The sequence below is a fragment of the Agrilactobacillus fermenti genome (genome assembly GCF_021030645.1).
In the GTDB taxonomy this organism is placed as follows: Bacteria; Bacillota; Bacilli; order Lactobacillales; family Lactobacillaceae; genus Agrilactobacillus; species Agrilactobacillus fermenti.
Window position 1 is genome coordinate 1 of the sequence record NZ_JACGCJ010000018.1, and the last position, 57,671, is coordinate 57,671.

The following is a 57,671-nucleotide window of genomic DNA, read 5'->3' on the forward strand; positions in this document are numbered from 1 at the left end:
ATTGACCCTCAAGGTCAATGTTATTTTTAGAAAATCAATCGCTAAAAAAATAATCGTAGTTTTCAGATTCAATATCAGTCTGAAAACTACGATTATTTTATTTTGCGTGGCTTATGTCCCAGCCACTACATAAAAGCAAAAAATTCCTTGAGATCAAATCTCAAGGAATTTTTTGTTTGAGGCTGTATAAAAAGACTTATGTCCCAGCCTCGTAAAGCGCTCAATGAGAATTATTAATTGAATTTATTGTTTCACTGTATTTAACACCTAATGCTTCTTCATCTGGAAATAAGGTTTCTCGTGAATATCCTAGATGCCTTAATTCTTTTTGGATCAAATCTTTATAGGTAGCTGGAACAATTATTTTTTGAGGTTCGTATTGCTGAGTTATCATATTTTGAATTGTAGAAATAGAAGTTGTTTCAAGAAAGGGCTGAAACATAAAATAACCATGTTGTGCTTTAATTCGGGGATTGATTTGGGAAGCAGTTACAAAAAAGCACTCTGTAAATAATTTTGTAAAGTCAATTGGCTTTACATAAGCTTTGCAACTATCTGCTTTCAAAATCTCTAATAATCGGCAAACTTGTGGACTATTATTTAACTGCATATATTTCGGATAAATTAGTTCCTCAATTTTTAAGTCAAGTGCAACGATGATAACGAATTCTTGATAGTGGTCTAGGCTGTTACGCCATGCATCGGTAGTAATCGCATGGGCGAAGATAGTTCAGAATACGTCTGGGACGATGGTTCAGTGCGGATTGGACTGCTTGAATTTCAACCAGGGTAACTGCTCTGAGAGACTTCCCTTTCGGGAAGAATTCCCTAAGCAGTCCATTGGCGTTCTCGTTTGTGCCACGCTCCCAAGGCAAGTACGGATGTGCGAAGTAAATCTGGGTTCCAACAATCTCTGATAACTTGGCAAACTCGGAACCATTGTCAAAAGTGATACTCTCAAATTCCTTGGCCCCGTAGTCGTCGATCGTGTCCTGCAAGGCTTTAAGGCAGGTGCCCGCATGATAGTCAGGAATCTTGACGATGATCTCAGTCTGGCTGTACCGTTCTGTGAGCGTCATTAATGCTGGCTCATCAGCTAAGCGAATACCTTTGACCAAGTCGCCTTTCCAATGTCCCACGCCTGTGCGGTCATTCACGGCCGCAGGACGCAACTCGATTGAGTCGCCGTATATCTTCTTATTCTTGCGCTTGTGGGCGTTCTTATAGCCTTTGATGCGGCGTCGGAGCTTCTTGGGAAGTGTCATGTTGTCTAGCTCAAGCAGCCCGGCGTCGATGTAGCGATACACAGTTGTCGTTGAAGGGCAAGCCTTGCCCTGGTCGCGATAGAAGTGTACGAAGCTATCAACGCTGTGTACGCGCGGCTTACGAGTAAGCTTCCTGGCGAGAGCCTTGAAGAACGCACGGCCGGTCTTAAGAAAGGCGTAGTGACCGGTTCTATCGCGTTTACGGTCGTGCATGGCTTGGGCAGTTTCCGCAAGATAGACTTGATGCGAGTGACGCTTCGAGTCGAGCTGAGTTACAGATCCACGCGTGATTTCTCGTGAGATTGTCGCTTTACTGCGATGAAGCTTCTGTGCAATCACGGTCGCGGTGTCGCCAGCAGCCTGAAGGGCCTGAATTGTAGCACGGTCGCTAAAACTGAGTTGTTGGTAATGCTTGTGGGTATTAGTCTGAGCGTGGGTCATGAAGATTCCTGCTTTCTTGTTTAGCTAGCACTAACAAGAATAGGTCTTCATGGCCTTTATGGTCTAGTCGTCAGGGTGTTGCACTTGAATTGTAAACTGGAGAAACGATTATTTCTACAAAACATTCAAATAAGTATTTCAATATTTTGGAAAAAGGGGTATAATATATTCAAATGAATATTTGAATGATAGTGGAGTGATGATGTTGAGTAATAAAGATACTTGTGAAATTTATTGTTATGACGAAAAAAAAGTCAATCGAATACGAGAAGAGTTACAAAAAGAAGATATATCTAGTGTTTCCCAATTATTTAAAGCACTTGCAGATGAAAATAGGGCAAAAATTACCTATGCCTTATGCCAAGATGGGGAGTTATGCGTGTGTGACGTTGCGAATATCATTGGTTCCACTGTTGCAACAGCGTCCCATCACTTACGAACCCTTCACAAACAAGGGATTGTGAAGTATCGAAAAGAAGGAAAATTGGCGTTTTATTCACTAGATAATGAATATATCAAACAGTTAATACTTATTACTTTAGCTCATAAAAATGAGGTGAAAGCCAATGTCTGATCAACAAGCAAAATTATCTGAAGAAGAAATGAAAACCTATCGTGTTCAAGGATTTACTTGTACCAATTGTGCAGGCATCTTCGAAAACAATGTGAAACAATTGCCAGGAGTTAAAGACGCGAAAGTGAATTTTGGAGCCTCTAAAGTTTATGTTCAAGGAAATACAACAATTGAGGAACTAGAAAAAGCAGGAGCATTTGAAAATTTAAAAGTTCGGGATGAAAAAGAACAAAAGGTAGAGCGTGAACCTTTCTGGAAGCAAAAAGAAAACATTAAGGTCTATATTTCAGCGTTATTACTTGTGATTAGTTGGTTTTTGGGCGAGCAATTAGGAGAAGAACATCTTCTTCCAATGATCGGCTACGCAGCATCCATTTTAATTGGTGGATATACACTGTTTATTAAAGGTCTTAAAAATCTAAGCAGATTAAAATTCGATATGAATACGCTCATGACGATTGCTATTATAGGTGCTGCGATCATTGGTAAATGGGGTGAAGGCGCAACAGTTGTTATCCTATTCGCTATCAGTGAAGCGTTAGAACGTTATTCAACGGATAAAGCTCGTCAATCTATTGGATCATTAATGGATATTGCCCCAAAAGAAGCATTAATTCGGCGTGGAAATGAAGAAATGATGATTCACGTTGAAGATATTCAAGTTGGAGACATTATGATTGTAAAGCCTGGTCAAAAATTAGCAATGGATGGATTAGTTATTAAAGGTACATCTACACTAAATCAGGCTGCTATTACTGGGGAAAGTGTTCCAGTAACAAAAACAATTGATGATGAAGTGTTTGCAGGAACATTGAATGAAGAAGGGTTACTTGAAGTTAAAGTAACAAAACGAGATGAAGATACTACTATTTCAAAAATTATTCATCTTGTAGAAGAAGCTCAAGCAGAACGATCACCTTCTCAAGCATTTGTCGATAAATTTGCGAAATACTATACACCAGCTATTGTGCTTTTAGCTCTTTTAATTGCAGTTGTTCCTCCATTATTCGGTGGAGATTGGAGCCAATGGCTTTATCAAGGTTTAGCTGTGTTAGTAGTTGGTTGTCCGTGTGCTTTAGTTGTTTCAACTCCAGTTGCCGTAGTTACTGCAATAGGGAATGCGGCAAAAAATGGTGTGTTAATTAAAGGTGGTATCCATTTAGAAGAAGCAGGACACTTAAAAGCCATTGCTTTTGATAAAACAGGAACATTAACAAAAGGTATTCCTGCTATAACAGACATCGTGACGTATGGTGGAAATGAAAATGAATTGCTTACAGTTACAGCAGCCATTGAAAAAGGATCACAACATCCACTTGCTTCAGCCATTGTAAGAAAAGCAGAAGAAAATGGATTGAATTTAAATGGTGTTTCGGTTGAAGAGTTCCAATCTATTACAGGTAAAGGTGTAAAAGCAAAAGTAAATAACGAAATGTATTATGTAGGAAGTCCAAATCTGTTTGAAGAATTACATCAAACAATTGAAAGTACCATCAAAGAAAGAATTACTCGTATGCAAACAGAAGGAAAAACCGTAATGGTTTTAGGAACGGAAAAAGAAATTCTTTCGTTAATTGCCGTAGCAGATGAAATGAGAGAAACATCAAAAGAAGTTATTAGTAAATTGAATCATATCGGAATTGAAACAGTAATGCTGACTGGTGATAATCAAAGAACCGCAGAAGCAATTGGAAAACAAGTCGGTGTTTCGGATATTAAAGCTGATTTATTACCAGAGGATAAGCTGAATTTCATTAAAGAACTTCTTGGAAAACATCAAAGTGTAGGAATGGTTGGAGATGGTGTTAATGATGCACCAGCACTTGCAGCTTCTTCAGTTGGTGTCGCAATGGGTGGTGCTGGAACGGATACTGCATTAGAAACGGCTGATATTGCTTTAATGGCTGATGATTTAAGCAAATTGCCATATACTATCAAATTAAGCCGTAAGGCTTTAGCAATTATCAAACAAAACATTACCTTCTCTTTAGCCGTTAAATTAGTAGCATTACTATTAGTTATGCCTGGTTGGTTAACTTTATGGATAGCAATTTTTGCCGATATGGGAGCAACGTTACTTGTTACACTAAACAGTTTACGACTATTGAAGGTTAAAGGGTAGATTGCAAATTTAATCCGAATTTTTGGACAAATTTGTCAGCATAACCTGATACGGTGTTTGCCAGTCGAGTATTTTAAGCGGTCGCTGGTTAATTTGGAGTAACGTCGTCGTTAAATCTTGAGCACTAATGTGCTCAAAACGAGTCCCTTTAGGATAAAAATAACGTAAATTCCGATTAAAGCGTTCATTACTACCACGTTCAGCTGGAGTATAAGCATGGCAGTAATAGGTCTTAATACCATATTGTGATTCAAGTGATACTAGCCCACTAAACTCAGTGCCACGGTCCACAGTAAAGCTGTGCACCGGACCATTAAAAGTGGTTAGGAACTTAGTTAGTGCTTCATTAACAGTCGCTGTCGTCCGATCTTTTAACCGGTATGCCCAAAGGAACCGTGATTTGCGATCGATTAAAGTTAATAAAACTGCCTTACTATGCCCACGAGGACCAATGACTGTATCTAGTTCAAAATCGCCGATGCGATTACGTTGATTAATCATCATGGGACGCTGTTCAATTGATCGCCCCAAAGATTGATTATATTTGGATCGTTGGTCAACGTTACGCCGTTGGCGTACGCCATGTTCAGGTAGATCATTCAAGGAGAAACCAATTCTCCTCTGATTTAGCCAATTATAAATAGATTTAGTAGCTAGTTTAAATTCGTGAGCTATCATTTCTGGTGACCAACTTAGCCGTAAATGGTTTAAAATTATTTGCCTTAATTTGTCATTCAATTTAGTCTTTCGGCCACATCGTGACCGCTTGTATTCGGTATCTGTTTGGGCCACTTCGGCCTGGTAAGGTTCACATCGAGCTAATTCATAAGAAATTGTGGCAGGTGATCGGTTCAGCCGAACGCCCATTTGGATATTGGACAGCCCTAGTTCACAAAAGGTTTCGATTTTAATTCGTTCGGAATAGGTTATACTAGACAAAAGATCAGCTCCTAAAAGATGGGTTTGTGGTAAACACCATTTTAAAGGAAGCTGATCATTTTTGTCCGAACAGCGTTCGGATTAATTTTACAATCTACCGTATATCAAAAATCATAGATCTTGGACAGCTTCTAAATCATTTTCTAAATATTTATTAGAATAATCCTTGATATTAGTAGTGAGCATCGTTTCTTTAACTAGGTTAGCAACTTCTTCAGCGTCTGAATCTTTAAAAAAGCGTTTTATAATCACATTGTTTTTCCCTCATTAAAATAATTATCTATAGTTGTCTTTGTTTGACTTCATCTTGCACCGGTTGTTTGATCTTGGGATTTTGTCTAACGAAATCCTGTAACTGTTTTTGGGTACGATTACTGATTTCCTGGTGCACATAATTTAGCTGGGTTTTTAGTTCTGATTTTTGTTGGGAATCAGTTGCTTGCTTAATTTTTTGTTGCAAACCTTGATAGGACTTATTAAGATCATGGGCTGATAGCTTTTTTAGATCATGCTCAGGCTCTTTTTGGGCTTCTTGTAAGCCTAATTGTTTGGTTAAGCCATCGCTAAGCTCAATCACTTTGTTGCTCACTTGCTGGATCTCACTTAAAGCACTATGGATCACGGCTTTATCTTTAGCCCAGGTGGCCACGTAACCGAGTGAGTAGTTGCTGGTATCAACGCCAATATTTTGCATGGCAACATACGCAACCGCTTCGGCCTGGGTTTCCTGATAGGCTCGTGGCCGATCTTTAAAGGCTGATTTCAATCCGTGTAACTGACTATGCGCATATTCGTGATATAACGTCTTTAGTTTCAAAGCATTGTCGGGCTCATCGCCACCAATAACAATTTCATTAGTGCTGGGTTGAAAATATCCCTTAGCCCCATTTAACGTTGCTAAGGGCACTTCACTGACCTTAAGGTCGGTTTGCTGGTTTAGATAATCCTTGAATGCGTTATACAAGCTTGTCACATTCTGATGATCGGCCAAATTTTCTTTGACAAAGTCTTTAGCGCTTAGGACAGGGTCACCACTAGTTTGTGCCACGTCGAAGATGGGCAGGTAACGATAACCAACAATGGCCCGTTCGTCGGTAGTATCAAGTCGCTTTTGCTCAGCGGGTGTCAATTTCTTAATAATCGGTGCCGCAATTCGAATGGACTTAGCGCTCCTATTAACGGTGCGGTTAAAATCTGTTTGCCATTGCTTAAATCCCGCGACACCAACCGATTCGCAAAAACACCATATGTGCAAATATGTATGCCTACCATTAAAAGCATGAAGGAAAGAACAACAGCACTCCAAAAAATGATTTTTTTCTTACGCTTCTTTTGAACCATCTGTGATCATACCTTTCAGCTTAATTTCTGAACCAAGCAGTGATGTTAAAACCTCGAAAATAAACAGTTCCATATATAGGTATGTCATGATCATTAAAATACTAATAAACGATTATAATACTATCCATGTGATTTAAATCTCTTGTTGTAAATAACTATTGGAGACATATCATAAATTTAGCTTTTTTATAAAATAGACTCCAATCGCAATAATCAATGTGCCTAACGTTGCAATACCTAGCGCATTTATAAAAGCACTATTGTTAAAGCCATTTTTTAAAAGGTTCCATATATAGGTACTCATAAAAATAACCATCCAAGTCGCAATGCTGATAAGCACTTTACTTGATATTTTATTTTTATTCATCATATCAGAACCACATGCATCCTATTTTGACGTGAGTATACAATTTGTTTATTCATGATATGACGGCCTCCAATTATGATAATTGTTGATCAACAACATGTCTAAGTAAATTTACAAGTTCATATTCTCACGTGTGATTTGAAGAAACAAGTCTCTCAAATTGACACTTGTCAACCGCATCATTTCCAACAGTTCGGGCAAATTCCCTTGATTGCCGAAATGTTTTGTTCAAATAAGCGCTCTAAAAGTTGACAGTGGTTAATTTTTCCAGACATCATTAAATATCAATCAGTGCTTTGGTGTGATTTTCCATCAAATAATTAAATTTCTGAGAAAAAGTAACGGGGTTCTCTGGTTCTGGCTGTCTCATCCAGTTGGCAATGATCGCTAGAGCTTCGGAAACAAGCAATTGCGCCATAAAATTAGCACTCAGGCCAACTTTTTGCGTACTTTTGTCAAAAAAAGGTTCGATCAAAGTAACATAGTGATCAATAATGAAAGATCGCCAAGCAGGATCAGCGACACGACCGTATAATACCTTCAAATAGTGCCGTTTCTCATATAGTAATGGCAATACCTGATTACCAAAAAATTGGATTATATCATTGAGCCGATATTGGTGCGCATTTTTGATAAATTTTTTGACCATTTGATGCGGTTTTTGGTCGATAAAATAGTGTAGATTACGGATCAATTCATCGATACTTCGATAATGTGATTGATGCATGGCTTGGCGTGATATATGCAACTTATCAGCAATTTTTGCCAGCGTAATTTCAGAACGCGAAGCTGCTTCATTGGCAACTAATACAAATGCTAAAAAGAAACGCTCGTCATCTGAATTGAACTTCATTGTTTTCCCACCCTATAACGTGTTGGTTATTCGCCCATTATAAAGGACATAACGACCAAGATGGCTGGTTTCACAAAAAGTTCAATCTAAAATCACGAAGCGTTCCCAATTTTTACCTATTTATTTAATCAAAAAAATTACTTTAGGCCTCAAAATACGCTGGCAATAACTGTTCATAAATCGCAATAAAATCGAAATACATTTGTTTGGCAATACTCTCATTATCCTGATGCGGAGTGTCATTTCCTGGACCAAAGACCACATAATTAAAGTCCTGCTGATGATCGATCAAAAATTTAGAGGCATCCGTCCCGCCAGAGACCCCCATGGTCAAAATCTTATCTGCTGAAAAGGACATGCCGGTTGCTTGAGCAGCGCGTTCACCCTGGGCAATATCGGCAGCTGGTAGCTGTTGTTTGGCCATATAAGGTTCAGCGATTTGCTTGATCAATTGAATAATCTTAGCATTCTCTTTGCCAATAATTGGAACAATATCCATATCAACTTTCAAGCCGACCGCACCATTTGTTTTTTGGTTATAGTCGGCAATGACAGCATTCATTGTTTTCAAAATCTCTGTATTTGGCAATTCTGGAATCGTACGAATATTAATTTGAGCCGTCGCCAAACTTGTAATCGCATTGACTTGATTGCCGCCCTTAATGACATCGAGATTATATACCGTCTCACCTAAAACGGAGTTACGCTTATCTTGCATTAATGTCGTTACCTTGGCTTGAAGTTGGGCTAGAACATTCATTAAATGCTGCACGGCATTGTTCCCTAGTTTAGGCATGGAACTATGCGCAGCTTTGCCTTTTGAAGTAATGGTCAGGTCCAGCTCACCTTTATTGGCATAAACCGCCCGATACCCTGATGGTTCCGCAATTAACAAAGTATCGACGTCTTTCATGAAGCCATCACTTGTTAATGTTTCTGCGCCAAGTTGTCCGACTTCTTCGCCTGCGGTGGCTAGTAATCGAATCGTCCCTTTAATTGGGACGTGTTTTTCTTTCAATTCGATCATTGCAATGATTAAAGCAGCGAGACCACTTTTCATATCGGTCACACCACGACCGTAAAGCAGATCCTCTTTCTGAGTTAACTTGAAGGGGTCTGTCTGCCAATTGTCACGGTCAACAGCTACCACATCCATATGTCCCGAAATCGCTAATATTGGTTTGCCTGACCCTAAAGTAGCCACTAAATTGGCTCGAGTATCATTGATCGGTCGAATTTCATTTTCAATGCCAGCTTGATCCAATAGGGTCTTTAAATACTGGGCTACTGTTAATTCATGATCATTGACAGATTGAATTGAAATTAATTTCTCTAAAATCGCCATTTTTTGTTGTTCGTCCATCTATGCCACACTCCTTTTAAGTATATTTAAATGGTAGCACTTACAGAGAAAAGCGTAAAAAATAGAGGACAAAAACAAAACGTTAGTTTTGTTTCGCCCTCCACCTGTTAATTACAGCTATTTGGTATAATCAATTATTTACCAGCACGTTTTTGATAGCTGCCATCAGTCGTGTTGATAACTAATTTGTCACCTGTTTCAATAAAATCAGGCACATTAACGACAAGGCCAGTTTCCAAAGTAGCTGGTTTACCAGAACCAGTTACCGTTGCACCCTTGATAGAAGGTTCAGTTTCAGTAACGGTCAACTCAACCGTTGTTGGTAATGTAACCCCGATAACTTCGGATTCATAGAATTCGATTTTGACATTTGTATTTTCCAACAAATATTTTAATTCATTTTCGATGACTTCAACTGGAATTTCATATTGTTCATATGTTTCCAGATCCATGAAATAAGCAGTGTCATCTTGAGTGTATAAGTATTGTGCATCTTTAGTTTCAAGAATAGCTTGTTCTACTTTTTCACTTGGACGCATAGTTGTCGTTACGGTCGAGCCAGAACGAATATCATAAAGCTTCATTTGCATTACGGTATTGCCCTTACCTGGTTTATGGTGGTTGCTTTCGATTACTTTAATCAATTTGCCGTCTTTAACAAAAGCCATACCTGGTTTTAGGTTGATTGCTTCAAGCATGTGTATTCTCCCTTTTGTTCTATAGAATAAAAAATATACCTAGAATATAATACCATAAAAAAACACCCTAAACCAATTTAGTCGGGATTTAGAGCCTTTATTTTCAGAAAATCGATAAAAATACTAGGATAATACGTCAAAGAAGTGTAACATATATTTCTAATAAGACTGGAAAGGAATTAGTTATGACTGAAGAACAAACATTGATGCTTATTAAGCCAGATGGCGTAAAAAATAGCCACATTGGGGATGTCATTAGTCGGATCGAACATCGTAATTATGAAATTACCGCTATGAAAATGGTACAGGCCACCGAAAGTCAACTTCGTGAGCATTATGCTGCTCTTGTAGATAAGCCTTTCTTTCCTAAAACGTTAAAATACATGCAATCTGGTCCAATTATTGCGATGATCATTAAGGGAACCAATGTAATTGCCGCAATTCGTGAAATGTCTGGTGCCACTGTGCCTAGTCAAGCTAGAAGCGGCACACTGCGGGGAGATTTTGCGCGGGAATGGCCAGATGGCACGATTCGAAATTTAGTCCATACCTCTGATAGCCCGGAAAGTGCCCAACGTGAAATTGGGGTTTGGTTTTAAATTTAGAATGTACAGACTATTGATGGCCCTTTAAGTGAGGACAAACATTTAATTCTAAATAGGTCCCAAAAGAAGAGCCTGACGCACAGTTAAAATTCGAGCATTGGTATATAAAAAGAGCGACCACAAAAGCGGTCGCTCTTTTTATATTGTTTTTGACGATTAGTCGTCTAACTTAGTCTTGTTTGTAACTTCCAATTTATCATTGAAGTCATATACCACTGGTTCTCCAGTAGCCATTTCAAGATTCATAATATCTTCATCAGAAATGTTTTCGATGTATTTAGTCAAAGCACGTAATGAGTTACCATGAGCAGCGATGATGACGTTCTTACCAGCTAATAAGTCTGGAGCGATATGATCTTCCCAGAAAGGAATAACCCGTTCCAAAGTAACTTTCAAGTTTTCGCCGCCAGGAATGATCCGTGGATCTAAGTCAGCGTAACGGCGATCTTGTGCTGCTGAACCTTCGTCATCAGCCTTTAATAATGGTGGTAAAGTATCGTAAGAACGACGCCAGATATGAACTTGTTCGTCCCCATATTTTTCAGCGGTTTCTTTTTTGTTCAAGCCTTGTAATGCGCCGTAATGACGTTCATTCAAGCGCCATGTTTTCATTTCTGGAATCCAAAGTTGACCAGATTCTTCCAAAGCATAGTGCAAAGTTTTGATTGCACGTGTCAATACAGATGTATAAGCTTGATCAAATTCAAGACCAGCTTCTTTGATCAATTGACCAGCTTTTTTGGCTTCTTCAACACCTTTTTCACTTAAATCAACGTCAACCCAACCCGTAAATTGGTTAGACAAGTTCCATTCGCTTTGACCGTGACGGATCAATACTAATTTTGCCATAAAGAGCAATACCTCACTTGTATTATTTTTTTCAAGTTACATTTTACACTTATTTACAGAAAATATATAGTCATTTCTTTACTTTCCACGAGGCTGGGATAAATTTACCATTTTACTTTCTGTCCACCATTTCTCGCAACCCTTGTTAGTGCTCGGTCGCTGATCGCCTTTTGTCACACTCTGTTCCTACGAGTCCACCTCACGAATATAATGGATCAGGCGCCCGGCTTCGCGAAAACCCAAATACTCATGGAACTTTTGTGAAGATATGTTATCCAAAGTCACATCACTGCCAATTTCAGAAATATTTTGGGTACTCGCCCATTTAAAGCCGGCTTCAACTAATTTGTAGCCAATATGCTGGCGGCGAAACATTTCCAAAACAAAGATACCTTCCAGATAGGCCACCGGCGAAGTAGTGGCTCCAGTAACGGAATCATAACGCAAACCAAATTCACTATAACCCACAGCATTATCGCCTTGCAGTGCAATAAAGAACGCACGATCATGTAACATCAAGTTTTCTTGAATATTAACGACAAGGTCCTGATAAGCAACATTCTGCCATAAGCGATGTTGCAGACGAGCAAGTTCTCTTGCCTTATCATTTGTCACTTTCGTGATTTTGATCGGTAAATTTTGCATCATTATCCCCCTTACTATTCCGGCTGAAGTGATGAAAATGTAAACGCTGGCTCACGCCACTGGTACCACCCTTGATCGCTTTGACACCAAGGATATCAAGAAAGAAAGTAAAAATTGGAATACCCACGATCAGACCCCAAGTCCCAAATAAACGCTCAGACGCCAACAATACCACAAACGTGAAGAATACCGGTAATTGAGTCCGGCTAGACATAAATTTAGGATTGAGTATATAAGCTTCAATAATGTGGATCACAATGATCATGATCAAAATATAAACAATATAACGAAATCCACCAACAGTATAGGCTACAAAAGAAAGTGGTACCAACGAAATCATAACACCAGCTACTGGAATTAGCGATAGGAAGAACACCATCACTGCTAACGGCGCTAAACTTGGCATGCGCATAAAGCTCAAGGTAATCGTCGTCAACGTGGTATTTACAATTGCAATCAATAATTGTGCTTCAAGAACCACGCCAAACGTATTGACGAACTTCTGACCAAAAAAGTAAATATCCTCAAAGAACCAGCCAAAGTCGCTCTTGATAAATAGACGGCCGAAACGATTCAATTGATCCACTTCAATTGAATAGAAAAAACTAAGAATAAATGAAACCACAAAAGTAACACCGGCGCCACCAATATTCGTAATATATTGGAAGATCTGACTAATACTACTGCGAATCTGAGCATTTAAGTTTAATCGCTGGATCCACTGCGCAACTAGCCTTAAGATTTCATTGGAATCCACATCTGGACGTTCATAGAATTCGAAAACTAAATGAAATAGCTTGAAGAATTGCCGCAATAAAATCGGGACGTAATGAGAAATGACGATATATATCCCGCCAATGATCAATATATACACTGGAATTACAACTACCCCTGGACGAATCCGCGGCAGCTTGCGTTGGACCCAACGAATTAAATGAACCATTAAAAAAGTAAAGATGAACGTCAATAGTAATGTACTCATGACACCGCGAACGAGCCAGAGTAAAAAGATAATCAAGGCTAAGACGGTAAAACGGCGAACTCTGAGATTCGCAACAAAACGATCATATAAATTCAAAAATAAACCTCCAGAGCGTACTGCAATAGATTTTTGACTGTACAAAGCCGCTTTTCAACTAAGGATTCAACTGAACACGCAACTGTGGCACACCTAATGTGACATCAGCCATTTTCATCCAAGTGACCGTGGCAGAATCTGAATCCGGTTGATGTAATAAGTATAACTGATTATCTAAGGAACCGAACACTAATAAATCCCCACTTTCAGTCGAAATAACAGCTGAGCCTGACTGGTTGCTAGCTGGTGACACCGCAAAAACATAGTTCATCTGCGGCTGCTGTGAACCATCCTTGGCCACACCCTTATAATCGCTAGGCTGTTGTGTGACGCCAAAACTGCCAGAAAAGTTCACACCCATATCACCAACGCGATCGCGATTATTGTCAGACATGGCCGCCACAACCTGCATCAAGGCCTTATTGCTTTGGATTGGCGTCTGCTTCCAATCATTATATTGTTTCACAGCCGCCTGATAGATCTCCGGCAACGAAATTTGAGTGTTATCGGTTTTTGTAAGGCTGGTGTAAGGCTGATTCTGTGGCTGGTCTGCATTAGGCCAAGGTTCATAGTCCTTAGAGAAGAAATGATATTCGTTACCTTGATGTTCAATTCTGGAACGCGCTAACCCGATATTGTCACCGGTATACAAAGCAATTTTTTGTGGTAAAGGCTTGTCGGGATCTTGACCATGGACATAGTACGAAATTCGCAAGAGATTCTTAGGTACCAAATAATACTTTCCATATAAGTAGGCAATTTGTCCGGTAGATACCTCATAATAGGCCACATCAGGATTATCGTCCGTTTGATTTTTTTGTTGCACCGCATGCACCGAAATCGAGTTTTGATATGTGCCATCTGCATTAAGTGTAATTTGCCCATAAGCACGGCTTTGTCCAACCATAGACCGGTAAGCATAGTTACCCACATCTGCTTGATTGGTTATCGGCTTGGCATTCTTTTTAGGGTCGGCTACAAAATCCATTAAGCGCGTCGTAATATCCTTAGGCTGTGGCTTAACTTTCTTTTGCGGCTGTTTTTTGCTGATTGACGTGCCGCCGTTATCACTACCATCTTGCTTCAACTGAGCTAAATGCCAGTTTTTTTGACCATCAAAACTGACTTGATAGCCTTTCATTTTTTTCTTGTTTAAAGTTTCAGACATGGCTTTACCGATTTTAAGTACCATTGCCCGATCACTCGTATGAATCACAATTTCTTTGCCCGTTTGATGTAATGAAAACTTGGGATTCGCAAAATTTTTATCTACCCGATTCTCACCACCGGGGGCCCCGATCTCATCGATATCTTTGACGGTCACCGTTTTATTGCTCAGAAATTGTAAAGAAATGACGCTATGTGTGCCTTCTCCTCGGTATAGATACCAAATTGGTTTCGCTGTCGTAATTTTTTTTAAGGTTGTGTCCTTTGCCTTTGAATTAGACTGATTATGACTACAACCGGTCAACACTAACAAACAGACAATCATTATCCCCATCAAACGCCAAAAAAAACGCACAATAAATCCTCCTTGAAAATCATCTAAACCAATTATACGCTTGCCGATCCAATTAATTCTGCCAATTAAAGATATAATTTATATCAAAATTGCAAAAATCACCAAAAAGAATTACGTTTAATTTAAATAAAAATATTAAGGAATTATTATTTGTTGCAGTATAATTATTAGCATCATAGAGAGTGAGACAAAAGGTGTTGCCTTTTGGAACACGTTTAGACTTAAAGTTCTTCGTAAACACATATTTTGGGGAGGAAGCATACTAATGAAAAAAATGGGGCTTATGCTTTCATGCTTATTTGTTTTACTGCTTTCATTATTTTTCACCGATACACCGATACAAGCAGCACAAACATTACCAAATAATCCATTGGCCAGCTTAACGACGTCAAAAGCTAACACTGACACCTTGCCAAAACAATCTGTGTTAGCAACGCTATTGGATTCAGAAACGATTACACCCCCAGTAGTGGGTCCCATACCTTATCCAAGTTTTGCCAATTTTTTTGCCAGCTTGAATGTTAACTATACCGATTACGGTAGTACTCACTTCAAAATTTTTTATAATATGCATTCCACTTGGCGGGTTTATCCATATAATGAGCTCAGATCTCAACTTGGGGGTTTTTATATTATTCTACCAGCCTCTATTACTGCTGACGGTGGACTTACCGCGATGCAGAAGGCTGCTGATGACTATGTTACCCAGTTAAAATCCGATGGGGTTACGATTGATAATATCAAAGTCTATCAGCTTTCAAAACTAAAATCGACGATTGATGGTACCGATTATTATCGTGACGTTTTTTATTTTAGACCCAATGATGGCGCAACGAATACAACAGCGCCACCAGACCCAGATATTAGTACAGAACCCAGGGATCGCTTACCCATCATTATTCCTATTAAAACGGACAGTGACGCTGCCACAACACCAGCCAAAATTCAAATCAATGGCTCACCAAATGACAGTAAGAAAGATACATCAACAGCTAATATTTCAGCTGACTTAAACAAATACGGTGTGCTTTTCGGAGGTACCAATGATTCAGCTTATGATGACCAAACTTATAATTATGCTGCCGTATTAAGTTCACAACTCGGCTTGCAAAATGCACCAGATCAATATCTAGTTTCAGCAACCAGTCATTTATTTACCCAGTACGCAACCTACAGCCATATTTTAGTTTATGACATATACAAAATTGTTGATGGTAGCAACCCAGATCAGCCAAACAATATAGGCTATCTGTACTCCCCCGAAGGAAAAGATGGCACGACCTATAGTCGTGTGGGTCTCGTAGATACATTGGCAAATATCAAAGCACACGACCCTGGTCTAGACACAAGTCCCTACGATCCAAACAATATCCAAATCAGTAGTGGACAGCTCACAGATACAAAAGTCAAGTTAATACCCAGCAACTTTACTGTGCCTTCAAATGACTCTTCTCCAGCCACGGCCGTCCCTGGCACAACCTATACGATTACGCTTAACAAGCATCCAGCGGGCAAACGTGTAGCAATCAAATATCAAAGCTATGATGGCACGACTATTGCATCAGATCAATCTTTGACTAGCACTGATCCCCCACTTGGCAGTGCCTATACTTTTACCAAAGAGCAGCAGATTGATTACGGTTTGAAGAAAGCACCTGAAGGTTATACTCTGCTGAGTGTTACCTATCCAGATGGCACCATCTTAAAAGCTAGCGATATAGATACAGATGCGGCGCTGACGGCCAATAATTTCCAAACTAATTACTCAGGTACGATCACCAATAAGGATCAAACTGTTATCTTTAAGTATGCCCCCCTTGTTGGCAAAGTTGATTTAAAAATTGGCCTAACCGATGGTAGTGTGGTTGGACCACTTGTGTCGGCAGCTAGTTCATTTTTAGCTTATCGAGATAGTTCCAGTCTTATGTTCTCTAATAAGTACACTTATCAAGAGTTGTTTTCAAAATTATATATATCTGGTGAAAATTCACCGACACTTGTGGATTTAGTCGTTGATGGCAGCAAATATACTAATGGTATCTGGGATAAAGCCGAATTAGAAAGTGCTTTGAATTTGACAGATGCAGAAATCCCAATGGTCACTAATTTACTGGATAAATTTGAAGATGCCACTTTAAATACACCGCAATTTGAAGACCTTCAGAAAGAAAAAATTGTCTTTAATAGTTACGGGCAAGTCATCACAAAAACCATACCTTTCACAAAAAATGACTCACATATCACGATTCAGTACCTCTATGGTGATGGTCCCAAGAAAGGACAAAAAGCGGCAGATGACCGCTTAGTGAGTGGGTTAAGTCACGTGACGCCAGACCCGGTCACGATCAATAGTCCTGAAATCACTGGCTATACTCCTGATCAAAGCAAAGTCATAATCAGCTTTACCGGTCAGACTAAGACAGTTAAGGTTTATTACTACAGTAGGCAAAGTTTGCAATTGACAGTCCCTAAAAAAATCGACTTTGGGAAACGGACACTGCCAAATGTATCAAGTGACCTATTAACGTATTTGCCCCAAACGATCGATCAAAATTTAGAAGTCGACCAACAAACATTAATGCCCGAATCTAGCGCTTTAAACTATCAACTGCCCTGGCAATTAACCGCTACAGCAAGTGATCAGCTCACCCAAACGGGCAGCTCTAAAACGATCGGTGCATCGCCAATTCACTACTGGCACGAAAATACAGACGTCCAATTAACTGCCAATCAGCCAGCCTTGATCATGCAAGATGCGGGTACTAAGAATATTTCAGAAAATTGGCTAAAATCAAAAAATACTGGGTCAATTGCAGCTGCTGATGATAAAAGTGTCCTTACCAACGACCAAGCATCTGGCATTGCCCTGCAATTTGTAAATGACAATAACCATACACAAATTTTAGGTAATGGCAAGGCTTATGTGGGTACTATTGACTGGCAGCTATCTTTAGCGCCTCATTAATTTCTATATTCAGAATCAGTTATAACTAAAAACAGGTGGCTGAAGACAAAACTAATGCTTTGTCTTCAACCACCTGTTAATTACGAATAATTTTGGTTTAAACGTGTTCCAAAAGGCAAAGCCCCTTGTTTCACTCTGATGTTAATTACCACCTAAAAATGACTTCAAAGCACCGCCTGCCGCAGAAGATTCCGCGCTTCTTAAGGCACTAGAAGCTTCTTGAGGACTACTAACATTGCCCATTTGCGAAACTTTCTGCTCCAACTGAGTAATGGCATTGGCAAGATTTGAATTATCAGCCTGGGCTTGTTGCGCCAAGTCAGATAGTTGGCTTTTCACATCTTGGATCTGAGCTTGATAAGTCCCGGCATCGTTGGATTCTTGATAACCGTCAACGGCGTTTTTCAAATCTTTAACCGTCTGCGTCAACTGCGAAATTTCAGAACTAGTGGGGCTAGAAGTAGTGGCTTGACTGGATGAGCTGCTCGATTCACTGGCGCTGGAACTGGTGACTTGAGAACTTTCCTGTTGACTATCAGCACTTTGATCATTGTTATTCCCACTAAACGTATGGATCAGTAAGAAAATGACAATAATCACTAAAATGACAGCTAATAATGTCCACATCAAATGTTTGCCGCGATTGCGCTTTTTTGGTTTATTGGGTTTGGTTTTATTGGGCTGGGCTTGGTTTGTTGTACTATTAGTTTTGGGTGCTGCTTGTGCTGATGCCGCCGGGTGTACATTCGCAGTAGGTGTTTCAGGCGCTTGTGTTTGGGCCATGCGTCCATCCAAATCGACTAATTGAACATTAAACATCTGCCCTGTAATTTTTCCCGTTTCAGGATCACTTACAAAAGCTTGAATCTGATAATTGCCAGACTGCTGAAAATTCACTTGCGATGTGTCGATTTGAACCCGATCGCTGATATCCGCCCCTTTGGCTGAAAAAGCCTTAATATGAGCTTGCTGAATCCATTGTTGGTCCGTTAATTCCAAACCCGTTTGTAGTCTAAGGGTCGTTGTGCCAATCGTTAAAATTGGTTTATCTGTCAAAAAAGTTACCCCCTTGTCGCACTCTGTTTGTTTTTATTTTACCTGAAAAAAATGATTTGCCATCAGCCGGAGGTCTAAACTTTACCAAAGGTTTACCAATCCAACAAGGCTGATATGCTATAATTACGAACAGTTAGCATTATTTTAACGTATTGGGGTTTTAATGAAAATGAATACGACAGCAAAACGTTTCAAGCAAAAATGGATCTACCTGATTTTTATTTTATCTTTTGGCTTAATGGGGGCTCTAAACTTTTTAACTCCATTATATGATGATGATCTTTACATGTACCACCGCTACCATTCTTTCTGGAGTATTTTAGACGTAGCCAATTATGAGTATCACAATTGGAATGGCCGCGCCGTGGGTCAAACAATTTTTCGTTCCCTATTAAACATCCCCTGGCCGGCTTTCAAAATTCTTAATGCTTTAGCTTTTTGTGCATTAACTTTCTTGATCCTATTATATACTTCCAAAAATTGGCAGAAACTGTCTCCCATCAAATATCTAGCAATTCTCGCCGCAAGTTGGCTCTTTTTGCCCGCTTTTGGACAAAGTGTGCTCTGGGCGGCAGGCTCTGGCAACTATCTTTGGACGACCCTCTTGATTCTCTGTCTCGCCCTACCTTATTTTATCAAAGCCTTCCATATTCAACGCACCCCCTTTAAGCATCACTTGAAGCCAGCTATCCGCGCGATACTCATCATTTTTTTAGGCATTCTAGCAGGCTGGTCCAACGAGAATACGTCCGGCGGCCTGATTATGGCAATTGGTTTGATGATGATCTATCAACTATTTGTGAAAAAAACTAAGTTAGCTTTATGGCAATACACCGGCTTTGCGGCCACCGTGTTCGGCTTTCTCATGTTGCTGCGCGCACCAGGCAACCAAGTTCGTACTATCGCCACAGTAGGTAAAGCTTACCTAAAGATCCCCTTCTTGCAGCGCTTTTCTACCGGTATCTGGCATGTCAGCGATTCCATGAACAAATTACATATGCCTTTCGTTTGGACACTGTTAGCTGCGATCATTGTGCTCTTTATTTTTTGGCCGTCCTTAGAACGTATTGTCAAAACCTTATTATGGACAGCCGTGGGTGCCGCCACGCTTTACGCTTTAGGTGCCGCACCAACCGCTATCGATGGCGGCCGTGCCTTTTTTGGTGGCATGGTATTTGGCCTGATTGCTTTATTTAGTGCCATCCCGGATAGTTTTGAGTTCCAAACGATCAAGTGGAAACGCGGTTTGATCCTACTTGCTAACTTAGCGATTATTATTAGTGCCTTATTTAATTTTTATCCTGGCTTTATGGATCTTTACCGTTCAAATGCAGCAATCAAAACGCGTTACAGCTATATTGAACAGCAAGTAGCCAAAGGTCACACCCATTTGAAGGTACCCCCAATGTGGTATTATCCAACAACTAAATATGCCATCAACTATAATTCTCAAGATCTGGGCAAAGACCCTAAAGTATTCCCCAACGATGGCTATCCCGTCTACTTCAAAGGCTTAAAGAGCATTGTTCGACCACGGTAATAATTTTCAGAAATTCGCCACAAGTTTTACACAACTCCGATTTAAGCTAAACCCATCGTTGAAGTTGTATTGAGTGCTTTTACGTTTTAGCTTATAATTTAGGTTTGTGTAAAGGAGTTTTCCCCATTATGATAGAGTTAATAAAAAAATATAAGCAACTGATCAACTACGCAATTTTTGGTGTATTGACGACTGTGATCAATATTGGCGCCTTTCAGTTATTGGATCATAATCTAAATTGGAACTATATGTGGGCTAACAATATGGCCTGGTTTATTTCCGTCTTATTTGCCTTTTTCACCAATAAGACGCTTGTGTTTGGTTCTAAATACACGACCAAAGGTGCTTTTACGCGAGAACTCCTAGCCTTTTTTGCGGCGCGCTTAGCATCCCTACTCGTAGATGACGCCATTATGTATGTTGGGGTTTCGTTACTAGGTATGAATAGTTTACTCACAAAAATCGTAGATAATATCATTGTTATTATCATTAATTACGTCTTGAGTAAAATTATCTTCAAGTCTGATCCAATGAAGTCTAAAAAAGAGGAAGTGGCTCAAAGTAAAGATGTCCGCTGAGAAAAATTTATCTGTTGTCATCCCTTGTTATAACGAGCAGGAAACCATCCCGATTTTTTATAAAACCATGGAAGGTATCAACGCCCAAATTCCTGATTATGAAATCGACTACTACTTTGTCGATGATGGTTCCAAAGACAACACCTTAAAAGAAATGCGCCAACTGCAAGCAAAAAATCCAAAACGGGTGCACTACTTATCTTTCTCGCGTAATTTTGGTAAAGAATCTGCATTATTAGCAGGTCTCGATGCTGCAAAAGGTGAGCTAGTCGCCGTCATGGACGTAGATCTACAAGATCCACCAGAATTGTTAATTGACATGCTTGCAGGCATCCAAAAAGAAGATTATGACTGCGTGGCTGCCCGCCGTGTTTCTCGCGATGGTGAACCACCCATTCGTTCGTTTTTTGCCCGCATGTTTTACCGGCTAATTAATAAAATCTCGGAAACGCCAATTGTAGATGGTGCCCGTGACTTCCGGCTTATGACGCGTCCGGTTGTGGACTCCATCTTATCCATGCGCGAATATAATCGCTTTTCCAAGGGTATTTTTGGTTGGGTCGGTTATAAAACCAAATACTTAGAATATAAAAACGTGGAACGTGTGGCTGGTGAAACAAGCTGGTCCTTTTGGAAATTATTCCGTTATTCCTTAGATGGTATTGTTAGTTTTTCAGAATTTCCACTCTCCATCGCCTCTTGGATTGGCTTTATTTCCTTTGTCATTTCGTTTATTTTCCTTGCTTTTATTGTAATTCGTGCGGCCGTTCATGGCGACCCAACGCCAGGTTGGCCGTCAATGGTTTCAATCTTCTTAATGATCGGCGGCCTCCAACTCCTTTGCTTAGGCATTGTGGGTAAGTATATCGGCAATATTTATCTTGAAGTCAAGAATCGTCCGCGTTACATCGTCAAAGAGAAAAAATAGCGTGAGAGTAATTTTAGAACGCGTTTGAAATAAAAACGTTCATCAATCAAATAAAGCCGAGAGTGAGAGCAAAGGCGCCCAGCGCCTGAGCACCAACAAGAACTACGAAAAATGGTGGACTTTCTATTTGAGTCATTCGTCGTTGAGTGAGGGCATTACCTTTTGGAACACGTTTAAGATACAATCGTTCGCGAAATAATCGGAGCCGTAGACAAAACATTAGTTTTGTCCCGGCTCCGATTTTTTTGATATAGATTAATACTCACAACTCATTTTTACTGTGTGGCTCAACCTTTGATTTTTCGTACCCACCACGTTTTTACCCGTGTCACCATCTGTCTCAGCTGTCCAGCCATTAAGTCACTGTTTGTGATAGATAAATGCTGCCGATAGTGTGCCCATAAGAACCACAATAGCAGTATTAAACTTAAGCTCACATTTATTAGCGAACCCCATTGGTAAAACTGAGCCGCTTGCTTAGCACTGCCAAAAACATGATATTCCAGCTGGATCCAGACGGTAAATTCGTTAAATAAAATCAGCAGACTAAAGCACTGCCAACGCACCCAATCTCCTACCCAATGTGTTATTGACTTTGTTAATAACAATAAAAATAAGAAAGGTATCATAATCAGCTGATAACGCTCATGCTGCGCACCAGTCAGCATAAAAATTGCTAGCGTATAGATCAGCCCTGCCGACCACATATCAAATGTCATCAGCTTCTGTTGGCGCAGCCAATAAGCGACCCCTAGGAAGAAAAGAATCAGCGCAATTAGCAAAAGATTGGCTTGGTTATATGTAAAAGTACCAAAAAATGTTTGGTTCATTTGAATATTTGGCTGCCGCCCGTAGAAACTTGCGCCCCAAACATTAAACCCGCCCATCAATAAGTGACTATATTCGCCAAATGCTTTGAACGTCATGGTAAATGGTAATAGAAAGTCAAAGTTATACAGGCTAAAAGGGAACCAACCCACATAGATCGTTAAAAAGCCATAGAAAACGCCATCTAAGGTGCGGCGCCAACCACGCTTAAGCCAGGTTTCAGCTATAAATAAAGGCACAAAATACAGCATCTGAAACTTCATCAAACAGCCAATCCCCAGTAGAATTGCACTAAAACGTACTTTATCATGCTTTAACAGTAACGCAGCCGCCAAGGTAAAAAAGATCAGAGCCGAGTCAATTTGCCCCCAAATAATCGTATTAAACGTTAATGCTGGTAATAATACCAATGCTAGTCCTAATGCCGCTGCACGTAAATTCTGACCACAAAACCTAAAAATCAGCCAGCCATTGGCAATCTGAAAAACAATCGGCCAGAATCGAATCGATACATATGCTAAGAAGACAAACCAAGCGTTAGAACTGGTATACCAAACCAGCCCTGGTCGCAGCCATCCTTGGAGCGTACTCAAAAGGATAGGATAAAGTGGCGGGTAATCGATCCGCTTGCCCACATGAAAATGAGGCGCGTACATCCCCCATAAGTTGGTCCCCACCCGATGAACCCATTGAAAATTCGTCCATTGTAGATCTACCTTAGTCTGAAAGAAGCCACTGATCATCAAAAAAGTGAGCAGTAAGCTAAATAAAATTGAATAAAACACAATACAAATTTGCTTTTTTGACCATGTCGCGGTTAATTTCATAGTTATACCCTCATTGTCATTCACATCAATATCATCATACCACGTCTCTGAAAACAAGCGGGCTATGTTACAATTAGAGCAACTTTTAACAGGGAGTCATTATGAAAAACAAACACCAACCCTATCGTCTCTATTTAATGCTAGCCGGTCTTTTAGTCATCCTGATCGGTTTAAGTATCTATGCTTTCAACCCGCATCACCAACAGCGTATTTCTAAACCGCGCGACCATTATTTGTTCGTTTACTTTACAATGCCGAAGTATCCAAATAATGAACAGATTCATTTTGCTGTCAGTACAGATGGCTACCATTTTAACCCCCTCCATCACAATCAACCAGTCTTCTTCGCTAAAAAAGGTTATCCAGCCGTACGCGACCCTTTTATCATGCGCGCCCAAAATCACAAAGGGTTCTATATTTTGGCGACTGCTGGCGGCTGGCAGCAAGAATCAGGCGACCCAACCACCATTGCCCAACCAAATCCCAATATTCATGTCTGGCACAGTCAAAACCTTACAGATTGGCACGAATCATTGGTCCCCATAGCCGATCAGCAAACAAAATTTGTTTGGGCACCGGAAGCCATTTATGACCGTCAGCACCATAAATACCTAGTCTACTGGTCACAGCCCATAAATGCGAAACTACCCCAGTCCAAATTTGCGATTTATGCCGCACAAACAAAAGATTTTAAACATTTCACCAAACCACGCGTTTATCTCAACCAAAAAAATCAGAGTCAGATCGACATGACTATTTTTTCAAGTGGCACTAATTACTATCAATTCACTAAAAATGAAACGACTAAACAAGTTTTCGAAACACGTTTAACCCAATTAATCAATAAAAAAAGACAAGCAATCCCAAGCCATCGCTTAGTTCAAGAAAAAAATGTTGAGGGCCCAACTGTCTACAAACTCTATCACCAGCACAAATGGCTGCTGCTGCTAGATCACTATGATCAAAAAGGCTATCAAGCATTCAGTACCTCGAATTTAAATAGCGGCCAATTCACACCAATTCATTCAAAATCCTATCATTTACCAATAGGCGCGAGACATGGAACCGTCATACCAATTACTAAAATAGAGTATCAGCGGCTTTGGAAACATTACCAATAAAGTATCAATTCAATCCCAGAATACTGGTAATTTTATGCAAAAACTGTACTTCACTAGTCACCTGTTTCATATTTTCATTTTCATTATTTATGATTTTTTTAATTCATTAAAACACGAATTATTAATAGATATAAATAAATAAATATTCGCAAATCAGCTCACAAAACGGCCTTTAAATGGTATGCTTTCTTTAATGTCAATTCATACTTTTAAACTCGAATCGTAGAGGTGAGCATTGCCGTGTTCAGCATTAAAATGAACAAGTATCCAATATACTCAATCCTACTTTTAGGATTGATTCTAGTGAGTTGTTTTAACATTCGTATTCGCCACACTAAAGCGGCAGTTTATCAGTCTATTCTTAAATATCCAAATGCATCTTCAGACACCAATACGCCAATACATGAAAAATATGCTTTTGCGCCCACACTGACAACAGAAACGCAAGTGACTGTTAGTAATATTATCGGCGCCACTTTAGATTCAATCGATGACCAAAAAATCGTAACCCTAAAACCAACTGGCGATGGCACCGTCTCAGCCGATGTTTTATATACAAATATCGGGTTTGACGGCAATAATGAAGCCATTGACGCTAAGGTACATATCGATACCACTAAAACCAATGCTCAAGTGCAAATAAAGCCGATTGCTTTCATTCAAGCGACCAACAAAGACTCTTACAAAGGCCGGCCGACTGGTGCCGCAGACATTACCTTTGTCAAGCATGGCACCAATACGCCAGTAAACATGAGCGGCCATTTAACCTTTGCGGATGTGAATAGTGTTAAAGAAATTAATTTCGACTTGTCTTTCTTTGACAAAGTCTATGTTGATCGCAATAGTGGCATTCAATACCAGGGCTCTGGCTCAACCATGAAAATGTCTGGTAAAACGACTGCCACGGATGATGTGACTTCTCAGATGACAGGGGCCTTTACTGACAAATCTACGATCCACTATTCTTTCAAAGCGCTCACCTGGGGTAATGTGGGTGTTGGCTTTAATACTGGGTCTTTAGTGAGTATTGTAGTTCCGGCGCCACAAAAATTTTCTGCTTTAAGTACGGCGCGCCAAGAAACAGGACTAACGGCGCTAACAAATTATAATAAGCCTGTTTCAAGCGTCCAAGCGACCATTGATCAGCTGACCACGCCCTTAAACATGCCGGCACCAATTACTGATATTTATCAAAAGCAGCCCTTTTATACCATCAGACAAATAATCCCTTATGCTGCTAGGGGATTTATTAAGACTTATCAATTGAGTGATACAGTGTCACCTTATTTGAATTTTACAAAAGATGACATTCTGATCACTAATGATCAGAACGAGAATAAAAAGAATTGGTTCAATGTGTCGGTAGATAGTAATCATAAATTAACGATTGCAGCAACTGATAAGGCTGTCAATGACCGGTCCTTCTATAATCAGAACTACACTTTCACGATCAATGCACAACTTGACAAAGCCCAAAAAGCAAGCTGGTATCCTTTATTAGATAGCAACGAAATGTTATCTCTACCAAATACAGCCTATGCTGCAATCACTACTTCACTAAATGGCACGACTACGGACCAGCCTAGAACTTCAAATCCCGTAAATGCACTTTTTCTTGTGCCAGCCCCTAAAGTTACAATTCCAGAGACCACACTTCTCAATACAGGGGAAGCCCTGTCTATTAATGGTACTGTGTCCGATGCTGGCAGTGCAGCACTACAGTTCTTCTATACTGTGGATGGTGGTGCTGAAAAGCCGCTAAATCTCAATGGAACTAATAGTAATCGGATTGATAATGCCACCATCAATCAACCAATCACCTGGCAAGCAACTTTAGCAAACCTTACAACAGATACTGACCACCAATTAGTGATTTACGCTAAAAACACCTTTGACAATAGTTCCAATAAAATTAAGGTGACCCTTCAAAAGGGCATTCCCGCCCGAGCTTGGTTCCACTACTGGGACATCGACAGTGATCTTTCTGTTGACCCCAGCAAAGCAGATAGCAACAATCCGACCAGTGACTTATTTAAACTGAATTCAACGGGTTATACTAGTGGTCTCTTGGGAGCACATATCCAAGAGCATTTACCAGCAGGTACCCCCACAATTGGTGATCAGCCAAGCGATAAAAATGCCCCTGCTCCAAAAATCCCCGGTTATCAGTACTTAGGCTACTATGTCTATCCGGGTGGTGATGCAAAAAGTATTTGGGTGCCTTACAATCCCGCTGATCCAACTAGCAGCGTATTTTCTGGAACCTACACCTATCAAGAAGCCATACGGCAACAAGCCATTGCCTTTATTTATCGCAAAACCAGTGCTGGACTCAGTGTCCAGATGAGTGATATTGAATTTGGAAATTACCGTGTGGCTGATAAACGGTCTGATTTTGCAAGCCGTAATGAAAATCACTTACAGATCATGGATACTAAGACCACAGATCCCAGCCAATTAGACGCCAACGCCACTGATACCCTTGATGATACCCTAGGTGCTTGGCGTGTGGATGTCATTTCTACCAACGATTTATATTTGCCTAATGATCCTAACACTGTCATTACTGGCGCTAGTCTTGAGTTTAAACAAGGGGTAACTCCAGCCAATTCAAAAGCTGCCGCGTACCCTATCAAATTAAAATTAAATGGTCAGGTTGCGACTACCATCGCTGAATCTTCAGGCTTTGGTAGTGCTGATATTGCCTGGACACCTGATATGATCCATCTACACATCCCCGAAGATGCCACAATTAAACCTGGTCGTTACCGTACCGATCTTAATTGGTCTGTCTCTCGCAGTGTGGTATAAAAATAAATCAAAACAAAACATCTCACACCTTATAGCTTTGAAAGGTATGGGATGTTTTTTTGAATTATACACGTTTAAAGTATTTTACATGTGCTCTAAAATCACCTAATTGATCCGGTAAATTATACAAACCAACATGCATTAATTCATCGCCGCCAAAGATTTGGCCGGTGTCAGCTTCTTGGTAGTTGGCATCTGCTTGTAAGCCGGCTGCTTTGGTAATACTGATCATTGGTTGTGCTGAAGCTAGAATTCTAAAAACAAACAAGATAAATTCAGACTTATCAGGACTAACAAATTCCCAGGCCGACTCATTGTGTTTAAACGGACTAGCCAAACGATAAAAAGTCCCATACTGCAGCAACTGTCGATGAGCTTTATAAAATTGAATTTGCTGCTTAATAATTGCTTTTTCTTTTGGCGATAAATCATTCACATTCAATTCATAGCCCAAAACCCCAGACATGGCAACAGCACCGCGCATTTGCAAACTCGTCAAACGATGATTCTGATGATTTGGTGAAGCAGATACATGAGCCGTAATACTCGAAGGTGGATAGGCTAATGTTGTTCCATACTGAATACCAATGCGTTCTACAGGGTCTGTATTATCAGAAGTCCAGGATTGTGGGAAGTAGTACAAAATACCAGCATCAAAACGGCCACCACCACCGGAGCAGCCCTCAAACAGAATGTTAGGATAGCGTTTCGTCAAACGATCAGCTAAATCATAAACACCGAGAACATAACGATGTCCGACTTCACCCTGCTGTTTTGGTCCCAGAACCGTTGAATAGACTTCCGTCAAATTTCGATTCATATCCCATTTAATATAGTCAATAGGAACTTGATCCAACACCGCACACATCTGTGTGAAAATATTATCCACAACTTCAGGGCACGAAAAATCCAAAACATATTGATCACGCGAAGGAGACATTTGCCGTCCAGGAATGTGCAGTACATACTCAGGGTGCTGGCGATAAAGATCAGAATCGGTGGAAATCATTTCCGGTTCAAACCATAAACCAAACTTCAACCCCATTTGATGAACTTGTTCCGCTAGACCTTTCAAACCATGACTATCTTTAAACTTTTGGTCATATTCATGCCAATCTCCTAAAGAGCGATCGTCACTATCACGTTTGCCAAACCAACCATCATCCAACACAAACATCTCAATACCCAACGGTTGTGCTGCATCCAAAATCTGCTGGATTTTATGGGCATCAAAATTAAAATAAGTAGCCTCCCAATTGTTCAATACAATAGGTCTTGGGGCATACTGAAATTTCCCCCGTGCAACGCGCTCGCGTAACAAACTATGATAGGCTTGTGACATCCCATTTAAGCCATGACTTGAGTAAACCATGATCACTTCAGGTGTTTGAAAACTACGATTTGGCTTTAATTGCCATTCAAAGTTATTTTCATTGATACCAGCTAAAATTCGAGTTTGCCCTACAAAATCCTTATCTAACGTAAATTGGTGGTTTCCTGAATAGACAAGCTGGAAGCCGACAGCCGCTCCTGTATTTTCAGTTGTTTCAGGTCGAACCAATGCAATGAAGGGATTCATATGATGTGAACTCGTCCCCCGACGACCGTTAAACTCGGTCACACCTTGAGGCAAGGTTTGTCGCTGAATCTGCCGTTCACGCATATGTGCCCCAGGCAAAGAAATAGCTTGGATATTTTCTAATGGTATATCCATCTGCATGGAGGCAATTTTTTTAATACTTAACGTATCATTTCCGTGGTTGATGATTTTCACATTGCGCGTGATCACTGGTCGATCTGCATAAATTGTATAAGTTAGCTCCAAATCTGCGTGTAAAACCTCGTCAGATAGCGTTACGATCAATGTTTTGGCTTCATCAGATTTTTTGACATAACTATGTGGCAGGTGCTCTAGATCCGGCTTGCCATCAATAATACGATAAGTCACGTAACGAAAGTCTGTTGCTAAAGCCCCATTAGGTGCTTCGATCACGATTGCTGGGGTCCGAAAATCACCCGTTTGATTGCCACTATATTCTTGAGGTAAAACATCTTTAGAAAAATCACGATGTGTCTTGTGCGGCTCCCCTGGCAGATTAGGCGAAAAGGCTCGATCTAAGCGTGGATAGCGCAATTCATTATGATAATCACGAATCTTATCGCCAAAATACAAATGACATAATAAATTGCCCTCTTCAACACTAAAGATATAAGAAATCGAATCATTAGCTAAATAAAATACCTTTGTTTTGGGATCAAATTTAATTTTTGCTTTTGTCACAAATGAAGCCTCCAAATCAAAAGTTGTCTATACTTGCAATGTACCACATTTTGATGGGAATGATTAGTGAAACATAAAAAAGGATAGTCAATACAAAATTATTATTGTATCGACTATCCCATTTATTTATAAACGCATATCAATATCGCAAGGATTTATTTAAGTTTCGAAAAAACTTAAGCTGGGTAATAAGCACCGGCAGCAGCCATGATCCATTGAGAATCAGAGCCTAACTTCAATGCTTGTTTTCCGTTGATGTAAGTCAAGGCAAATACTTTATAAGCGCCAGTTGCGGAGATAGAACCTGCTTGACCACCATTACGGTCATATAAAGGTGTGCCAGCATTAGCATAGAATGTACCATTCTTAGCTTCAACGGTATCCAAATCAGCAGCTTTAACCCATTGATTGCTGCCTAAATCATAGGCAATAACATTACCGTTGTCATCTTTAGCAACACGGAAAGCAGCCCATTCATTAACAGAAGTTGCTAATTTACCAGTTGCATTCTTGCCTTCTGGTTCGCTATAAACTTTAGCAGCCTTGTAATTAGAGAATACGGCTGTACCAGCTGGTAAAGTAGAAGTCGTAGCTGATGAATTATCTGAAGAAGTATCTAAGTCAGAGGCTTTAACCCATTGGTTGTCACCTAAGTCATAAGCCACAGCATTGCCGTCTTTATCTTTAGCAACACGGAAAGCAGCCCATTGGTTAAAGTCTGTGCTTAATTTACTACCAGAATCTTTCTTAGTTGTGGCATCACTATAAACAGTCGCAGCTTTATAGTTTGAATTCATAACTGTATTAGCTGGTAATGCGGAGATCTTCAAATCACTTGTAGTGTTTTCTGTATCAGAAAGATCTGAAGCCTTAACCCATTGATTCTCACCTAATTTATAAGCGATAGAATCGCCTTTAGCATTAACAGAAACGGCTAAAGCTTTCCAAGCATTATATTTTGTACTTAGGTATGAACCAGAAAGTTTTGTTGCTTTAGCATCAGTATATACAGGCAAAGACTTATAATCAGAATAAACAATAGTCCCTGGCAAGATATTAACCGTTACATCTTGGGCACCAGTATTAACATCGCCAGCCTTTACAAATTGATTATCATCAATTTGATAAGCAACAACTTTGCCATCTTTATCTTTAACTAAGGCATTAACATTCTTTGATTCGCCTTTAGCAAGTTTAGTATTCGTTGGAATACTTGTACCTTTATTAGAATAGATTGTAGCACCATCATCAGTTTTAGCTGTGACAACGGCAGCATCAGATGGTACAGAGTTGTCAATTGTTAAATCAGCTGAATCAGCGTCATAATCTACAACAGCTGGGTCAACTTTACCAGTATCACCGTTGTAAGATACAACATAATTCTTAACATTACCCTTTGTGTCAACTTCAAAACCTTTTACAGAAAGGTTAGTGCCACTAGCAAAGTTTTTAGTACCACCATTGAATGCAACCGTAACTTGTTTATTAGTTTTAACATTGAAAGCTGTATCAGTTAAATAGATTGTTTTAACCGTATCACTAAAATCGTCTGTATCTACCCAACCTAGGCTAATTTGAATCCGTTTAACCTGCCCATTGTCAAAATAAACGTTTAACGGCGTTTGTTGGCTTCCTGAGTTGATAGTTGTGTTTGTATCTCTAGTTGTACCCGTAGCATCCGTATAAGGATTTTTACTATTCTTACCAAAGACAAATTCATTCGCAGCAATAGTTGCCTTTTGATCAACAGCATAAGTTCCTCTAACTGTAACAGCCGCTTTAGCAACGCTTGTTTGCCCTGGCAATGCTACGGAAGATACTGCTGGCGCGGCAACTGGTGCGACAGCTAATAAAGCAGCTGCAGCAACGCCTAAATATTTCACTTTTGCAGTGTTTTTCATGATTTTCCCTCCTAGATCTTAATGGTGAAATTACACCAAGTATATTGTATCAGTTATAACCTTAAAATTTCGTCTAGTTTTTCATTAAATGTTTTTTAAATATTATGTTGGTAGACAACCTATATTTTTAACTTACACAAAAATAACAGTAACGAACACTTTTGTTAGATTGATTGCGGTGTGACAAGCAAAAGATTACCATAACTTATAAACGCACGTACACACGTACATAAGGAGCAATCATGGCAAGAATAAAAAAAGGACTCACTAATTTCGACCTAAAAATAATTGGTATTGTTTTAATGCTTGTAGACCATATCCATGAAGAACTAGGTCCCTTAGGTATTCCCACCTGGTTTGATATGCTTGGCCGCGTCGTTGCGCCGATATTTATTTTTCTCAGCGTTGAAGGCTTCACGCATACGCATAATAAATTCAAATACATGCAGCGCTTACTCATTGGCTTTTGGATCATGAGTTTTGGCAGCTTTATCATTCAAAAAAGTTTTCCCGTAGATGGCGGTCGTTTCGCACTTGTCAATAATATCTTCGCCACACTCTTGCTAGGAGTTGTTTCGATGTACGCCATCGAACACATCAGCCAAGGGTATCAACGCAAAGATTCGCGACAACTATGGCGTGGTATTAGCATCCTACTTGCTGAGATTCTTGTCAGTAGCGCTGTTTTGATACTCATGACGATCGGCTCTGAATCCATCCAACTCTTCTCGGCCATCACGACCATGGTTATCCCAAATATCTTTATCACGGAAGGCGGCATACTCTATGTCATATTAGCAGTGATGCTCTACCTTTTTAGAAACCATCGCAATTTCCAAATCGCCAGCCTAGCCCTCATTGCTTTCTTAAGTACCGACTTCAATTTCACCAACCTATTGACTAGCAATTATAATTGGATGCTGGTCTTTGCTGCCATTCCAATTTGGTTTTACAATGGGCAAAAAGGCCACAGCAGTAAATACTTCTTTTACATCTTTTACCCGGCTCATATCTGGCTCCTTTATTTGATTGCTTACAGCCTAAACTTAAAGGGATTCTAGGCGGTTCACTGTATCTTGATGATCATTATCATTAATCTAAGTACCTTAGAACAACTAGATTAACACGCACTTTTTCTTGCTTATTTATGATGCGCATTAAAAAAGCACCCAGAAACCGGTGATAAGGTTCTGAGTGCTTTTTTAATATGCTCGGCCGCTGACCGCTTTTTGTCGCACTCTGCTATGCTACATCTGCGTCATGCTACTACCCGGAACCCACTGATTGGCACCTAGGTTGTACCAAGTTTCACCATTGATCGACACGGTTTGGAAGTAACGCCAATCAGTCCCTTGGGCAAGGACACGACCATTTGCGGTTCCAGCCGCCCCCATATGGATTGCTGCACCGGCGCCATTATTAACACGTACGACACCGGAATTATTTTGAATTTGACCATTAACACTGACGAATTGACCACTTACCCATTGATCTTTACCAACTTCATACCAAACTTCGGAATTAAATAGTTTAACGACACGGCCATATTTCCATTGCGTGCCATAACCCAACCAATCCCCGTTAGAATTTCGTTGCCCAGCATATTTATCATACGTTGGTGTACCGCTAGTCTTAATCGTGACAACACCAGATTCAGCTGAAACTTGAGGATCATACTGCGTTAAATTATAGCGCTGGATCAAGCTGTTTAGCTTCGTGTTGTAATCAGGTGCCGTGGCATAGCGGCCTGTCAGCCACTTGGTCGCATCTTCATAACTATTCGTATTTTCGATCCAAGTCCCACTATAATAATTAGCATCCCAAGAGACACCTTCTCGTAATTTAATGGCATTATCTTGAATAGAAGCCGTTAAATTAGGATATCTTTTAAAATTCTGCGTGATAGTTTCATAATGATCATCCCGCCATTCTTGCGTCTGATAAGCTACTGATTGTCCATAATAAGAGCCCTTGATTCCGAAAATATTATAATTCGGTGCTTGCGCGAGCTTAGAATTACCATAACTTGATTCCAACATGGCTTGAGCAATCATGACCGATGGGTATAAGCCATATTGAGTAGCAACTTGTTGCGCCGTCGGTCCGATCTGTGTCAAAAAACTTTGGGCCGTATAAGCGGCTTGAGCTTTACTTGGTTCAGTTTGTAACAATGGTGCCACAGCCGCTGTAGCTGTCGTACCTACAGCACCTGCAAGACTTAATGCAGCAACTTGTCTCATTATTTTTTTCTTCATCAGTTTTCCCCTTAAATCATTTGGTCACTTATTTCTAAGGATACCAACTTGAATCGTTCGGGACAAGCACTTCAAGTTGACTGTAAAGAAAATGAAACCTTAACTCAAGATCCTTGTGGTGCATTGGCAGGTGGTACGGAAGATGCTGTCCAGGTCAATTGTGTTTGATATTGCCCCGCGTAGACATTTTTTGCTGGCTGGATGATCAGCTGAGCCCCTTTGATTACCGTGTTTAGATCCCCAGCGATGGCTTGTTGACAAACAACTGTATCCTGCCCATTATCTTTGACCGCATGCGCTTGATTATTGATATTCAATTTCAAAGTAACCAAACCACCAGAACTGTTTGAACCATAAGTGACTTGTCCTTGGCCTTTCGTAATGCAATGAAATGGGACCATCTTCAAACTCAACCGCCATCCATTTACTGTGGCCCGATTATCTGAAATATTAATCTGATTATTGTTGTTCTCAGTCCCACTTGTTGCACCTGTACTTGCCGCTTGCACTAGTGTCACCGGATTCTTAACCAGATCTGCAATAGCCACATTTGTGCCTGCCTGCGTTACAAACTTTAAATTGGGCATGGATATCATTGTCAGTTGTTTAGGTTGCAGGGTGTTCACAGTCAGCAAGGCACGATTGGAATAAATAGTGTGGTTTTTAGTACCATCTAAACCGCCATTTCTTATGGTCACTTGCAATTGAAAATAATCCCCACTGAACCGATTGGCTTGCTTCACATTTTTAAACTGTAGGGTCGATTGAGTAGCGTCAAGTCCCATTTTATCAAAGCCAGCTGTACTCCAAGTCTTGGGATGGTCTTTATCAGAATAGCCCCATTGATAAGTTGGCGCCATATCCTTATTATCATATTTTCCGTTAACAATGCTACTTAGCCCATAAGGCGCGAATACAATTGGAGTTTGACTACCCACCTTGCTTTCATCTACTGTAAGTGGGTCAAGCCCCCCTATTTTTACGATCTTCTGTGCATGAACCATGCCGCCAGTCATCCCAGTGTTATCAGCATCAACTGTCACGGTTGCTGTTTCGGCATCGCCAACACCATTGGGCATATCCGTATCGGTTTTTAGTGTGCCAGTTGCCGTGGTTGTTGCCCCATTTTGATTGGTAATTGCTAAATCTGGATTGTCACTATGCCAATTTTTAATGGTTGCTGTACTATCCGTGGGTGTCGTTACGGCGTGAAGCTGACTTGATACACCGTTGAATAAACCGCCATTATCTGAAATAGCCAGGCCAGTTGCTGGAACAGGTCTTGGATTAACATTGACTTGAAATAATTGACTGTAAGAATCTTGTTTCAGTCCAAAGATTGAGTCACGATAATATTCAACTTGAAATAGATACGTCCCTGATTTAGTGGCATTGAAGCTAAGACTTTGCGACGGAGAACCATCCCTTTTATCGACTACTTTATCCCAGCTAGCCGTCTGATTATGATAGAGCCAGATTGTATATTGAGACGTTTTTATAATAAGGGGAAAGATAGCAAGCCTAAACATAACAGCTACATTCCACCGAACATTAACCGTCTCATCAACGTAATAATTAGATTTGATTGCTGCTGGTTGTTGGGAAAAACCTGGAATAGCGAAAATCCCTAAAATTATAGCGCCAGGACTAGATGGTTGATTAGGTGGTGCTGGCAAAATCGTTGTTTGTCCGGTCTCAAACGATGGCGATAATCTTCCGAGATTAAAGTTGCCATCAGCACCATAAACTGACCCCACACCTAGCAGCAACAAAAGTCCCCCACTAAAAGCCACAATTGCCATTAGTAACCATAACTTGATGCGCTTGTATCGGGTCATCATCTTCATGCACCTCTTTATTGCTCAATCGCCCTATATCATTTTCAAAATAAGGCTGATTTTCTTATTACTTTTACGTCCTCCTTGTGCCATACTCTTGAGATTACGGTGCTGTTGGATCAGGTACTGAAGCTGCCGTCCAGGTCAGCTGGCTCTGATATTCTCCCGAATAAACATCCTTTGTCGGACTGATCATCAATTGGGCACTATTGATCAGTGCATCTAGATCACCAGGGCTATCTTGCCGATAAACAACTGTCGTTTTTCCATCATCTTTGACTGTACTTTTTTGCTCATTGATCTTCAGCTGCAGAGACACTGAGCCGCCCGACTCATTCGAGCCGTAAACAGCCTTCCGGTTCCCAGTGGCCCAGCTAAATGGTTGCATCGACAGACTCATATACCAGCCACTGGTTGAGGCTCGTGTGTCTGAAATATGAATTCGATTACTATTATCTCCAGTGCCACTTGTGTCCGACATTTGCGTTAAGGTAACTGGTTTTTTGGATAAATCACCAATAGTAATGTTTGTACCTGCTGGTGCCGCAAATTTTAAGTTGGGCATCGTTGTCATTGTCAGTTGTTTAGGGGCATCACTTAACACTTTTAGTAAAGCAAGATTAGAGTAAAATGTCCGGCCACCACTAGTGACCTGTAGTTGAAAATAGTTATCAGTAAAACCAAGGGCTTGTGCAACATTTTTAAATTGTAACGTTGGTTTATTATCGTCAATATGTGCATTCGAGAGCAGCTTTACATATGGTGAACCATCTATCTTTTTATAAACCACCCATTTATACGTTGCATTACCTGTCACGTCGCCTAGACCATAAGGCGAAAACGTGATTGGCCCGGTTCCTGCTGTTTTTGCATTAACTGTAATTGGATCAAGACCACCAACTTTGACATAGGTCGTGCCCAACACGTCGGCAACACCTGTACCAGAATTATCACCAACAACAGTTACTTTTACAGTTTTAGCCTCACCAGCACCTTGGCCATAACTTTGTGTATTTTGCAAGGTGCCCAAAATTTCAGCAATTCTGCCATTCTGTGCTGATATCTTTAGATGATCAGGATCAGCACTTTTCCAATTACCGATCGTAGCTGTATTTGTATCCGGGAGAACATTTGCCTGTAATCGACCAGGAACACCATTAAATAAACTTAGCGTTCCTGAGATATTAATACTAGTGGCAGGTGTTGGTTTAGGGGCGACATTGACCACAAGTAGCTGGCTATAATAAGATGGTTTATGTGCTGTAGTTTTCATAGACATGCTTTCCCAATCCCAATACCTTATACCATAATCCATCGTCACTTGAAATATATACTTTCCTGGCCGTGAGGGAATGAATCGAACTCCCATCGGTGATACTCCCACTTGCTTATCTATTACTTTTGTCCATGTATTGCTTTGACTTTGATAAAGCTGCACCGTGTAGGACACCTCTGTAGTAAGGACTATTTCAAAATTTTTAACAGTCTGCCATTGAAAGTGAACCATCTCTCCCGTATTATAATTTGTTTTAGAAGCAACCGGTTGTTGGGTAAAGCCGCCGGGTATGCCAATACCTAGACCTAGAAAGTCCACGCCTTGAGCGGAGGGGGGATTAGGCGGCGTCACCTGAGTCATCGGTTGATTCGCCTCAAAAGAAGGATCCAGATTTATTGGCGGATATTCAGCTATTGGTGCCCCATAAACCGACCCAACACCGAGCAGCAACAAAAGTCCCCCACTTAAAACTGCAATTGCCAGCAGTAACCACAACTTGATGTGCTTGTATTGGGTCATCATTTTTATGCACCTCTTTTAAAGCTTAAATGCTTAATTCATTATTTAGTTGGCGCTTGAGCAGTCGGTGCTGCCACTAAGTTCCAAGTCAACACAGCCTGATACGTTCCTGTTTGAATATTAGGTGTCTGTGGAATATGAAGTTCTGACCAATAAACCTTTTTCGCAATGTCATTACCACGATCGTTTGAAGCTAGTGCTAAAACTGGAACACCGTCATCCATAATCCTTGTGTCAGTGTCAAAGAAGCCTACATCCAATTCTGTTTGTCCGCCGTCTCCTGTACCCAACGATTTTGGCAAATCAGGGTCACTATCTAAATATTCAAAGGGCACCAAAGATACGTCAAGTTCCCAGCTTGGATCGGTCACCGCTCGAGTATCCCTGACCCTAATTGTTGGTTTATCATCATCATTCGGTGGTATTTTCACTTCCAAAACAGCACCTGACGTACTGATTTCTTGAACACTCGGATTTCCACCAGTACTGTCCATTTTCTCGAAAGAAAATAACTGTGGCACGCTTACTAATTCTAAAGTTCCCTTATCACTGGCAATCAATTGTGCCTTATTGGAAAAGAAAGACGTACTTTTCTTAGTAACTGGATCTGTGTAATTCACTACTAATTGAAAGTACTTCTGGTTATAGCGTTGCGCAGCTGCCCCGGTATTAAATGTCAATACCTTTTGTTTACTGCCTTGAATGCCATCTTTATCAATCAATGGCTTGGCAACCGTATCCTTTGTTAAATCGTTGTAATAGTACCACTGAAACGTTGAATTAGGGGCATCGTACTTTGGATCAATGCCATAGGGCTGCCATTGGACAGGCGATTGACTACTCGTATTAACTTCTAAATTATCCAAGCCGCCAACCTTAATATTTTTTTTAGTTGATACATTGTTAGTGCCTATTTTGCTATTGTCCGCTTCGACAGACAGAGTAGTCATCTGTGCTCCTTGAACTCTTTCTTTAGTAGTACCCGCAAGTTTTCCAGTAGCTATGGTTGTATTAACAATTCCTGAATTGGCAAAACTCAATAGGCTTCCAGCCCAGTTTATTGCTGTCGCGTTAGTATTCTTAGGCTCTAGCTGCGCCGAAATTGCTGTCGGCATTCCATTAAATAGAACGTCCCTAGCTACCGAAATTTTTGTTGCAGGCTGGCCATTCGGTTCAATCTTAGCAGCAATCATTTTCGAGTAGTAGTAGTCAGGATTCCTTCCAGGTGAAATAGCGAGAACTTGAAAATAATACCAACCAACATCATTGGATTGCATATTAAAGGTTACAGTCATTGGATTAACATCTTTCGAAGCCGATTCCTTTTTACTATATATGCTTCTTACCCATCCTCCCTTCTCTGGATTATGATTTAGTACAACAAAAGTCCACTCACCGGTTGACGTGCCTTTCGCCAGTTGGGCAGTAATTGATATTTGGCCCTTTGCTTTATACGTCACTACCTCTTCAGTTTGAGGGGTAACGAAACCCCATATACTTGAGCCATTCTGTGGGTTGGGTACATTGCCTTCAGAAGGTTGATATTTATAAGCGGGCCACTTGATATCATCAGGACTAATGGTTGCCGCCGAACTAGAAGGCAGTTTGAAGTTAAGCAGAAATATACTTGCCAAAAGACTACATAAAATTAGGATCAGCCTACGTTTGCTTGCCATCATATTGCTGCCTCCTTAAAAATAAGACTGGCCACAGAGTCGCATCTGCCCCAGTCTTACTAGTCTTTTGTGTTATTGTGTAGGTGTAGTTGTAGATGCGTTTCCTCCGGATCCAGCCGTTCCAGTATTAGAACCAGGGGCAGTTGCATCTGGCGTTGCGGCCAATGTCCAAGTCAAAGTTGATTGATAGCTGCCTGGAATTGCTTTTGGCTGTTGTGCTAGAGCTAATGTAGCCGAATCTGTTGTTAACTGATCTTTGAAGACCCCATTACTGGTACCTTCTGCTGCATTAGCAATTGTGGTGCTGCCCTTTGAAATATCAGCGCCTTGGAAAGGTGCTTGGACACCAGCGGCTGCCAGTTGCAACGTCCCACTGATGGTTGGGCTTGCACCATCAACCGTCGCTTTTGTGGTGAAGTCTTTCAAACTAGCAGATAACTTCCAGCCAGCTAAAGTGCCCCGAAAATCAGAGACTTGAATCAAACCTGTCTTATTACCATCAAAACTATCAACGCCCTTACTTGTTGGATCAGCCCCAGAAGTTTCAAATCCATTTAACTTCAAATTGGCACCTTTTTCACTACCCAAAGCTGTGACACTTGTTTTTTCAAACGAGAAATCTGGTACAGCATCTAAGGTCAAGTAACCAGGATCAACTTTGAACTCGACTACGGAGTTAGCAAGGGCTGGTGTATCATTGGTAGATAGATAACCAACACTATCCCCAATCTTTGTGGCCAAGTTAGTTGTTTCAGTCCCAGGGCCGGGATTTGTTGGTACAGGATCATCTGCTGCGAATACTTGAGTTGCTGCGAATAACGACGGTAAGGCTACTAAACTTGTTAGTCCAATATAAATTTTTTTCTTCATTTTTACGCGCCTTCCTTTTGAGCGACATGTTATCCTTTTGAACGACTACATTATAAATCCATATTTTCAAATAAACAAATAAATAATACTAAAAAATGAGTTTTTACATTCAAAATAGTTATTAGAAAAGACCATCTAGGAAAGAGGTAGATGATCTTTTTAAAATATAAATTTATTTTTTGAATATATTTTTAGCAAAAAATGATATGATCAGCATCGTTACATTTTTTTGGGCGTCAAACTCGTTATAAAATAAAGGTTGTTATTGAATTTGAATTCTCCCAAATAGGGTCATACCTGCAGCAAAAACTGAAAGCGTGCGTCATATCTCAGACGCTAAACGCCTTTTGTCTCACTCTTGCTCTTAAGGCCCAACGGTCACACTATAGGTGATATTGGCTTGATACTTCTTCAACTTAATGAACCCAAAGGCTGATTCTGGAAAATTCAGCTTGGCTGGTGTATCAAAATTTAAATCAAAATAATTGGCCGTACTTGTTTCAAAGCTCTGATCCAAGACATAGATCGGATACATCGTCCCATCGGCGGTTAGGGTATCCGCCGTATGGTTATATCGCAAAGTTTCATCTACCTCATCCATACCCAGATCACTGCCTATTCTTGAAGCATGACCCAGGTCTAGCGTAATTGCCGACTGGTCAGGCATAAATGGCTGAGTGCTGTCTGCTTCATGGAAAGGCGACATATTTGCGCTTAATGTCCAACTATCCGTACTGTCATTGTCATACAGGGTTATTCTAGGCTTTTCTGTACTTTGATAAGGGCCTTTTTGTGTGGTCACATGTTTGCCAAAATTTAGCTCAGGTACTTGAAGAATTTGAGGGCCGGCTAATTTATATAGGAAAATATTATTCGACTGCCCGATCATCGTCGCTTGCGTACCAGAAGTTTGCATGGCGTGATCCATCAAAATGTTTTCAAGTGGGATGGAATCATAATCCGTAATAGCATAAGTATAGGTATAAGAGAAGCTCTTACCCACATCAATTGGTTTATCTGGTATAAACGAGAACTCTGTATAGTCATTCAAACGGCTGCTGGCATTGGCCTGTACCATTTTGGGCGTTCCACCTAAATCGGAAACAACGATACTATTTACCCGGTTGGTTGCTAAATTAGGCACAAATAATGTTACTTCGCCAGACAAGGGCGCATTGCCCTTATTAACGGCCGTCGCCACCACTTTGACTATTTGGTGTTTGGCATCAATATAGCGTTGGGTACTTGTTAAACCATCGGTAATTTGAAACTTCTTCGTGATACTTAACTCATTTTTGACATCATCTAGAATGAATAAGCTGATGCCATGTTGCTTTTCATTGACAGAATCATTTTCAGAATTACCATTTTCATACTCATGAGGAATCTGATAATGATTGAGTGCCCCAGTCACTAAATCCTTGGACTGAATGGCGACATTGGCATAACGATCTTGCAAGAAAAGAATCGGGATATTCGTATAGGTGGGGAATTGCGTATTGATATCATAATTCACATTAAAGGTCTTACCTTCATCGATATCCTGCACGCTAAATTTACCCGCCGACGTTTCCGTTCCCCCATTAGGGTCACCATAGTCATGGCCATTGATCGTAAAATTGATCGTATTTTTGTCTCTGTTTAGACCATTAAGCAAGCTCTGTTCTCCGGAGGCAATCGCGTTAACAGCCCCAAAACGGTTGGCTAAGCTCAAATCGCCGCTGTAAGGTCCTGGAAAGGGATCATTCCAATTACCAATGTTATGGTAAGTATATGTCTGGCCTTTCATAAGGGCTTTTTTACTAACTAAAATAGGGTCCGGCAAATTAAGATTAACTTCCGGGCGAAGCTGTTGCTCCAAGCGCAGTTTGGCACCAGCAATCGGAACGCCATCGTAAGTGCCTTCATAATCCCAAGTTTGTTGGGTATCCACGGGGCGCTTCAAGTTACCAGCGCCATCTAAATCACCGGTGAAATAGGTTTCGCTGCCCTGATGATAACTTGCCGAAACGGTTGGCGTCACCGTTAGTTTGAGATGTTCCTGTGTTTTATCATGAATCGGGGTGGGTTCAACTGCCCCCGCTTTGTTGGGATCATTCGCATCAAACTTATAATAGGAATAAACTTGCGCATAGCGTTGTGGCGTAATGGCTCCAGCCGTTACTTGACCGGTTGCGGCATCTTGTTGATTCAAAAGGAATGGATTATCCAAACTCGTTGAATGATAGTCATACTTATCAGCGGTGCCAAAGGTTTGTTTATTGATAAAGGGATTGACCAAAATACCGTCAATATAGGGATCAGGTTTAGCAACTCGATTACGAATATTGTAGGCTGCTTTAGCCTTACTGTCATGGGTATCGGGAATCGCCTGATTATCGGGTCCGACTGTATGGCGGTCAGCTAAGTTATCAAATGGTGCGACGAACGAGTTCCAAGACGTAAAATTCGTATAAACAGGGAAAGCTGCCCCCTTTTCCAACTCGCTTTTTTTGATTACCGCATAATCCATGGGCGTATTGCCCTTCCATTTCTTATCATAACTGGCATCACTATTCACATCAGTCTTATTTAGGATATTGTCATCACTTAACATATCGCGCCCAACTTTATAAGGATCCACCAACTGTGACGTCCCATAAAGATCGATGCCGATAGCCCGACGATTGCCATTAAGCCCATTATCCGTATTGAGGCGCCCATCGCTATATGGTGAAGGAAATAATCTGCCTTGCGTCAAAGCTTTATAGGCCGTGGTTTTATTACCCGTATACTTAGACATATCCAAGTTAAAGTTGATATTTGCCGTGCCATTAAACCCTTTATCAACGAAGTACCCGACGAGCCAGCCACCGATATTCGCCACACCTGCGGTAAAATGGGAGCCAGTCGCCAAGTTGATTAAACTTGTGGCCGTCCCAACTGGTCCAGTTTGACTGACAGCCCCTGCAGGCGCACCTAGTATCCGTATTGGATTCCAAGGTGTAATAGCCCCACTATTTTTTGTCGTGCCATTATCTTCTACACTACGCACAACCTTATTATCCTTAACTGTAATGTTGTTATAATAATCAGTTAAATCTTGTTCCGGTGCTAATAAATTAAAGGTTGAGACATTACCCCAATTGAAACCTGTCTTCTCTCTAAAAGGGACCCCTTTTACTTTTAAATAAAAGACATTGTCTTTATCAGTATCAAAATAAACTCGATGGTCAAATTGTAAGGGAAAGTTAAACTTACCTGCAGCGTCTGCAATAATACTATTTGATTCGAGAGACAGGTAAAAATAAGTCTGTTCCCAATCGATGGCATTCGCCAAAGATTCGCGATCAATGTCCTCAGGCAAAACAACCCGAATCATAACACCCCAATTGCCGCCAAACAAATCGGAAACAGCATGATCCTTATCATTTTTGATTTTAACAAAGACCGGCACATTACCAGTCACGTTTAAATAGCCATTATCATAACCATCTGCTAGGCTTGTATCTAGGACTGGCTTCCCATCTGGTCCACTGACCATCTTGCTTTTTGATTGATTCTGATTATAATCCGCACTACTACTATTTTTATAGAAGCTATTAGCTGCATTAGCATCATTAAAATGAATAAATCCCGGAGTTTTACCGTTGCCAGATTGAATGTAATTCATGCTAAACCAAGCTTGATCGTTGGCTTTTGGTTGAATGTAAACTGTCGATTCACCACCACTGATCCTGCCATTCTGGTCTGCCGTCACAAAGTCGATGCCATTGGTCTGAGTATCTGTTTGGACACCGCTTTTAACGGAAATCCCTTCACCGGGCAGATATTGTTTGCCAGTATCGGGATTGATCCGCATATCTTCTGGTCTCACCGTCGTTGTATTGTCAATCATTTTCTTTGAGATATTCGCCTGAACTAGTCCTTCAGGCATAACAAAAAACAGCACCATACAGATTGCAGTACCAAGTAGTAAGGCAAATATTTTGTGTTTTTTCATTGGTTCTCCCCTGTGCTCCTTAAATTGACCCTTCACTTTTACATGTTTATCATACCAGAAAAAAATTATAATAGTAGCATTAATCAAAGTATTTTTTATTGTTTGCTGACTAATTATTTAAAAATATTAATAAATTAATTCATTGTATCTAAATATTTATATGGGTTTACCTGAGATATTAAGAAATAACAGCCATGTTGTTTTTTAATCATTATGCATTATTATTTTTCAATAATATGATTTTAACATAAATTAACCGCATTAGGGCAAAATAAAAAAGCCGGTGGGAGGACCGACTTTTTCAAAAAAAGAATAGTCATTACTAATTAATCAATTATAGGAATCATCTGATTCCATCTTTAATTTAGCACATCTGTTTCAAAACTTAAAGTAACAACGCTTAAAATAAATAAAAAAATTAATATACATATTTTTTAGAAGCTGGCCGCTGTAATCCATGCAATTTTTCGGTTGCAGTTGTATTTAACGTTAGTTGTCCTGTTGCTAGTTCCATTTCGATATAATTGATAAATTTGGCAACTACATCGGCAACATCATCGCTTGCAACAAGTCGGTTGATCATAATATCTAGCAAACCATCTAATTCCGGTGCTGTTGTTTGACAAGCCGCTTGGAATTCCGTTAACAAAGTAATGGCTGCTGTTTTACAAACTGCTTTTTTCTTTTTAGCAAACATGACTAAGACCTCCATTTGTCCTAACAACACCATGCTTAGTTAAAGCATATCATGTATTAAGTTCTCTGGATTCAAATTGCTTTTAACGTCGCTATTTGGTGATTAACGTAAATAAAGTTAAAAAAAGAGGCTAGAACTTAATCTAACCTCTTTTAAATAAACGAACGATAACGTTTACCACACCTTCTGGGGAAGAAGAAAGATGACGTTAAACAAACCGTTTCTCATCATCTATGTCATGATTTTTCAATCACATGATTATCATACCAAAAGCGCTAAGCAACAAGGACAAGTAGTGCAAAATTGGTCTAGCAGTTTCATATATGTTCTATCCTTAAAATTGGCTATATTTCAAAAAATATTGGTGCATATTTACATCAAATGTAGCTATTTTACAGAATTCGTTCAGTCCCACCTGACTTTATCTGTATAATTTAATTGAGCTTTGGGATGACATAAAAGATAAACCCAATTGCTCAAAAAATGAAAAGGAGCATACAACCATGAGTTTTTCTAATGTTTTACATTTCATTCTCAATATTTTGGGTTTTACCTTTGGCTGGAACAATGGTTCTAAAATAAATGGTAAAGATGTTTAATCATTGATTATTCGCAAGAAATAGAGATCGGAAACAAAATCAACGCTTCCGATCTCTATTTATTTGCATCAATTTTGAAGCGCCAACGTACGCCAAAATGTAACAACTGGGCCTCTCATAGCTCATATGCGCTTAAAAAACTGTTTTACTTGTCCATTGATTACTTGAATCACATGGGGATAGCCTTCAATCGTACGCATATTGTGTGTCGCATTCAAAACAGAAATGTCATATTGCTGATTTAAGATATCCAAAGTCGTCATAAACTCTTGAACATTATTTGGATCCAAACTTGACGTCATTTCATCTAGTAATAAGAAGTCCGGGAATTTGATCAAAACCCTTGCAAAAGATAACCGTTGAATTTGACCACCTGAGAATAAAGTACCTTGTTCACCCAAGTCAGTGTCCAATTGCTGCGGCAAAGAGCGAACCAATGTATCCAGCTTTACAACCTGAAGTGCATGCCACAATTGTAAGTCAGTCACTTTTTGATCCCCTAAGCTAAGGTTATCACGAATGCTGCCAGGAACCATTCGAATATCTTGTGAAGCATAGCCAAGCTTTTCCCGTAGTTCGACCAGATTTAACCGCTGAATTGGGATACCGTTCACACGAATTTGTCCAGAAGTTGGCAAGTAGAAACCCTCCATGAGCGCTAGAATCGTACTCTTACCACTACCACTTTCCCCAATCAAAGCCGTTTTTTCGCCGGCACGAATGGTAAACGAAACATCTTTTAAAATCAACTGTTCGCTATTTGGATATTTGAAAGAGACGTGTTCAAAGTCGATACGTTGAATACGTGACACAGCAATGCCATTCAGATTCTTGTTCTCTGGCTGCTCCATCAAAATATTTTGGATGCGATCAGTTGCCCCACTAACCGTCTTCAAAGATGTAAAAAATGAAAACAGGCTAGTCATTGGCGTAATCATTTGAACCATATAGATGAAGTATGCTGTCAAACCACCACCGGTTAATTGGCCCTGATTGATTGAATACCGGCCATACAAAATGATGACAAACACGATCAATAACAACAAAACACTGACTAGCGGATTTAAGATGCTAAGCACTCTAAGTTGGCGCACATTTAACCCAAACAATGTCTGCATACCTCGGTAGCCCATTTTCTGGGAAAACTTTTCCCGGTTAAAGCTCTTGATCAGGTTATCATTGATCGACATCTGCGAAACCTTATTAATGGTTTCAGCCAAAGCCGCTTGAAGTAATCTAGAAATGACACTTAATTTTTGACTCAGCGGCACGACAACAAGTGCCAATAAAGGGACAATGGCTAAGACAATCAGCGTCAAGCGCCAATTAAGTATTAACATCATGGCAAAAGCACCCACCAGTGAGATTAACCCCGTCAAGTTTTGAGGTAAGGCACTGGCAATCAAGCTATAAATCGTTTGCGTATCATTCAAGACACGGCTAGCAATGACCCCACTCTCATTCTGCTTAAAAAAATGTCGTGGCAACGTCGTGATCAAGTGCCAAAGTTGTTTGCGTAAGTTCAAAACGGCATCTGACGCCACATATCCTAATAAAAAGTTCGCTGGCACTTCTAAAATTAAATTAAAGACAAACAAGCAAACTAAAATGACAATTGTTTCACCGTATCTATTAGACTTAACTGATGTATCAATCAATAATCTTATTTGATTTGTGATAGCTAACGAACAAATAGTCCCGATAGCTGCTAAAAAAATCCCCAATGTAAACAGCTTCAACTTTGGCTTACCATGGTGAACAATAAGCTGTATTAAATCTTTTATTTTATAATGTGCGCGTTTTTTCCCATATCTCCCTCCAATCGTGACTATAAATAGTATAGCGTACCTGTTGGCGGCTATAATTTCAGTTTTCAAAAGCTTTTATATCAAAATTGCATAAAAAAATGACTAAATCCAAAATTAATTTGGACTTTGTCACTTTTATATATGCATAACTTTCATATCAGGACCGACTACCAACATTTATACATAACGCTATTTTTTATCCTTATCATCATCTGGATCAACGCTAGGTTTCTGACCCAACATGACTTGAATGAACTCAAAAACTTCCATGGACAATTACTCCTTTCGTCTCCAATTACCCACAGTGTTGATATTAAACCAATAATGGCAAGTAAAACGACTTTTAGGCAAAAGTGGTGCGAATGGTGCAGAAACGGCAAATAATTTGACATGATTTACCTCAATTATAATTCTCCAGCCGTGCAATCTGTCGCAACCCATAGTTCACTGTCGCTTCAAAGAGTTCTGGGGTGGCACGTTCGGTCTCATCTAATAAGTACTTGCTAAAGATTCGGCTATGTTGTTCCTCAAATTGTTGAAAATACCCCGTCTGATTTAAGCGTAGCTGCTGATGAAAAGCACAGGCACAGTCTAAAAACTCCTGACACTGAGGAACTTCAGTTGTTTCCAAGCCACCCCATGCGGCAATTTCATGCACAATTTTGACGAACAATTCCCCAATAATACAAGCATCGTGTAAGCCTTGACGAAAACTACCACGAAAATTTAATTCAGCCCCCAAATAATCACCCCAACGAACTTGCAACTTTTTACCCGATTCTAAATAATGTTGTAAATGAAAAGTCCCGATCCAATCTGTTTGACCGTGACTGGCACCACCAGTTGGTAAAAACTGCACCTGCCCAAAACTAATTGGGAGAAGCGTGGAACGAATCCCAGCCATCTGCTTCAACAACCGGACATGCTTCAAATTAATCGGTCCAAAAGCCAAATACTGCTGCACCAACTGCCGCGTTGTTAAACCCGTTTTGATCAAACCCTGATAGTAGTCCAGTGCCAACGTGGCATAATGACCGTCTTGTTGACTAATATCCAATAGCAGTAATGTTTCCCGGGAAATATTATAACATTTACGCGTGCGGATATACGCATCATACTGACCAGATAAAAGTGCTGCTTTATCAAAATAACGCCCCTGAAAGACCTTCCCCCACGGAAATCTTTGCTTGTTAATTGTTCTAGCATCCTTCCATTTTAAGTTGGTTTAAAAATAACACAAGTGAAATATATATACCAATTTCAATTGCATTTTCAACTTAATTCAGGTCGGTGTAGTTTTTTAGCAATCATGACGATCTGTTGGCGGTCATTGCGTAATGTCCGTGGACTGACATGCAGTTGCTGACTCAACCGGGTTAATTTTTGTCTTTTAAGTAAATGCTCAACCAATACTGTTTGTTGCCTTGCTGTCAGTTGACTTTTAATCGCTGGCAATAATTCTTCAATGATCAAAGCCTGATCCGAAGGTGTTATTTGTAACGCGGCTTCAGATGGCTCATCAGTGACTTGATCTAATTGAATCTGGGTGCGTGCTGCTAACCACATATCTCGACGCAATAAATTACGGATATGCCAGCAGATGGCTTGAAAAGCAAAGCGATTGAATTGAACTACATCGAAGGGCTGAGATTGCTGTGCCGCATATTTATCATAGCTCGCCACATAAACCATAAATCCTTCATGTACCAAATCCTGCCAATCATCTCGTTTTCGCCAAATCCGTTCATGCTTCAATGCCCCATAGATCACCCGCTCATTTGCCATTGCTAATTGCCATAATTCTGCTTGTTCCATTTTTATGTGAAACCTCCAAAGAAGATTCCACAAGCGCTTGTGGTGACCCCACTTTACCAAATTTAGGCTAACAAAAAAGCCCGACGATTTTAGCAGCAGTTAAAATCATTCCCGGACTTTTTTGCGTAATTTATTGGTTACGTTCGTTTTGCGTAATATATATCATTAAATATTTCGTTAGAATAACGGTTGAATCAAATTTAGCGATTGCCTACCGATAAAACTTCCGCCAAGTATAGGGATCATAAATTGGTGCCTGCTTCATAAAAGTCTGATCTTCCTTAGTGCCTGACAATGCCTCCGAATCACGTTTAAAAATCAATTGAATTAAAGACCAAATACCTAGCATCGCAAAGGTTGTGATTTCTGGCGTGATAAAGAAACGATACCGCGTTTGAATCTCAATTGCGAAATGAATCAATACATAGCCGACAAATAATAACTCAAAGATGAAGATCTTATTATGATAGGGTAACTTGCGCCTAAGTTTCGCCCAAAACAGCGCTAGGGCACCTAAAGTCATACTGAGAATCAAAGCCACCCACTGCCCCCACATCGCCTGAGCTAAGAAACGACGGTGCTGATTACTGATTCGAACATTAGGTGTCAGTGACCAATCGATAGACTCATCATAGTCCCCCCACATCAGTTGATACTTATCAATAAACAGTTGCTTTACTTTCTGCTTATCTTTTAATTCCTGTTTAATGAGTTTCTTGCCTACCGCATCTCGCTTAGGACCAATAGGATATTCATCTAACACACCTGCTAAAGGTCCCACATACCGTCCCTTAGATTGGCTGTTTAAACCAGTCACAAATTTCCAAGTTGCATTCCGATTGCCCATTGGATATTCTGACAGCCCTGTATACCTAATATAGCCGTTCACGGCACTAAGCATCCCAAAGTAACCGATCATGATGCAAACCATACCGATCAAACCACGCCAAAAGGTACGCTTTCTTAATAAGAAACATAAATAGCCCAAACCAACAGCCAACAATATCAATGCGCCGACTGGTCGCAAAGTATTCCCTAATGCTAAGAAAAAGCCACTGCATAATAACCAGGACCACTTATGATTCTTGGCAATAAACAAGTATAAACCGATCAGATTAAAAGCCAACGATGCATATTGATTGGTCAATACTGTAATCATAAAAATATTCGGCAAGAAAGTGGCAAAAGCCAGCATGACTAGGGCAGCCACCCGTTTATTGAAGAGTCGATGTACAATGCCGAATAATGCAAGCATCGTTAAACTTGCCATGAAAACATTGACGAGCTTCAAAGCTAACGGACTTGGCCCGAATATGCGAATCAATAATGATTGATACATGATAAACCCATTTTGATAGGGATAGCTTAATAAATAATTATCATCGTTGAATGAACGATCCCCTTGACTAAAATAAACGGAATCGCGATATAATGTCTTAAAATCCGAAAAGCGCTGGGAAGGCACTTTATAGATCCAATAAAGTCTTAGGCCTATCCCCAGCAATAAAATCAAGCCAATTAGCAGTAGCCAAATGCCCTTCTTATCTGGCAAATAAGTCACAAGTAACGCAAATAGGCCCCATCCCACAATAAACACACCCGCTAATAGCCAAGTTTCACGCTGGCTGAAATTAGCCAAAGTTTGTGCTTGCGATGTTGGCGCAAGTTTGAGCATGGTCCTGACTGCCCAAATCATACACGCTGAAAAGAAAACAACTAGCAGGGTCAATAGTGAGCCCATAGTCGTTCTGATTTTATCCAAAATTCCCACAATAGCCTCCGATAATCAACCATAATCTGATTCAATAGATGTTTTTTGCTTGTAGCTTGTTGGCAACTTTAGTGATCACAGGGTCTAAAAAGCGCATCAACCACTGTCGCAAATAATCAATCATCGCGCCGACCGCCAAAATAGCCACCGCGACTAAGGCGCCATAAGCTAAAACAACAATCGTGTGGTTGAAACGGAAACCGCGAACGAGATTATTCCACAGCGGTCCAACAATGAAATAATTAGAATGCATTAAGTAAACGCCAAACATCGTACTAGCCAATGAATTGATCACTTTACTATGATTCAGCGGCAAAAATTTAAAAGTCAAAAATAAACTCGTCCCAGCAACCAATTGAATCGGGCTGTTGCCATCCAAAAAATACAAATAGCGATACTTATTTTTAAAATAACCTGTAGCATGAAAATTAATGTAGTCTACCATTAGGACTGACAAGAAGCCAATAATCAATGCACCAATAAAGACCCAGATATATCGTTTCAAGTGTGCTTGGGTGAAGTCTTCTGGGAATAGTCGGATATACCCACCGATCAAGTAAATGACAAATAGTGAAGTCACATCATAGCCATTGGATCCCACGGCTGGACTGGAAAGAAATACACCACAAATAGAAATAAAAAAGATCAAAATACCTAGTAACATCCGATATTGGTGTTTGGTCAAACTATGTATCAGCTTATTAATAAATGGCGATAATAAATATAAAATAATATAAGCAGTGGCATACCAATTTGCCACGCCAAACGTTACTGGAAAAACATTCTTCAAAATATCCATATTGGTCATATGGATCAACGACGTGCCGCTAGCCTTGATCACAATCATAAATAACCAGGAATAAAAAATAACTTCCAACCAATTGTTCAACAAACTTTTCCATTTAAATTTACCTGTGGCTAAGAAATAGCCCGAAATTAAGGTAAACAGAATCACGCCCAACCGGCCGCCGATCCATAAGAATTCGACAATTTCGCGCTTGAAATAAATATGTGGCTTAAAGTACCAATTTGATCCCAAAGCATAATGCCCCAGAATGATCATAAACATGCTGATGATACGCAACAACTCAAAATTTGAGCTGCGCTTTTTGACTCGTTCCTGCATGTGTCTCAAACTCCCTAATTAAAAAAATACTAACTATTAGGCATTATACCCTTGTATTTCTGAAAATAGCAATTGGCTAACGACCCTTAATGCAATCTAAATAACCTACCAAGCTGAAGTTTTCAAGCTAAGTAGGTTATTTCAATACGTATACCATCTATTTTACAGATATTATTTCTTTTTATCAGGTAAAATGGCGGGACCAGGTTCAAAGGTTGGAAATCCTAAAATATAGCTCAATACTTCTTGCAATAGCTTCATGCAATTATCACCTCTCTTGTTTATTTTCTAGAATATCATAGTAAAACAACTGCCTGGTTAATAGTGTGCAACAATGACTAGCTAGGCACATTTATGCATTATTTTTATAAAATACCATTTTACTTACATAGACCAATGGAATGATCGATTTTGTATTTTAGTTACTAGACGCAAAAAAACCGGTGGCCCACTATACCACCGGTTTCATATATTTATCGTTAAATGAGAATTTTAATTGTTCAACCTAGAAATGTAGCACACTATGCTGGGTAATAAGAACCATTTTCAGCATAAACCCATTGTGAATCTGTCCCCAATTTAAGTGCTTGTTTACCATTGATATGACGTTCAGCATAAACGCTGTAAACACCATCGGCTTGAACAGAACCAGCTTTGTCGCCATCAGATGTGTAAAGTGTTGTGCCTTTAGCTGTAGCGAAGACACCATCTTTATCTTTTTGTGCAGCTAAATCAGAGGCTTTGACCCATTGGTTAGTACCTAAACGATAGGCAACAACATCGCCGTTATCGTTCAAGGCTTCTTCAAATGCGCGCCATTCTGTTACATCTGTTGCTAACTTCTTACCAGAATCTTTAGAAGTTGCAGCGTCGCTATAGATTGTAGCGGCATCTTTAGAATATAAAACGGTGCCAGCAGGTAAACTCTTAGTTGTAACCTTAGCTGGTGTTGTTGCGGAGAATGTTACATCGCCAGCTGAAACCCATTTGCCAGCAGCATTGCCGTTAGCAGATTTGTCTTCAACGAAGTAAGCTGTTGCATTACCATTTGAATCTTTAGCGACTTTAGTAACAGAAAGCTTTGTGCCCTTATCACGTACCAAAGCACCTGTGTTATAAGCAAGTTTAGCATCTGTGTAAGTAGCTGTATCATCTTGGTTTGTTGTAGCTGTACCAGCAACGTCACTTACATTAGCACCTTGTGCAAATGTGATTTCACTATCATCGTATTGCACGAAGTAGGTTGCACCGTTATAAGTGAAGGCAAAATAGGTCTCTGTCTTGGCTGGATTTTGGTAAGCAGCTTTGACGGTGATCGAACCGTTGTGTAATAAGTCACGGATCTTGCCAAGCGTTGCATTACCTTCTTTAAGATTGTTTTCGTAAGAATCATAAACAGTTACGATGGGATTATCGGCTTTACTTTGAATGCTGCCAGAAACTGAATAAGCCTTTTCCCAATATTTTGTGACTGGTACAAAGAATTGACCGTTCCCATTTTGGTTCGTATCAACGTTGTAAAATGCACCTTTGACACTTAAGTAAGGTGCAGCACCAGAGCCAAGATCAAGGGAAGTCAAAGTTGGATTGCTGCCTAAGTAGATATCGCTGCTAGCTTTAACTTCTTGATAAGCATTGTTGCCAATTGAAGTGTAGCCAGTTGTCCCAGATTTCACTGGTGTAGATGTATCAAACACAAATTGAGGTAAGCCCGTTGTTGTGGCCGCTTGAACTTGTGCTGGTTCTGTTGTTGCAGATAATGCTGGTGCTGCTAAAGGTGCAACGGCTAATAAAGCTGCTGCGGCAACACCTAAATACTTTACTGAAGATTTCTTCATAGTACAGTATTCCTCCTAAATTCTCATAATTATAATTGCGACCACTAACAGTTTGACAGGAGTTTGCCTTAAAATCACCAATGGCTAGGTTTACTTCATAGTATATCGATATTTACCACTGCATGGTGGTCAGTAATTACAAATAATATAATATTACAACACTTATTTAATTATCAAGGACACAGAAAATTCACATTTTATAATCATTAATTAATAATAATGATTTTTCTCTAATGATCCTGAATTATGAATTGTAAGTACTAAATTCTTTTGTCTTTAAATCGTCCGTATAAATATCGTTAAAGCACATTTTTTAGTGACTTAATTCTAAAAAAATTATTATTGCATAATTTTTAAAATATTAATTTTGATTCTTATATTTTTTTCTGATTTTTTTTAATTTCACTATCTTAAAAGATTCATCGTTAACTAATAAGGGCGTTTCGGAACGTTGAACTTAACGAGAATCTTTGGCTATAGTCAAAATTATCCTACGCTGAAAACTATTCTCATCACCAAATACGAACACATTGCAGGTAAACCGTGAGTTTGGACTTCTGATGGATTAAAATTGCAGCGAATTTATTTGATCTCTTTGACCTTATGATTGACCCCTTCGACCAACTCGTTAACGTAATATCGTAAAGGCACCAGTGGATGCCAAAAAGTATAGAACTTAAGTATTAATAAAACTGGATACAAAAAAACCGATGGAGTGATCAAGTCCATCGGTTCAAGCATTCTAGAATAATTGATTTAATTGTTTAATTTAACGTTAGGGTTAAATTATGCTGGGTAGTAAGCACCGTTTTCAGCATAGATCCATTGTGAATCTGTACCTAGTTTAAGAGCTTGCTTGCCGTTGATGTGACGTTCAGCGTAAACTTTGTATACACCGTCAGCTTGGATTGAACCAGCTACGTCGCCATCAGAAGTGTAAAGTGTAGTACCTTTAGCTGTAGCAAAGACACCATCTTTATCTTTTTGTAAAGCTAAGTCAGAAGCCTTAACCCATTGGTTAGTACCTAAACGATAAGCAACAACGTCGCCATCATCGTTCAAAGCTTCTTCAAATGCGCGCCATTCAGTAACGTCTGTAGCTAACTTCTTACCAGAATCTTTAGAAGTTGCAGCATCGCTATAGATTGTAGCAGCATTCTTAGAGTAAACAACTGTGCCAGCAGGCAATTTCTTAGTCGTTACTTTAGCAGGAGTTGTAGCAGTGAATGTTACATCGTTAGCTGAAACCCATTTGCCAGCAGCATTGCCGTTGTCAGATTTGTTTTCAACGAAGTAAGCAACAACTGTACCATCAGAAGTCTTAGAAACTTTAGATACAGATAATTTAGTACCCTTATCACGAACTAATGTACCAGTATAATCAACAGCATTAGCATCGTTATAAGTTGGTGTATCATCATCATTAGTTGTAGCAGTACCTGTTACGTCACTTACAAGAGCACCTTGTGCAAAGGTAACGTCCTTTTCAGGTACGAAGTAAGTCTTACCAGCGTATGTGAATGCGAAGTAAGTGTTCTTAGCTTCATCAGTGTATGCTGCAGTGGCAGTAACTGAACCAGCATTTAATAAATTAGTAAGTCTAGTAGCTGTTGCACCTGTAGCAGGAGTAGCTGGGCCTTCAAATACACTAGGCTTGTCACCAACAGCAGCTGAATCTGTTTGGATGTTGCCTGAAATTGAGTAATTCTTTGTCCAATAGTCTTTAGCTTGAACGTAGAATTGGCCATTACCATATTGGCTACCACTTACAGTGAAGTAAGCACCTTGTACGCTGAAGTATGGTTTGTCTGTACCGTCAATGTTTAAAACGGTAGTAGCAGGTGTTTGCCCCAAATAAATTGTATTTGTTGCATGAACAGCTTGGAAAGCACCATTGCCAAGAGAAGCGTAACCTGAATCTTGAGGTGTAACCTTGTTATCTTTACCAAATACAAATTGTGGTAAACCATTAACTGCTGCTTGAACTTGAGCAGGTTCTGTTGTTGCTGATAATGCTGGTGCTGCTAAAGGAGCGACGGCTAATAAAGCTGCTGCTGCAACACCTAAATACTTAACTGAAGATTTCTTCATAGTGTGGTATTCCTCCTAAAATTCTCATAATTTATAATTGATACCAGTGACAATTATAGCATGAAGGTTTACTTTGTACAATGAATCTCAAACCCGGGTAAGATCTCCGCGGTGGATCTCACTATGTATGTTTGAGTTTCAGCTAGCAATAAACGATCATTCCAATTGCCATGTTGGTCAATTATTACCAACGACATAATATTACAATAAACCGGCGCGGTTGTGAACTGTTTTACCTATTTTTTTTTGAATGACACCATTTTTTAATATTGCTGAAAATTCATTCTACTCGCAAACCCCGAAAAACCAGCATTTTGACGATTTATTTTCAATTCGTATTACAAATTCATTACATTTGAAAATTCTCGATTTCATACTGCTTAACCGCTCATTAACCATATTTAGTCACTCTCCGGTTCTAACTCGCACTTACAATAACGCTAACCATCAAATCTCGGCCTAACTAAAACCCATTCATTTTAGCCAACTAAATATTCAAATTAGAACCCAAAAAATAAGATCTAGAAAACAAGCGTTATGCTTGTGTCCTAGACCTTATCATTTACATCATCTATTAGGTTAAAGCAATTATAAAAATCGCGTTTTATCTCTATATATTACTGAGCAGGATAATAAGCCCCATTTTCAGCGTAGATCCACTGTGCATCTGTGCCTAACTTAAGTGCCTGGTGTCCATTGATGTGACGTTCCGCGTAAACCCGATAAGTCCCCGTTGTTGTAATATTACCAGCTGCTTGCCCGCTCACATCATAGAGTAGCATTCCTTTGCTGGTAACAAAAACACCATTTTTTGCTTTCTGCGATTGTAACGCGTTAGCCTTGACCCATTGATTTGTACCTAAGCGGTAAGCAATCACATTGTCAGCCTCATCTAAGGATTTTTCGAAAGCGCGCCATTCATCAATAGTTAAGGCCAATTTTTTACCAGATTCCTGTGTTAGTGCTGGATCGCTATAAATTTTAGCGGCGCTTTGAGAATATAGCACTGTGTCCGCCGGTAGTGTTTGCCGCGAAGTTTGCGGTGCTGGTGTGTTTTCCGCAAAAGTCACATTAGTTGCGGCCAGCCACTTGCCAGCTGCTTGATCAGCATTAGCAGCTACGTGGTAAGCCATAACCGTGCCATCATCACGCAGTGCAACTTGATCAACAGAGAGTTGCGTAGCCTTAGCAAGAAAAATACCGGCATAGCTGGTTAAAGCCGCATTGTTGAAGGCAGCCACACTATCAGCCGTGGTGGTAATCGTACCTGAAATACCTGAAACATTTAATACAACAGTTGTTGTACTAGACATAACTGGATTAACTGGATTAGTCGGCTTAGCTTTAGGTAACTGTACTAATTGGATATTAGCGGCAGCTAGAGCATCTTTTTTAATAAAGTAGACCTGACCATCCACAAGAAAGCCATAATATTCTGTTTGTACCGTTGACCCACTGGCAACGTACGTATATTCGGCCACAGGGGTAACCTTGCCATTATTTTGGTCGATTGCCGCATTGAGTTGTGCTGCTGCACTTGGGTCCAAATCAACCTCGCCAGTGAGACTATTGAGTTTGGCAAAATCCCCTTTGGCATTTTTATCACCAGTAGCTTGTAGGGCATACCCACTAATATCGTGATTCTTTTGCAGCTGCTCGACTCGATTGACCACACCGGTGCCAGCAACGGGCAAACCTTTGTCATCAAGCTTGATATAGTACTGTTTCCCAGCTACAGCATCAGTCATCAAATATTCATTGCCATTACGTGTGACCAACTGACTATGAACATTCTTGGCTGCGGGTGCCTGAACTTGTTCCAGCCCCTTTGCTCCCATGACTTCTAACGGTGCTTGGTCGGTCCAACCAACGATGACCTGTGTCTCAGGCAGTCCAGCCGTTGCTGCCTGCACATGCGTCGCTGTTACAGCGGTTGGCAAAATTGGTACTGCTACAGGTGCTGCTGCTAATAAAGCCGTCAAGGCGACACTGACATACTTAATCGAAGACTT

41 protein-coding genes and 1 pseudogene (1 of these 42 running past the window's edge) are annotated in these 57,671 nt (G+C 40.1%); 10 read left to right on the plus strand and 32 right to left on the minus strand.

The annotated features are described in order from the left end of the window. Positions 1 to 220: 220 nt before the first annotated feature. Both FHQ08_RS07675 and FHQ08_RS07680 read right to left on the minus strand, forming a co-directional pair. Positions 221 to 610, minus strand: a complete 390-nt coding sequence (locus FHQ08_RS07675) for a hypothetical protein (RefSeq protein ID WP_003645575.1) — start codon at positions 608 to 610, stop codon at positions 221 to 223. A gap of 79 nt (positions 611 to 689) precedes the next feature. Then, positions 690 to 1,706: an IS30 family transposase gene (locus FHQ08_RS07680; RefSeq protein ID WP_230913823.1), complete on the minus strand. Its 1,017-nt coding sequence runs from the start codon at positions 1,704 to 1,706 to the stop codon at positions 690 to 692. A 205-nt stretch (positions 1,707 to 1,911) separates the two neighbouring features. Between FHQ08_RS07680 and FHQ08_RS07685 the strand changes: the two genes are divergently transcribed. Further along, positions 1,912 to 2,280: an ArsR/SmtB family transcription factor gene (locus tag FHQ08_RS07685; protein ID WP_003645577.1), complete on the plus strand. Its 369-nt coding sequence runs from the start codon at positions 1,912 to 1,914 to the stop codon at positions 2,278 to 2,280. Further along, complete coding sequence (locus FHQ08_RS07690; protein WP_003645578.1) at positions 2,273 to 4,402, plus strand: heavy metal translocating P-type ATPase; 2,130 nt, start codon at positions 2,273 to 2,275, stop codon at positions 4,400 to 4,402. The genes FHQ08_RS07685 and FHQ08_RS07690 overlap by 8 nt, the downstream gene beginning before the upstream one ends. 9 nt (positions 4,403 to 4,411) lie before the next feature. Here FHQ08_RS07690 and FHQ08_RS07695 read toward each other — a convergent pair whose 3' ends face one another. The 7 genes and pseudogenes from FHQ08_RS07695 to efp form a co-directional block, all read right to left on the minus strand. Further along, positions 4,412 to 5,341 carry an IS30 family transposase gene (locus FHQ08_RS07695; RefSeq protein WP_230913824.1) on the minus strand — a complete coding sequence of 310 codons (930 nt, stop codon included), beginning with the start codon at positions 5,339 to 5,341 and terminating at the stop codon, positions 4,412 to 4,414. Between the two features lie 111 nt (positions 5,342 to 5,452). Then, positions 5,453 to 5,593 carry a hypothetical protein gene (locus tag FHQ08_RS07700; RefSeq protein WP_225351601.1) on the minus strand — a complete coding sequence of 47 codons (141 nt, stop codon included), beginning with the start codon at positions 5,591 to 5,593 and terminating at the stop codon, positions 5,453 to 5,455. A gap of 28 nt (positions 5,594 to 5,621) precedes the next feature. Then, positions 5,622 to 6,575, minus strand: a pseudogene (locus FHQ08_RS07705) (hypothetical protein); the annotation flags it as partial. A 276-nt stretch (positions 6,576 to 6,851) separates the two neighbouring features. Next, the gene (locus tag FHQ08_RS07710; protein WP_230913825.1) at positions 6,852 to 7,052 is read right to left on the minus strand and encodes a hypothetical protein; all 201 of its coding nucleotides are present in this window, start codon (positions 7,050 to 7,052) and stop codon (positions 6,852 to 6,854) included. 274 nt (positions 7,053 to 7,326) lie between these two features. Continuing rightward, positions 7,327 to 7,902 carry a TetR/AcrR family transcriptional regulator gene (locus FHQ08_RS07715; RefSeq protein ID WP_230913826.1) on the minus strand — a complete coding sequence of 192 codons (576 nt, stop codon included), beginning with the start codon at positions 7,900 to 7,902 and terminating at the stop codon, positions 7,327 to 7,329. 142 nt (positions 7,903 to 8,044) lie between these two features. Then, positions 8,045 to 9,265: an ArgE/DapE family deacylase gene (locus FHQ08_RS07720; RefSeq protein ID WP_230913827.1), complete on the minus strand. Its 1,221-nt coding sequence runs from the start codon at positions 9,263 to 9,265 to the stop codon at positions 8,045 to 8,047. Positions 9,266 to 9,399: 134 nt separating this feature from the next. Next, complete coding sequence (gene efp, locus FHQ08_RS07725) at positions 9,400 to 9,963, minus strand: elongation factor P (RefSeq protein WP_230913828.1); 564 nt, start codon at positions 9,961 to 9,963, stop codon at positions 9,400 to 9,402. 185 nt (positions 9,964 to 10,148) lie between these two features. Here efp and ndk point away from each other — a divergent pair, with 185 nt between their 5' ends. After that, the gene (ndk, locus tag FHQ08_RS07730) at positions 10,149 to 10,562 is read left to right on the plus strand and encodes a nucleoside-diphosphate kinase (protein ID WP_230913829.1); all 414 of its coding nucleotides are present in this window, start codon (positions 10,149 to 10,151) and stop codon (positions 10,560 to 10,562) included. A 162-nt stretch (positions 10,563 to 10,724) separates the two neighbouring features. Here the strand turns inward: ndk and FHQ08_RS07735 are convergent, their stop codons facing one another. From FHQ08_RS07735 to FHQ08_RS07750, 4 genes are all read right to left on the minus strand, one after another. Further along, complete coding sequence (locus FHQ08_RS07735; protein ID WP_230913830.1) at positions 10,725 to 11,417, minus strand: 2,3-diphosphoglycerate-dependent phosphoglycerate mutase; 693 nt, start codon at positions 11,415 to 11,417, stop codon at positions 10,725 to 10,727. A gap of 186 nt (positions 11,418 to 11,603) precedes the next feature. Next, complete coding sequence (locus FHQ08_RS07740) at positions 11,604 to 12,062, minus strand: GNAT family N-acetyltransferase (RefSeq protein WP_230913831.1); 459 nt, start codon at positions 12,060 to 12,062, stop codon at positions 11,604 to 11,606. Continuing rightward, positions 12,022 to 13,140 (minus strand): AI-2E family transporter, encoded by a 1,119-nt coding sequence (locus FHQ08_RS07745; RefSeq protein ID WP_230913832.1) that lies wholly within the window; start codon positions 13,138 to 13,140, stop codon positions 12,022 to 12,024. The genes FHQ08_RS07740 and FHQ08_RS07745 overlap by 41 nt, the downstream gene beginning before the upstream one ends. 58 nt (positions 13,141 to 13,198) lie before the next feature. Further along, positions 13,199 to 14,662: a hypothetical protein gene (locus FHQ08_RS07750; protein ID WP_230913833.1), complete on the minus strand. Its 1,464-nt coding sequence runs from the start codon at positions 14,660 to 14,662 to the stop codon at positions 13,199 to 13,201. Between the two features lie 265 nt (positions 14,663 to 14,927). On the opposite strand from FHQ08_RS07750, the gene FHQ08_RS07755 reads away from it, so the two are divergent. After that, on the plus strand, positions 14,928 to 17,627 hold the full coding sequence (locus FHQ08_RS07755) for a MucBP domain-containing protein (RefSeq protein WP_230913834.1): 2,700 nt from the start codon (positions 14,928 to 14,930) through the stop codon (positions 17,625 to 17,627). 141 nt (positions 17,628 to 17,768) lie between these two features. Here FHQ08_RS07755 and FHQ08_RS07760 read toward each other — a convergent pair whose 3' ends face one another. Continuing rightward, positions 17,769 to 18,683: a hypothetical protein gene (locus tag FHQ08_RS07760; RefSeq protein WP_230913835.1), complete on the minus strand. Its 915-nt coding sequence runs from the start codon at positions 18,681 to 18,683 to the stop codon at positions 17,769 to 17,771. Between the two features lie 169 nt (positions 18,684 to 18,852). On the opposite strand from FHQ08_RS07760, the gene FHQ08_RS07765 reads away from it, so the two are divergent. The 3 genes from FHQ08_RS07765 to FHQ08_RS07775 all read left to right on the plus strand — a co-directional run bounded on the left by FHQ08_RS07765 (position 18,853) and on the right by FHQ08_RS07775 (position 21,729). Then, positions 18,853 to 20,223 (plus strand): DUF3329 domain-containing protein, encoded by a 1,371-nt coding sequence (locus tag FHQ08_RS07765; protein WP_230913836.1) that lies wholly within the window; start codon positions 18,853 to 18,855, stop codon positions 20,221 to 20,223. A gap of 128 nt (positions 20,224 to 20,351) precedes the next feature. Next, the gene (locus FHQ08_RS07770) at positions 20,352 to 20,801 is read left to right on the plus strand and encodes a GtrA family protein (protein ID WP_269073905.1); all 450 of its coding nucleotides are present in this window, start codon (positions 20,352 to 20,354) and stop codon (positions 20,799 to 20,801) included. Next, a complete protein-coding gene (locus FHQ08_RS07775) occupies positions 20,791 to 21,729 on the plus strand; it encodes a glycosyltransferase family 2 protein (protein ID WP_230913837.1) in 939 nt (312 codons plus the stop codon). Before FHQ08_RS07770 ends, FHQ08_RS07775 begins: the two co-directional genes overlap by 11 nt. Before the next feature lie 287 nt (positions 21,730 to 22,016). On the opposite strand, the gene FHQ08_RS07780 is transcribed toward FHQ08_RS07775, so the two are convergent. Next, complete coding sequence (locus FHQ08_RS07780; protein WP_230913838.1) at positions 22,017 to 23,384, minus strand: glycosyltransferase 87 family protein; 1,368 nt, start codon at positions 23,382 to 23,384, stop codon at positions 22,017 to 22,019. A 101-nt stretch (positions 23,385 to 23,485) separates the two neighbouring features. Between FHQ08_RS07780 and FHQ08_RS07785 the strand changes: the two genes are divergently transcribed. Then, positions 23,486 to 24,505 (plus strand): glycoside hydrolase family 43 protein, encoded by a 1,020-nt coding sequence (locus tag FHQ08_RS07785; protein WP_230913839.1) that lies wholly within the window; start codon positions 23,486 to 23,488, stop codon positions 24,503 to 24,505. A gap of 303 nt (positions 24,506 to 24,808) precedes the next feature. After that, entirely contained in the window at positions 24,809 to 27,316 is a 2,508-nt protein-coding gene (locus FHQ08_RS13210; RefSeq protein ID WP_230913840.1) for an isopeptide-forming domain-containing fimbrial protein, read from the plus strand. 64 nt (positions 27,317 to 27,380) lie between these two features. Here FHQ08_RS13210 and FHQ08_RS07795 read toward each other — a convergent pair whose 3' ends face one another. Together FHQ08_RS07795 and FHQ08_RS07800 are read right to left on the minus strand one after the other, a co-directional pair. Next, a complete protein-coding gene (locus FHQ08_RS07795) occupies positions 27,381 to 29,597 on the minus strand; it encodes an alpha-galactosidase (RefSeq protein ID WP_230913841.1) in 2,217 nt (738 codons plus the stop codon). 176 nt (positions 29,598 to 29,773) lie between these two features. Beyond that, positions 29,774 to 31,498 carry an SLAP domain-containing protein gene (locus FHQ08_RS07800; protein WP_230913842.1) on the minus strand — a complete coding sequence of 575 codons (1,725 nt, stop codon included), beginning with the start codon at positions 31,496 to 31,498 and terminating at the stop codon, positions 29,774 to 29,776. A 242-nt stretch (positions 31,499 to 31,740) separates the two neighbouring features. On the opposite strand from FHQ08_RS07800, the gene FHQ08_RS07805 reads away from it, so the two are divergent. Further along, a complete protein-coding gene (locus tag FHQ08_RS07805; protein WP_230913843.1) occupies positions 31,741 to 32,559 on the plus strand; it encodes a TraX family protein in 819 nt (272 codons plus the stop codon). A 186-nt stretch (positions 32,560 to 32,745) separates the two neighbouring features. On the opposite strand, the gene FHQ08_RS07810 is transcribed toward FHQ08_RS07805, so the two are convergent. From FHQ08_RS07810 to FHQ08_RS07880, 15 genes are all read right to left on the minus strand, one after another. Continuing rightward, positions 32,746 to 33,753 carry a glucosaminidase domain-containing protein gene (locus FHQ08_RS07810; RefSeq protein WP_230913844.1) on the minus strand — a complete coding sequence of 336 codons (1,008 nt, stop codon included), beginning with the start codon at positions 33,751 to 33,753 and terminating at the stop codon, positions 32,746 to 32,748. A gap of 104 nt (positions 33,754 to 33,857) precedes the next feature. Next, positions 33,858 to 35,600 (minus strand): WxL domain-containing protein, encoded by a 1,743-nt coding sequence (locus FHQ08_RS07815; protein WP_230913845.1) that lies wholly within the window; start codon positions 35,598 to 35,600, stop codon positions 33,858 to 33,860. Between the two features lie 94 nt (positions 35,601 to 35,694). Beyond that, the gene (locus FHQ08_RS07820) at positions 35,695 to 37,389 is read right to left on the minus strand and encodes a hypothetical protein (RefSeq protein WP_230913846.1); all 1,695 of its coding nucleotides are present in this window, start codon (positions 37,387 to 37,389) and stop codon (positions 35,695 to 35,697) included. A 38-nt stretch (positions 37,390 to 37,427) separates the two neighbouring features. After that, entirely contained in the window at positions 37,428 to 39,020 is a 1,593-nt protein-coding gene (locus FHQ08_RS07825) for a hypothetical protein (RefSeq protein WP_230913847.1), read from the minus strand. 114 nt (positions 39,021 to 39,134) lie between these two features. Further along, positions 39,135 to 39,932 carry a WxL domain-containing protein gene (locus FHQ08_RS07830; RefSeq protein WP_230913848.1) on the minus strand — a complete coding sequence of 266 codons (798 nt, stop codon included), beginning with the start codon at positions 39,930 to 39,932 and terminating at the stop codon, positions 39,135 to 39,137. 364 nt (positions 39,933 to 40,296) lie between these two features. Continuing rightward, positions 40,297 to 43,914 carry a hypothetical protein gene (locus FHQ08_RS07835; protein WP_230913849.1) on the minus strand — a complete coding sequence of 1,206 codons (3,618 nt, stop codon included), beginning with the start codon at positions 43,912 to 43,914 and terminating at the stop codon, positions 40,297 to 40,299. Between the two features lie 418 nt (positions 43,915 to 44,332). Then, positions 44,333 to 44,611, minus strand: a complete 279-nt coding sequence (locus FHQ08_RS07840; protein WP_230913850.1) for a hypothetical protein — start codon at positions 44,609 to 44,611, stop codon at positions 44,333 to 44,335. Positions 44,612 to 45,332: 721 nt separating this feature from the next. Then, positions 45,333 to 46,934, minus strand: a complete 1,602-nt coding sequence (locus FHQ08_RS07845; protein ID WP_230913851.1) for an ABC transporter ATP-binding protein — start codon at positions 46,932 to 46,934, stop codon at positions 45,333 to 45,335. A gap of 484 nt (positions 46,935 to 47,418) precedes the next feature. Beyond that, on the minus strand, positions 47,419 to 48,075 hold the full coding sequence (locus tag FHQ08_RS07850) for a hypothetical protein (RefSeq protein ID WP_230913852.1): 657 nt from the start codon (positions 48,073 to 48,075) through the stop codon (positions 47,419 to 47,421). A 215-nt stretch (positions 48,076 to 48,290) separates the two neighbouring features. After that, positions 48,291 to 48,833: a sigma-70 family RNA polymerase sigma factor gene (locus tag FHQ08_RS07855; RefSeq protein ID WP_230913853.1), complete on the minus strand. Its 543-nt coding sequence runs from the start codon at positions 48,831 to 48,833 to the stop codon at positions 48,291 to 48,293. Between the two features lie 211 nt (positions 48,834 to 49,044). Further along, positions 49,045 to 50,595 (minus strand): ArnT family glycosyltransferase, encoded by a 1,551-nt coding sequence (locus tag FHQ08_RS07860; RefSeq protein ID WP_230913854.1) that lies wholly within the window; start codon positions 50,593 to 50,595, stop codon positions 49,045 to 49,047. Between the two features lie 40 nt (positions 50,596 to 50,635). After that, on the minus strand, positions 50,636 to 51,730 hold the full coding sequence (locus tag FHQ08_RS07865; protein ID WP_230913855.1) for an acyltransferase family protein: 1,095 nt from the start codon (positions 51,728 to 51,730) through the stop codon (positions 50,636 to 50,638). A gap of 521 nt (positions 51,731 to 52,251) precedes the next feature. Then, on the minus strand, positions 52,252 to 53,568 hold the full coding sequence (locus tag FHQ08_RS07870; RefSeq protein WP_230913856.1) for a hypothetical protein: 1,317 nt from the start codon (positions 53,566 to 53,568) through the stop codon (positions 52,252 to 52,254). Positions 53,569 to 54,354: 786 nt separating this feature from the next. Then, complete coding sequence (locus FHQ08_RS07875) at positions 54,355 to 55,659, minus strand: hypothetical protein (RefSeq protein ID WP_230913857.1); 1,305 nt, start codon at positions 55,657 to 55,659, stop codon at positions 54,355 to 54,357. A 617-nt stretch (positions 55,660 to 56,276) separates the two neighbouring features. Next, positions 56,277 to 57,671 carry the 3' portion of a hypothetical protein gene (locus FHQ08_RS07880; RefSeq protein ID WP_230913858.1) on the minus strand. 6 nt of this gene lie beyond the right edge of the window, so only the last 1,395 of its 1,401 coding nucleotides appear in the window; its start codon lies off the right edge, out of view; the stop codon is at positions 56,277 to 56,279.

What these genes read in the sequence shown, in the direction of transcription:
- FHQ08_RS07855 (WP_230913853.1), bottom strand. Translation starts at nt 48,833, where the DNA reads ATGGAACAAGCAGAATTATGGCAATTAGCAATGGCAAATGAGCGGGTG.
- ndk (WP_230913829.1), top strand. Translation starts at nt 10,149, where the DNA reads ATGACTGAAGAACAAACATTGATGCTTATTAAGCCAGATGGCGTAAAA.
- FHQ08_RS07690 (WP_003645578.1), top strand. Translation starts at nt 2,273, where the DNA reads ATGTCTGATCAACAAGCAAAATTATCTGAAGAAGAAATGAAAACCTAT.
- FHQ08_RS07840 (WP_230913850.1), bottom strand. Translation starts at nt 44,611, where the DNA reads ATGTTTGCTAAAAAGAAAAAAGCAGTTTGTAAAACAGCAGCCATTACT.
- efp (WP_230913828.1), bottom strand. Translation starts at nt 9,963, where the DNA reads ATGCTTGAAGCAATCAACCTAAAACCAGGTATGGCTTTTGTTAAAGAC.
- FHQ08_RS07680 (WP_230913823.1), bottom strand. Translation starts at nt 1,706, where the DNA reads ATGACCCACGCTCAGACTAATACCCACAAGCATTACCAACAACTCAGT.
- FHQ08_RS07735 (WP_230913830.1), bottom strand. Translation starts at nt 11,417, where the DNA reads ATGGCAAAATTAGTATTGATCCGTCACGGTCAAAGCGAATGGAACTTG.
- FHQ08_RS07870 (WP_230913856.1), bottom strand. Translation starts at nt 53,568, where the DNA reads ATGAAGAAATCTTCAGTAAAGTATTTAGGTGTTGCCGCAGCAGCTTTA.
- FHQ08_RS07765 (WP_230913836.1), top strand. Translation starts at nt 18,853, where the DNA reads ATGAATACGACAGCAAAACGTTTCAAGCAAAAATGGATCTACCTGATT.
- FHQ08_RS07785 (WP_230913839.1), top strand. Translation starts at nt 23,486, where the DNA reads ATGAAAAACAAACACCAACCCTATCGTCTCTATTTAATGCTAGCCGGT.
- FHQ08_RS07810 (WP_230913844.1), bottom strand. Translation starts at nt 33,753, where the DNA reads ATGAAGAAAAAAATAATGAGACAAGTTGCTGCATTAAGTCTTGCAGGT.
- FHQ08_RS07820 (WP_230913846.1), bottom strand. Translation starts at nt 37,389, where the DNA reads ATGATGACCCAATACAAGCACATCAAGTTGTGGTTACTGCTGGCAATT.
- FHQ08_RS07800 (WP_230913842.1), bottom strand. Translation starts at nt 31,498, where the DNA reads ATGAAAAACACTGCAAAAGTGAAATATTTAGGCGTTGCTGCAGCTGCT.
- FHQ08_RS07865 (WP_230913855.1), bottom strand. Translation starts at nt 51,730, where the DNA reads ATGCAGGAACGAGTCAAAAAGCGCAGCTCAAATTTTGAGTTGTTGCGT.
- FHQ08_RS07830 (WP_230913848.1), bottom strand. Translation starts at nt 39,932, where the DNA reads ATGAAGAAAAAAATTTATATTGGACTAACAAGTTTAGTAGCCTTACCG.
- FHQ08_RS07780 (WP_230913838.1), bottom strand. Translation starts at nt 23,384, where the DNA reads ATGAAATTAACCGCGACATGGTCAAAAAAGCAAATTTGTATTGTGTTT.
- FHQ08_RS07875 (WP_230913857.1), bottom strand. Translation starts at nt 55,659, where the DNA reads ATGAAGAAATCTTCAGTTAAGTATTTAGGTGTTGCAGCAGCAGCTTTA.
- FHQ08_RS07775 (WP_230913837.1), top strand. Translation starts at nt 20,791, where the DNA reads ATGTCCGCTGAGAAAAATTTATCTGTTGTCATCCCTTGTTATAACGAG.
- FHQ08_RS07835 (WP_230913849.1), bottom strand. Translation starts at nt 43,914, where the DNA reads ATGAAAAAACACAAAATATTTGCCTTACTACTTGGTACTGCAATCTGT.
- FHQ08_RS07715 (WP_230913826.1), bottom strand. Translation starts at nt 7,902, where the DNA reads ATGAAGTTCAATTCAGATGACGAGCGTTTCTTTTTAGCATTTGTATTA.
- FHQ08_RS07710 (WP_230913825.1), bottom strand. Translation starts at nt 7,052, where the DNA reads ATGATGAATAAAAATAAAATATCAAGTAAAGTGCTTATCAGCATTGCG.
- FHQ08_RS07755 (WP_230913834.1), top strand. Translation starts at nt 14,928, where the DNA reads ATGAAAAAAATGGGGCTTATGCTTTCATGCTTATTTGTTTTACTGCTT.
- FHQ08_RS07720 (WP_230913827.1), bottom strand. Translation starts at nt 9,265, where the DNA reads ATGGACGAACAACAAAAAATGGCGATTTTAGAGAAATTAATTTCAATT.
- FHQ08_RS07675 (WP_003645575.1), bottom strand. Translation starts at nt 610, where the DNA reads ATGCAGTTAAATAATAGTCCACAAGTTTGCCGATTATTAGAGATTTTG.
- FHQ08_RS07805 (WP_230913843.1), top strand. Translation starts at nt 31,741, where the DNA reads ATGGCAAGAATAAAAAAAGGACTCACTAATTTCGACCTAAAAATAATT.
- FHQ08_RS07815 (WP_230913845.1), bottom strand. Translation starts at nt 35,600, where the DNA reads ATGAAGATGATGACCCGATACAAGCGCATCAAGTTATGGTTACTAATG.
- FHQ08_RS07770 (WP_269073905.1), top strand. Translation starts at nt 20,352, where the DNA reads ATGATAGAGTTAATAAAAAAATATAAGCAACTGATCAACTACGCAATT.
- FHQ08_RS07740 (WP_230913831.1), bottom strand. Translation starts at nt 12,062, where the DNA reads ATGCAAAATTTACCGATCAAAATCACGAAAGTGACAAATGATAAGGCA.